At 67.0% G+C, this 55416-nt stretch carries 56 protein-coding genes and 1 riboswitch (1 of these 57 only partly in view); of the genes, 49 read left to right on the top strand and 7 right to left on the bottom strand.

What is annotated here, in order from left to right; genetic code table 11:
• Positions 1-263: 263 nt before the first annotated feature.
• On the top strand, positions 264-1259 hold the full coding sequence (gene msrP, locus DIE16_RS28955; RefSeq protein ID WP_124893904.1) for a protein-methionine-sulfoxide reductase catalytic subunit MsrP: 996 nt from the start codon (positions 264-266) through the stop codon (positions 1257-1259).
• 20 nt (positions 1260-1279) lie between these two features.
• The gene (gene msrQ / locus DIE16_RS28960; RefSeq protein WP_124893905.1) at positions 1280-1969 is read left to right on the top strand and encodes a protein-methionine-sulfoxide reductase heme-binding subunit MsrQ; all 690 of its coding nucleotides are present in this window, start codon (positions 1280-1282) and stop codon (positions 1967-1969) included.
• Positions 1970-2054: 85 nt separating this feature from the next.
• On the opposite strand, the gene lptM is transcribed toward msrQ, so the two are convergent.
• On the bottom strand, positions 2055-2336 hold the full coding sequence (gene lptM / locus DIE16_RS28965; RefSeq protein WP_124571926.1) for an LPS translocon maturation chaperone LptM: 282 nt from the start codon (positions 2334-2336) through the stop codon (positions 2055-2057).
• Between the two features lie 36 nt (positions 2337-2372).
• On the opposite strand from lptM, the gene cyaY reads away from it, so the two are divergent.
• A complete protein-coding gene (gene cyaY, locus DIE16_RS28970) occupies positions 2373-2699 on the top strand; it encodes an iron donor protein CyaY (RefSeq protein WP_124487840.1) in 327 nt (108 codons plus the stop codon).
• Between the two features lie 99 nt (positions 2700-2798).
• Here the strand turns inward: cyaY and DIE16_RS28975 are convergent, their stop codons facing one another.
• Positions 2799-5186 (bottom strand): penicillin-binding protein 1A, encoded by a 2388-nt coding sequence (locus DIE16_RS28975; protein ID WP_082088581.1) that lies wholly within the window; start codon positions 5184-5186, stop codon positions 2799-2801.
• A gap of 226 nt (positions 5187-5412) precedes the next feature.
• Here DIE16_RS28975 and DIE16_RS28980 point away from each other — a divergent pair, with 226 nt between their 5' ends.
• The 12 genes from DIE16_RS28980 (at position 5413) to ugpQ (ending at position 17561) form a co-directional block, all read left to right on the top strand.
• Positions 5413-6336 carry a competence protein ComA gene (locus DIE16_RS28980; RefSeq protein WP_124893906.1) on the top strand — a complete coding sequence of 308 codons (924 nt, stop codon included), beginning with the start codon at positions 5413-5415 and terminating at the stop codon, positions 6334-6336.
• Positions 6333-6968 carry a fimbrial protein gene (locus DIE16_RS28985; RefSeq protein ID WP_124487842.1) on the top strand — a complete coding sequence of 212 codons (636 nt, stop codon included), beginning with the start codon at positions 6333-6335 and terminating at the stop codon, positions 6966-6968. Before DIE16_RS28980 ends, DIE16_RS28985 begins: the two co-directional genes overlap by 4 nt.
• On the top strand, positions 6965-7831 hold the full coding sequence (locus tag DIE16_RS28990; RefSeq protein ID WP_124893907.1) for a pilus assembly protein: 867 nt from the start codon (positions 6965-6967) through the stop codon (positions 7829-7831). Before DIE16_RS28985 ends, DIE16_RS28990 begins: the two co-directional genes overlap by 4 nt.
• Positions 7828-9480 carry a type IV pilus secretin PilQ gene (locus DIE16_RS28995; protein WP_124893908.1) on the top strand — a complete coding sequence of 551 codons (1653 nt, stop codon included), beginning with the start codon at positions 7828-7830 and terminating at the stop codon, positions 9478-9480. The genes DIE16_RS28990 and DIE16_RS28995 overlap by 4 nt, the downstream gene beginning before the upstream one ends.
• Positions 9481-9520: 40 nt before the next feature.
• Positions 9521-10075 carry a shikimate kinase gene (locus DIE16_RS29000; RefSeq protein WP_082088580.1) on the top strand — a complete coding sequence of 185 codons (555 nt, stop codon included), beginning with the start codon at positions 9521-9523 and terminating at the stop codon, positions 10073-10075.
• Positions 10072-11151: a 3-dehydroquinate synthase gene (gene aroB, locus DIE16_RS29005; protein WP_044845981.1), complete on the top strand. Its 1080-nt coding sequence runs from the start codon at positions 10072-10074 to the stop codon at positions 11149-11151. The genes DIE16_RS29000 and aroB overlap by 4 nt, the downstream gene beginning before the upstream one ends.
• A gap of 41 nt (positions 11152-11192) precedes the next feature.
• Positions 11193-12401 (top strand): deoxyguanosinetriphosphate triphosphohydrolase, encoded by a 1209-nt coding sequence (locus DIE16_RS29010; protein WP_044845980.1) that lies wholly within the window; start codon positions 11193-11195, stop codon positions 12399-12401.
• Positions 12402-12491: 90 nt separating this feature from the next.
• The gene (gene ugpB / locus DIE16_RS29015) at positions 12492-13826 is read left to right on the top strand and encodes a sn-glycerol-3-phosphate ABC transporter substrate-binding protein UgpB (protein ID WP_044845979.1); all 1335 of its coding nucleotides are present in this window, start codon (positions 12492-12494) and stop codon (positions 13824-13826) included.
• A 98-nt stretch (positions 13827-13924) separates the two neighbouring features.
• A complete protein-coding gene (gene ugpA, locus DIE16_RS29020) occupies positions 13925-14809 on the top strand; it encodes a sn-glycerol-3-phosphate ABC transporter permease UgpA (RefSeq protein ID WP_044845978.1) in 885 nt (294 codons plus the stop codon).
• On the top strand, positions 14806-15651 hold the full coding sequence (gene ugpE / locus DIE16_RS29025; RefSeq protein ID WP_044845977.1) for a sn-glycerol-3-phosphate ABC transporter permease UgpE: 846 nt from the start codon (positions 14806-14808) through the stop codon (positions 15649-15651). Before ugpA ends, ugpE begins: the two co-directional genes overlap by 4 nt.
• Positions 15652-15682: 31 nt before the next feature.
• Complete coding sequence (locus DIE16_RS29030) at positions 15683-16768, top strand: sn-glycerol-3-phosphate import ATP-binding protein UgpC (RefSeq protein ID WP_124487847.1); 1086 nt, start codon at positions 15683-15685, stop codon at positions 16766-16768.
• 28 nt (positions 16769-16796) lie between these two features.
• Positions 16797-17561, top strand: coding sequence for a glycerophosphodiester phosphodiesterase (gene ugpQ / locus DIE16_RS29035; RefSeq protein WP_124522260.1), 765 nt, complete (start codon positions 16797-16799; stop codon positions 17559-17561).
• Positions 17562-17724: 163 nt separating this feature from the next.
• Here the strand turns inward: ugpQ and DIE16_RS29040 are convergent, their stop codons facing one another.
• Entirely contained in the window at positions 17725-18450 is a 726-nt protein-coding gene (locus tag DIE16_RS29040) for an OmpW family protein (RefSeq protein WP_044845975.1), read from the bottom strand.
• Between the two features lie 193 nt (positions 18451-18643).
• On the opposite strand from DIE16_RS29040, the gene DIE16_RS29045 reads away from it, so the two are divergent.
• The 3 genes from DIE16_RS29045 to DIE16_RS29060 all read left to right on the top strand — a co-directional run bounded on the left by DIE16_RS29045 (position 18644) and on the right by DIE16_RS29060 (position 25901).
• Positions 18644-19357 (top strand): transposase, encoded by a 714-nt coding sequence (locus tag DIE16_RS29045; RefSeq protein WP_006752972.1) that lies wholly within the window; start codon positions 18644-18646, stop codon positions 19355-19357.
• 288 nt (positions 19358-19645) lie between these two features.
• The gene (locus DIE16_RS29055; RefSeq protein WP_044845974.1) at positions 19646-24349 is read left to right on the top strand and encodes a glutamate synthase-related protein; all 4704 of its coding nucleotides are present in this window, start codon (positions 19646-19648) and stop codon (positions 24347-24349) included.
• Positions 24350-24434: 85 nt separating this feature from the next.
• The gene (locus DIE16_RS29060) at positions 24435-25901 is read left to right on the top strand and encodes a glutamate synthase subunit beta (RefSeq protein ID WP_044845973.1); all 1467 of its coding nucleotides are present in this window, start codon (positions 24435-24437) and stop codon (positions 25899-25901) included.
• A 281-nt stretch (positions 25902-26182) separates the two neighbouring features.
• Here DIE16_RS29060 and DIE16_RS29065 read toward each other — a convergent pair whose 3' ends face one another.
• Both DIE16_RS29065 and DIE16_RS29070 read right to left on the bottom strand, forming a co-directional pair.
• Positions 26183-26557, bottom strand: a complete 375-nt coding sequence (locus DIE16_RS29065) for a hypothetical protein (RefSeq protein WP_124487848.1) — start codon at positions 26555-26557, stop codon at positions 26183-26185.
• A 59-nt stretch (positions 26558-26616) separates the two neighbouring features.
• Complete coding sequence (locus DIE16_RS29070) at positions 26617-27756, bottom strand: lipid II-degrading bacteriocin (RefSeq protein WP_260434469.1); 1140 nt, start codon at positions 27754-27756, stop codon at positions 26617-26619.
• Between the two features lie 416 nt (positions 27757-28172).
• On the opposite strand from DIE16_RS29070, the gene DIE16_RS29075 reads away from it, so the two are divergent.
• Together DIE16_RS29075 and thpR are read left to right on the top strand one after the other, a co-directional pair.
• A complete protein-coding gene (locus tag DIE16_RS29075) occupies positions 28173-29663 on the top strand; it encodes a sodium:alanine symporter family protein (protein ID WP_124893909.1) in 1491 nt (496 codons plus the stop codon).
• The gene (gene thpR / locus DIE16_RS29080; RefSeq protein WP_124893910.1) at positions 29660-30208 is read left to right on the top strand and encodes an RNA 2',3'-cyclic phosphodiesterase; all 549 of its coding nucleotides are present in this window, start codon (positions 29660-29662) and stop codon (positions 30206-30208) included. The genes DIE16_RS29075 and thpR overlap by 4 nt, the downstream gene beginning before the upstream one ends.
• A gap of 70 nt (positions 30209-30278) precedes the next feature.
• Here the strand turns inward: thpR and DIE16_RS29085 are convergent, their stop codons facing one another.
• Positions 30279-32048 carry an ABC transporter ATP-binding protein/permease gene (locus DIE16_RS29085; protein ID WP_124522236.1) on the bottom strand — a complete coding sequence of 590 codons (1770 nt, stop codon included), beginning with the start codon at positions 32046-32048 and terminating at the stop codon, positions 30279-30281.
• Positions 32049-32316: 268 nt separating this feature from the next.
• Positions 32317-32440, top strand: a riboswitch (TPP riboswitch).
• 234 nt (positions 32441-32674) lie between these two features.
• On the opposite strand from DIE16_RS29085, the gene DIE16_RS29090 reads away from it, so the two are divergent.
• From DIE16_RS29090 to tatC, 29 genes are all read left to right on the top strand, one after another.
• Entirely contained in the window at positions 32675-33811 is a 1137-nt protein-coding gene (locus DIE16_RS29090; RefSeq protein ID WP_124487852.1) for an FAD-dependent oxidoreductase, read from the top strand.
• 32 nt (positions 33812-33843) lie between these two features.
• Positions 33844-34041 carry a sulfur carrier protein ThiS gene (gene thiS / locus DIE16_RS29095; protein ID WP_014898319.1) on the top strand — a complete coding sequence of 66 codons (198 nt, stop codon included), beginning with the start codon at positions 33844-33846 and terminating at the stop codon, positions 34039-34041.
• 38 nt (positions 34042-34079) lie between these two features.
• Entirely contained in the window at positions 34080-34895 is an 816-nt protein-coding gene (locus tag DIE16_RS29100) for a thiazole synthase (protein WP_039322226.1), read from the top strand.
• Entirely contained in the window at positions 34892-36016 is a 1125-nt protein-coding gene (gene thiE / locus DIE16_RS29105) for a thiamine phosphate synthase (protein WP_124893911.1), read from the top strand. Before DIE16_RS29100 ends, thiE begins: the two co-directional genes overlap by 4 nt.
• Before the next feature lie 84 nt (positions 36017-36100).
• Positions 36101-36922 (top strand): ABC transporter ATP-binding protein, encoded by an 822-nt coding sequence (locus DIE16_RS29110; RefSeq protein ID WP_044845966.1) that lies wholly within the window; start codon positions 36101-36103, stop codon positions 36920-36922.
• The gene (gene mlaE / locus DIE16_RS29115; RefSeq protein ID WP_006762098.1) at positions 36919-37686 is read left to right on the top strand and encodes a lipid asymmetry maintenance ABC transporter permease subunit MlaE; all 768 of its coding nucleotides are present in this window, start codon (positions 36919-36921) and stop codon (positions 37684-37686) included. The genes DIE16_RS29110 and mlaE overlap by 4 nt, the downstream gene beginning before the upstream one ends.
• Positions 37687-37710: 24 nt before the next feature.
• A complete protein-coding gene (gene mlaD / locus DIE16_RS29120) occupies positions 37711-38271 on the top strand; it encodes an outer membrane lipid asymmetry maintenance protein MlaD (protein ID WP_124487854.1) in 561 nt (186 codons plus the stop codon).
• A 32-nt stretch (positions 38272-38303) separates the two neighbouring features.
• Positions 38304-39269 (top strand): VacJ family lipoprotein, encoded by a 966-nt coding sequence (locus tag DIE16_RS29125; protein WP_044845963.1) that lies wholly within the window; start codon positions 38304-38306, stop codon positions 39267-39269.
• 110 nt (positions 39270-39379) lie between these two features.
• Positions 39380-40009: a phospholipid-binding protein MlaC gene (locus DIE16_RS29130; RefSeq protein ID WP_044846000.1), complete on the top strand. Its 630-nt coding sequence runs from the start codon at positions 39380-39382 to the stop codon at positions 40007-40009.
• Positions 40006-40281: a lipid asymmetry maintenance protein MlaB gene (locus DIE16_RS29135; protein WP_044845962.1), complete on the top strand. Its 276-nt coding sequence runs from the start codon at positions 40006-40008 to the stop codon at positions 40279-40281. Before DIE16_RS29130 ends, DIE16_RS29135 begins: the two co-directional genes overlap by 4 nt.
• 192 nt (positions 40282-40473) lie before the next feature.
• On the top strand, positions 40474-41400 hold the full coding sequence (locus DIE16_RS29140; RefSeq protein WP_044845961.1) for an ABC transporter ATP-binding protein: 927 nt from the start codon (positions 40474-40476) through the stop codon (positions 41398-41400).
• Complete coding sequence (locus tag DIE16_RS29145) at positions 41397-42152, top strand: ABC transporter permease (RefSeq protein WP_044845960.1); 756 nt, start codon at positions 41397-41399, stop codon at positions 42150-42152. The genes DIE16_RS29140 and DIE16_RS29145 overlap by 4 nt, the downstream gene beginning before the upstream one ends.
• Before the next feature lie 50 nt (positions 42153-42202).
• Positions 42203-42442 carry a BolA family protein gene (locus DIE16_RS29150; RefSeq protein ID WP_006477131.1) on the top strand — a complete coding sequence of 80 codons (240 nt, stop codon included), beginning with the start codon at positions 42203-42205 and terminating at the stop codon, positions 42440-42442.
• Between the two features lie 14 nt (positions 42443-42456).
• Positions 42457-43806 (top strand): UDP-N-acetylglucosamine 1-carboxyvinyltransferase, encoded by a 1350-nt coding sequence (murA, locus tag DIE16_RS29155; RefSeq protein ID WP_124487855.1) that lies wholly within the window; start codon positions 42457-42459, stop codon positions 43804-43806.
• Positions 43803-44456, top strand: coding sequence for an ATP phosphoribosyltransferase (gene hisG, locus DIE16_RS29160; protein WP_006751807.1), 654 nt, complete (start codon positions 43803-43805; stop codon positions 44454-44456). Before murA ends, hisG begins: the two co-directional genes overlap by 4 nt.
• A 24-nt stretch (positions 44457-44480) precedes the next feature.
• A complete protein-coding gene (hisD, locus tag DIE16_RS29165) occupies positions 44481-45797 on the top strand; it encodes a histidinol dehydrogenase (protein WP_044845958.1) in 1317 nt (438 codons plus the stop codon).
• Positions 45798-45919: 122 nt separating this feature from the next.
• On the top strand, positions 45920-46993 hold the full coding sequence (gene hisC, locus DIE16_RS29170) for a histidinol-phosphate transaminase (RefSeq protein ID WP_044845957.1): 1074 nt from the start codon (positions 45920-45922) through the stop codon (positions 46991-46993).
• Between the two features lie 65 nt (positions 46994-47058).
• Positions 47059-47646: an imidazoleglycerol-phosphate dehydratase HisB gene (gene hisB / locus DIE16_RS29175; RefSeq protein ID WP_006751804.1), complete on the top strand. Its 588-nt coding sequence runs from the start codon at positions 47059-47061 to the stop codon at positions 47644-47646.
• 62 nt (positions 47647-47708) lie between these two features.
• Entirely contained in the window at positions 47709-48329 is a 621-nt protein-coding gene (locus DIE16_RS29180; RefSeq protein WP_044845956.1) for a YchE family NAAT transporter, read from the top strand.
• Positions 48326-48967 carry an imidazole glycerol phosphate synthase subunit HisH gene (gene hisH, locus DIE16_RS29185; RefSeq protein WP_044845955.1) on the top strand — a complete coding sequence of 214 codons (642 nt, stop codon included), beginning with the start codon at positions 48326-48328 and terminating at the stop codon, positions 48965-48967. The genes DIE16_RS29180 and hisH overlap by 4 nt, the downstream gene beginning before the upstream one ends.
• A gap of 163 nt (positions 48968-49130) precedes the next feature.
• Positions 49131-49886: a 1-(5-phosphoribosyl)-5-[(5-phosphoribosylamino)methylideneamino]imidazole-4-carboxamide isomerase gene (gene hisA / locus DIE16_RS29190; protein ID WP_034183653.1), complete on the top strand. Its 756-nt coding sequence runs from the start codon at positions 49131-49133 to the stop codon at positions 49884-49886.
• Between the two features lie 104 nt (positions 49887-49990).
• Positions 49991-50764 carry an imidazole glycerol phosphate synthase subunit HisF gene (hisF, locus tag DIE16_RS29195; RefSeq protein ID WP_044845999.1) on the top strand — a complete coding sequence of 258 codons (774 nt, stop codon included), beginning with the start codon at positions 49991-49993 and terminating at the stop codon, positions 50762-50764.
• Complete coding sequence (gene hisI, locus DIE16_RS29200) at positions 50764-51180, top strand: phosphoribosyl-AMP cyclohydrolase (RefSeq protein WP_124487858.1); 417 nt, start codon at positions 50764-50766, stop codon at positions 51178-51180. Before hisF ends, hisI begins: the two co-directional genes overlap by 1 nt.
• Positions 51177-51542 carry a phosphoribosyl-ATP diphosphatase gene (locus tag DIE16_RS29205; protein WP_044845953.1) on the top strand — a complete coding sequence of 122 codons (366 nt, stop codon included), beginning with the start codon at positions 51177-51179 and terminating at the stop codon, positions 51540-51542. The genes hisI and DIE16_RS29205 overlap by 4 nt, the downstream gene beginning before the upstream one ends.
• A 71-nt stretch (positions 51543-51613) precedes the next feature.
• A complete protein-coding gene (locus tag DIE16_RS29210) occupies positions 51614-52006 on the top strand; it encodes a hypothetical protein (RefSeq protein WP_124893912.1) in 393 nt (130 codons plus the stop codon).
• 29 nt (positions 52007-52035) lie between these two features.
• Positions 52036-52401 (top strand): histidine triad nucleotide-binding protein, encoded by a 366-nt coding sequence (locus tag DIE16_RS29215; RefSeq protein WP_044845951.1) that lies wholly within the window; start codon positions 52036-52038, stop codon positions 52399-52401.
• 93 nt (positions 52402-52494) lie between these two features.
• A complete protein-coding gene (gene tatA / locus DIE16_RS29220; protein WP_044845950.1) occupies positions 52495-52725 on the top strand; it encodes a Sec-independent protein translocase subunit TatA in 231 nt (76 codons plus the stop codon).
• Between the two features lie 26 nt (positions 52726-52751).
• On the top strand, positions 52752-53282 hold the full coding sequence (gene tatB, locus DIE16_RS29225; RefSeq protein ID WP_124487860.1) for a Sec-independent protein translocase protein TatB: 531 nt from the start codon (positions 52752-52754) through the stop codon (positions 53280-53282).
• A 41-nt stretch (positions 53283-53323) separates the two neighbouring features.
• Positions 53324-54106, top strand: a complete 783-nt coding sequence (gene tatC, locus DIE16_RS29230) for a twin-arginine translocase subunit TatC (RefSeq protein WP_044845948.1) — start codon at positions 53324-53326, stop codon at positions 54104-54106.
• A gap of 242 nt (positions 54107-54348) precedes the next feature.
• Here the strand turns inward: tatC and DIE16_RS29235 are convergent, their stop codons facing one another.
• Positions 54349-55416, bottom strand: partial view of a Do family serine endopeptidase gene (locus DIE16_RS29235; RefSeq protein WP_044845947.1) — the 3' portion only. It continues 138 nt past the right edge of the window; the window shows 1068 of its 1206 coding nt (coding positions 139-1206); its start codon lies beyond the right edge, outside the window; the stop codon is at positions 54349-54351.

A 55416-nucleotide genomic window follows, 5' to 3' on the forward strand; every position in this document is an offset into this window, starting at 1 on the left:
GCCGTTGCCGCCTGGTGGGCGCTCACCGGCCTGCTCGTGACGACGTTCGCGTTCCTCGGCGTCAACATGTTCCTGTCCGGGCTGCACAGCTACGGCAAGCTGTAAGATTTCCGACGCGGGTCCGACAAAAGACCGCCGGCGCACTGCGTGCCCGGCGGTTTTCTTTTGTAACGGGCGGGCGGTCCGGGCGTCGAACGGCGCAGGATGGGTCGGGTCGAACGCTCATGAAGCGTGCGCGCCGCGCATGCAGGAGGAGCAGCACGATGTGGATCAAACACCCTTTGCGCACCGTACTGACCGGCGGTGACATCGCGCAGAGCCAGATTACGCCGCGCGCGGTGTTCGAGAACCGGCGGCGCGTCTTGCAGGCCGCCGGCCTGGCGGCGGCGGGCGGATTGCTCGGCGGCAGCGGCGCGGCGTTCGCCGCCTATGCGTCGCCCGACGCGCGGGCCGCGAAGCTCGTGGCGAAAACCAACCCGAAGTTCGTTGCGGCCGACCGGGTCACGCCGTTCAAGGACATCACGTCCTACAACAACTTCTACGAATTCGGCACCGACAAGGGCGACCCGGCGCAGAACGCCGGCACGCTGCGGCCGCGCCCGTGGCGCGTGAGCGTCGAAGGCGAGGTGCTGCACCCGAAGGTGTTCGATCTCGACGAACTGCTGAAGCTCGCGCCGCTCGAAGAGCGCGTGTACCGGCTGCGTTGCGTCGAAGGTTGGTCGATGGTGGTCCCGTGGATCGGCGTGCCGCTGTCCGAGCTGATCAAGCGCGTGCAGCCGACCGGCAACGCGAAGTACGTGCAGTTCGTCACGCTGGCCGATTCGTCGCAGATGCCGGGGCTGTCGACGCCGGTGCTCGACTGGCCGTACTCGGAAGGGCTGCGGATGGACGAGGCGATGAATCCGCTGACGCTGCTGACGATGGGCGTGTACGGCCAGGTGTTGCCGAACCAGAACGGCGCGCCGGTGCGGATCGTCGTGCCGTGGAAGTACGGCTTCAAGAGTGCGAAGTCGCTCGTGAAGATCCGCTTCGTCGACAAGCAGCCGAAAACGAGCTGGAACACGTACGCGTCGAACGAATACGGCTTCTATTCGAACGTGAACCCGAACGTCGATCACCCGCGCTGGAGCCAGGCGACCGAGCGCCGGATCGGCGAGGACGGCTTCTTCACGCCGAAGCGCAAGACGCTGATGTTCAACGGCTACGGCGATCTCGTCGCGTCGATGTATCAGGGCATGGACCTGAAGAAGAACTTCTGAGCGCGCCGGTGAGAAACGACATGCCTCCTTCGACGCTGACGCCCGCGCGCGCGTCCGGCACGCGCACGGCTGCCGCCGGCAGTTCCCGGGGCGGCGCAGTGCGTGCTGCCGCGCCGCGCTGGCTTGCCCCCGCCAAGGTACTGGTTTTCGCGGCCGGACTCTATCCGCTCGCCCGTCTCGTGCTGTTCGGGCTGACCGACCGGCTCGGCGCGAACCCGATCGAATTCATCACGCGTTCGACGGGCCTCTGGACGCTGGTGATGCTCTGCCTCACGCTCGCCGTCACACCGCTTCGGCGCGTGACGGGCGTTCCCGCGTTGCTGCGCTTTCGCCGGATGATCGGCCTGTTCGCGTTCTTTTACGCGACGCTGCATTTCACGACGTATCTGTGGTTCGACAAGTGGTTCGACGTGCTTGCGATCCTGAAGGACGTCGGCAAGCGTCCGTTCATCACGGTCGGCTTCGCCGCGTTCGTGCTGCTGATTCCGCTGGCCGCGACCTCGCCGCGCGCGATGGTGCGCCGGCTCGGCCGTCACTGGGCGACGCTGCATCGCGCGATCTATGTGATCGCGCTGTTCGGCGTGCTGCATTTCTGGTGGATGAGGGCCGGCAAGCACAATCTCGCGCAGCCGAAGCTCTACGCGGTGATCGTTGCGGTGCTGCTCGGCTGGCGCCTGCTCGAATGGGGCTGGCGGCGCATCCGCGCGTGACGAGGCGGGCCCGGAAAAACAAAAGGCGATGACGGGCAGTCATCGCCTTGGTCGCGAAGGAAGCCGCGCGAGCGGCGGCGCGCGCTTATTGCGTTGCGGCCGGGCCGGATGCCGGCGTCGCGGCCTTCGATGCATCGCTCGACAGCTCCGGTGACAGCGTGAGCGGCGTGCCGGAAGAATCGGGAATGCTGTCGGACGACGCGTTTTCATCGGTCGGCGTGACGTCGGACGGCGCCGTGTCCTGCTGCTGGATGGGCTTCGCCGGCAACGGGGGCACGGTGGGCAGATAGAGCGGACCGCGTTGACCGCAGCCGGCAAGAATCGCCAAAGCCGCTACAATCGCGCTCATCCGGAAAACGACTCGCATGATCGTCCCTGAACAATTTAACCGATAGAGTTTAGCATGTCCGATACTGAATACCTGGCCCGTGCCGAGGCCGTGCTGGCGGCCGTCGAGCGTACCGTGGATGCCGCGAACGACGGCGATCACGACATCGATCTGGAGCGCAACGGCAGCGTGCTGACGCTGACGTTCGAGAACGGCTCGAAGATCATCGTCAACCTCCAGCCGCCGATGAAGGAGCTGTGGATCGCCGCGAAGGCGGGCGGGTTCCATTACCGTTTCGTGGACGGCGAATGGCGCGATACGCGCACCGGCACCGAGTTCTTCGCGGCGCTTACCGAATACGCAACGCAGCAGGCCGGCCTGCCGATCACGTTCGGCGCGTAACGCGTCCGGCGCTCGCCCGGCCGGGCGCCGATACGCCGGATCGAAGCACAACGAAAAAGCGCCCCGCGGGGCGCTTTTTTCATGCTCGGGCCGTTCGTGTCAGTGGCCGCGGAACAGGTTCATGATGTCCTGCTTCTCCTGTTCGTCGACATGCGGCACCGCTTCGTCGGTGCTCTGCACCGCCGGCGCCTGCGGCACGCCGACCGTCGACACGAAGCCGTGCCCCGGCGTGAAGTCGGTGAAGTACAACTCGCTGCCGAGCGCCTGGACGTCGTCCGGCATCGTCGGCTTGAACTCCGGCACGCCCTTCAGCGCCGCGCCCATATAGTCGATCCAGACCGGCAACGACAGGCCGCCGCCGGTTTCGCGATCGCCGAGGCTGCGCGGGTTGTCGTAACCGATCCACGCGATCGCCGCGAGCGTGTGCTGGTAGCCGGCGAACCACGCGTCGTGCGAGTCGTTCGTCGTGCCGGTCTTGCCTGCGAGGTCGGTGCGCTTCAGCACGTTGGTGCGCGCGCCCGTGCCGCGCTGCGCGACGCTCTGCAGCAGGCTGTTCATCACGTATGCGTTGCGCGCGTCGATCGCGCGCGGCGCGTTTTGCTCGGCGATGAGCGGCTGCGCGCGGGCGACGACAGCGCCGTTCGGATCGGTCACTTCGGCGATCAGGTACGGATTCACGCGGAAGCCGCCGTTCGCGAACACCGAGTACGCGCCGGCCATCTGCAGCGGCGTGACCTGGCCCGCGCCGAGCGCCATCGGCAGGTAGGCCGGATGACGGTCGGCGTCGAAGCCGAAGCGCGTGATGTACTGCTGCGCGTACTTCGTGCCGATGTGGTTCAGGATCCGGATCGACACGAGGTTGCGCGAGCGCTGCAGCGCGGTGCGCATCGACATCGGGCCTTCGAAACCGCCGCCGTAGTTTTTCGGTTCCCACGGCTGGCCGCCGGTTTCCGCGGCGCTGAAATACAGCGGGCCGTCGTTGATCACCGTGGCCGGCCCGAGGCCCTTGTCGAGCGACGCCGAGTAGATGAACGGCTTGAACGACGAACCCGGTTGCCGCCACGCCTGCGTGACGTGGTTGAACTTGTTCTTGTTGTAGTCGAAGCCGCCGACCAGCGAGCGGATCGCGCCGTCCTGCGGAACGATCGAGATGAACGCGCCTTCGACCTGCGGCAACTGCGTGATCGACCACTTCCCGGCGTCGTTCTTCACGACCCGGACGATCGCGCCCGGGCGGATGCGGCGGTTCGGCTGCGCGCCGGCCGACAGCGCGCCCGACGCGAAGCGCAGGTTGTCGCCTTCGATCGTCGCGCTGCTGCCGTCGATGAAGGCGATGGTGATCTGGCGCGGGGTGGCCGCGGTGACGACCGCCGCGATCAGCTCGCCGTTGTCGGGGTGTTCGAGCAGCGCATCGTCGATCGCCTGCTCGCGATCGTCGGCGCCGGCCGGCAATTCGATGAAGCCTTCCGGCCCGCGATAGCCGTGGCGGCGCTCGTAATCCATGATGCCCTTGCGCAGCGAGGTGTAGGCAACCTGCTGGTCGGCGGAATCGATCGTCGTGACGACGTTGAAGCCGCGCGTGTAGGTTTCCTCGCGGTACTGCGCGTACATCATTTGTCGGACCATTTCCGCGACGTACTCGGCGTGCACGCTGAACTCGCGGCCCGCACCCTTGACGGCGAGCGGCTGCGCGACGGCTTGGTCGTACTGCTCGCGCGTGATGAAGTTCAGCTCGAGCATCCGCTGCAGGATGTATTCCTGGCGCACCTTCGCGCGCTTCGGATTGACGACCGGGTTGTACGCGGATGGCGCTTTCGGCAGCCCCGCGAGCATCGCCGCTTCGGCGAGCGTGATGTCCTTCAGGTCCTTGCCGAAATAGACCCGCGCGGCGCTCGCGAAGCCGTACGCACGCTGGCCGAGATAGATCTGATTCATGTAGACCTCGAGAATCTGATCCTTCGTCAGCGCGCGCTCGATCCGGTAGGCCAGCAGCATCTCGTAGATCTTGCGCGTGTAGGTCTTTTCGCTCGACAGGAAGAAGTTGCGCGCGACCTGCATCGTGATCGTGCTCGCGCCCTGCGACGCATGGCCATTCGTCAGTGCGACGAAGCCGGCGCGGGCGATGCCGGTGAGGTCGACGCCGCCGTGATCGTAGAAGCGTGCGTCCTCGATCGCGAGGATCGCCTTCTTGAGCGAGTCGGGCACGTCCTTGAAATGGACGATGTCGCGGCGTTCCTCGCCGAATTCGCCGATCAGCACGTGATCGGACGTATAGATGCGCAGCGGTACCTTCGGACGATAGTCGGTCAGCGCGTCGAGCGACGGCATGTTCGGCCACGCGACGACAAGCGCGTAGCCGAGCACGAGGCCGCCGGCCACGACGAGGGCCACGCACATCGCGGCGAGGCCGATCAGGACTTTCAGCCACCAGGACCGCTTCTTCGGCTCGGGCGCGGGAGGCGGGGACGTAGGAGACGTGGATTGCATAGGCATACCGGAAAACAGTCCCGCGATTATAGCTGCCCGGTAAGACCGGTCCTGACGCGGGGGGCGGCGGCCGGAAACCGGCTGATCGCGGTGCCGCCGGCATAGTGTCCACGAGGTCGCCCGGTGCCACAACTGGCCGTCCGGCCGACTGTCGGGCACACGCGCCGCTTTGCAGAATCAGGCCTCGGAAACGCGGCGTGGGCCGCAACGATCGCGGGAGGCTGGGATGGCAGGACGATGGGCGGCGCGGTTCGCGCCGGGCAGGCACCGTTCGACGGGCATCGACGTCGGGGCGGACGAGGTGAGGGTGGCCGTGCTGAGCCGGCGCGGACGGGCCGTGGAGGTGCGGGTCGAAGGACTCGAGCGGGAGCCGGTCGGATTGCAGGACGGGCCGGAGGAGGCGCGCTGGGCCGCGGTCGCACGCGCGTTGGCGGCGGCCGTGTCGCGATTGTCGGCGGCGGGCGTGCGCTGCGATACGCGCGGCGTGATGGCGCTGCGCGACGACGAAATGCGGACCGCGACGCTCGACCTGGCCGGGCGCGACGACGTCGCGGACGCCGCCCGGCAGGCCGCTGAACGGATCTCGGGGCTGCCGCCCCACAGCCTCGCGTTCGACTGGCGGCAGGACGACGGCGCGTGCCCGGGCGAGATCGAGGTCGCCGTGGCGCCGCAGGCATTGCTCGACCGGCGGATCGACGTGGCCGCGCAGGCCGGCGTCGACCTGACGGCCGTCGACGGCGAGTCGGCCGCCGCGCTGCGCGCGTTGCGCTATGCCGCGCAGTTCGAACCCGACGCCCACGGCCCGTACGCCGCATTCTGGTTCTGCGACACGGGCGTACGCGGTTGGCGGGTCGACGGTTCGATCGCCGTACCGGTGCTCGCGGTGTCCGGCGACGTGCAGGCGGCGTTCCCCGACGCATTGCGCCAATGCGTGTTCGAGCCGGTGCGCTGCGTGCTCGTGGCCGGCGACGCGCGCAGCATCGCCCGCTGCGGTACGTCGGCCGCCGATATCGGCGATGCGCTCGGCGTGGCCGCGGTGCCGTTCGACTGCACCGGATGGGACGGGCTGCCGGGCGTGCCCGCCGGAACGCAGGGCGGTCCGGCGTTTGCCCTCGCGATCGGGCTGGCGCTGCGCGGGGTGTGGGAATGATGGCCGATGTGGGGTTCGGGCGAACTGCCGCCGGCCACGCCGTGCTCGGCGGCTTCAATCTGCTGCCGTACCGTGAGCGGCTGGCGCAGGCGTTGCGGCGGCGCCGTGCCGCGCAGTGCGGGGCGGCGGTCGTGCTCGGCGTGCTCGGGGCCTGCGTTTGGACGGGTGCGGCGACGGCGTGGCGATGGCGCATGGATGCGGAGCGTACGCGTGTGGAGGCGCGGCTGCGGCAATTGCAGCCACGGATCGATGCCGCACGGCGCGCCGCCGGCGTGGCTGCCGACCTCGCGCGACGCGATGCACGGGCGGTCGTGCTTGCCGCGCCTTACCGGCGTGTCGCCGGGCTGCTCGCGACGCTGGCCCAGGTGCGCGACGACACCGTCCGGCTCGACGCATTGCGCACGACTGCGTCCGGCGCCGTGCTCGACGCGCGCACGACGAGTTACCGGGCGGCCGCGCGGTGGCTCGCACGGATTGCGGTCGAGCAGCGTGACTGGCGATTCGATGTCGGTGCGCTGACACCTGCTTCGGCCACGCCGGTCACGGGTTCGGCCGTGCCGTTCCGGTTTTCCGTGCAGGTGCGTTGGCACGACGCGCCGCCGCGGCAGAACGCAGCGGGAGGCGACGCATGACGGCGATCACGCATCGGTCCATGCCAGCCGGTGCCGGGCGGCGCGGCCGCATGGCGCGGATGTCGCCGGCCGCGGCGCATGCCATCGGCTGCGTGGCGGCGTTCGCGTGCGTGACGATGGGCACCATTCATCTGATGGATGCCGTAGACGCGAGCGGCCTCGCACGCAGTCGCGCGTTGCTGGCAACGGCACAAGTGCGTGCCGCCGACGCACAGCGGCTGCTCGCGACCGCGCCACGGCGCGACCCGGACCCGGCTGCCGGGCACGCCTCCAGCGTGCCGAGTGCGTCGGGGTGGCCCGCACTGATGCTCGAACTGGCGGACCTGGCCGGCGCGAGCGGACTGCGGATCGCGTCGATCGAGCCGCGGCGCACTGACGAAGCGGCGCCGGATGGCCGACGCACGGTGCGGATCGTCGCGGACGGCGGCTTTCCGGCGTTACTGCGGCTGATCGGCGGGCTGGCGAGTTTTCCCGCGCTGGTGGTGCCGTCGAGGCTGCATATTGAGCGCAAACCGCCCGCGTTGCGGGTGGACATGACGATCGACGTGTTTCCGGCGCTGTCGGGGGCTCGTGTTCCCGATGGCACGGTGCGGCTGCTTGCCGGCGTGCCGAGCGACGATCCATTCGGCGGCGATGGCTTGCCCGCGCAGGCCGACGATGCGACGCCGCGCCTGGCCGGCACGATTCGCGACGTACGCGCCGGGCTCGCGCTATTCGACGCGGGCGATGGCGCATTCGCGACCGTTGCGCCGGGCGAAGCGTTCGGGATGTCACGCGTGGTGAGCGTCGATGCCGGTGCGGTGACGCTTGCGACAGCCGACGGCGCGCGCCGGTTCGTCATGGATGACGGAGGTCGCCCATGACGAAGTACGGATGGCGGGCGATCGCATTCTGGGTCGGATCGGGCGTGGCCGCGGCACACGCGGCGTTGCCGCCGTTGCCCCTGTTGCCGCCTTTGCCGCCGGCCGGCTGGCCGATCGCATCGATGCAGGCGCATGCCCAGGACATACCGCTGCCGCAGGGCGCGCCCGACGGTGCGGACGGCGCAGCGCCCGCGCATGACGGCCCGCCGCCGTTCGATCGGGCCGTGCGCGCGGCGCTTCAAGCGGACACAACCGCACCGGTGCCCCGGCTGGAAGGGCCGCCGATTCCATTGCCGCCGCCGACGCGCATGAGCGACGCCGCGGCGCGGCACCCCGGCGATGCGGATGACGCGCGGCGGATCTCGCTGAATCTGCAAGGCGCCGGGCTCGCTGCCGCGTTCGACGCGCTCGCGCGATTCACCGGGCTGAACATCATCGTCGGCGAGCAGGTGCGCGGCACCGTGACGTTACGTCTGAACAATATCCGCTGGCGCGATGCGTTCGACACGTTGCTCGACACGCACGGGCTGGCGATGTCCCGGCGCGGCAACGTGATCTGGGTCACGCCGGCGGCCGAACTCGCCGCGCGCGAGCGCGAGCGCTTCGAAACGCATGCACGCGCGGCCGAGCTGGAGCCGCTCGCGAGCCGGACCTTCGCGCTGCATTATCCGCGCGCGCAGGACGTGCAGCGGCTGCTGGCCGGAGCGACCGGCCAGCGCCTGCTGTCGAAACGCGGCGCCGCCGCGGCCGATCCGCGCACGAACCTGTTGTTCGTCACCGATCTGGCGCCGCGCATCGCGCAGATCGCGGGCTTGATCGATGCGATCGACCGGCCATCGCGGCAGGTCCGGATCGAGGCGCGCATCGTCGAAGGCGAGCAAGGCTTCTCGCGCAACCTCGGCGCACGTGTCGCGCTGCGCGCGCAGGGACGGGCGCCCGCGGCCGACGGCGCGGCATTCGCGACGGACACGCGCAACGCGCTCGACCTGGCCGCACGACCGCTCGGCGGCTTCGAGGCGGCGACGGCCGGCTTCACGTTGTTCGCCGCGCCGCTCAGCCGCGTGCTCGACGTTGAATTGAGCGCGCTCGAGGCGCAGGGGCGGGGCCAGATCGTCTCCAGCCCCCGCGTGGTGACGGCCGACCGCGTGAAGGCGATCGTCGAACAGGGCTCGGAGCTGCCGTACCAGGCGAAGGTCGGCAACGGCGTGAGCGGCGTGCAGTTCCGCCGCGCGACGCTGAAGCTCGAGGTCGAGCCGCAGATCACGCCCGACGGGCGCGTCGTGCTGGACCTGGACGTGACGAAGGACAGCATCGGCGAGCCGACGGCGGCCGGCCCGGCGATTCATACGAAGCACGTCCAGACACGCGTCGAGGTCGAGGACGGCGGAACGGTCGCGATCGGCGGGATTTACGAGCAGTTGAACCGGGACGATGTGACGCGGGTGCCGCTCTTGGGCAAAATACCGGTACTGGGCGCGCTTTTCCGGCACCGCGCACGGCGCGACCAGCGCAGCGAACTGGTCGTCTTCATCACGCCGACGGTCGTCGGCCCGCATTGCGAGACGGCCGGCGCGGGCGACGCGGATGCACGGAAAACGGGGCCGGAAGCCGGCGGCGCAGGCTCGACAAGGCAGCCGCTTTGCCAGTAAGCTGCGCCACACACCAGCAAGATTCAAGCAGAGGAAGCCGTTGCAAGCGCGGGACCCACATGCAAACGTATTTTTCGTCGGCCTTATGGGAGCGGGTAAGACCACCGTGGGCCGGGCGGTCGCGCGCCGGCTCGACAGGACGTTCTTCGACTCCGACCACGAAATCGAGGCCCGCACGGGTGCGCGCATTCCGGTGATCTTCGAGATGGAGGGCGAGGCCGGGTTTCGCGACCGCGAATCGCAGGTGATCGCCGATCTCACGCAGCGCGAGAACATCGTGCTCGCGACGGGCGGCGGCGCGGTGCTGCGGCCCGAGAATCGCGACTGCCTGAAAAGCAGCGGCATCGTCATCTATCTGCGCGCCAATCCGCACGATCTGTGGCTGCGCACCCGCAAGGACAAGAACCGCCCGCTGTTGCAGACCGACGATCCGAAGGCGCGTCTCGAAGCGCTCTACGAAGTGCGCGACCCGCTGTACCGCGAGTGCGCGGACTTCATCATCGAGACCGGCCGCCCGTCGGTCAACGGCCTCGTCAACATGGTGCTGATGCAACTCGAACTGGCAGGCGTCATCGCCAAGCCGCTACAAGCATGATTACCGTCAACGTCGATCTGGGCGAGCGCGCCTACCCGATTCACATTGGTGCCGGCCTGATCGGCCGCACCGAGCTGTTCGCCCCTCACATCACCGGTTCGTCGGTCACGATCGTCACGAACACGACGGTCGATCCGCTCTACGGCGACGTGCTGCGCGCGGCGCTCGCGCCGCTCGGCAAGCGCGTGTCGACGGTCGTGCTGCCGGACGGCGAGGCCTACAAGAACTGGGAAACGCTGAACCTGATCTTCGACGGCCTGCTGACCGAGCGCGCCGACCGCAAGACGACGCTCGTCGCACTCGGCGGCGGCGTGATCGGCGACATGACCGGCTTCGCCGCCGCGTGCTACATGCGCGGCGTGCCGTTCATCCAGGTGCCGACGACGCTGCTGTCGCAAGTCGATTCGTCGGTCGGCGGCAAGACGGGCATCAACCACCCGCTCGGCAAGAACATGATCGGTGCGTTCTACCAGCCGCAGGCCGTGATCGCCGATATCGGCGCGCTGACCACGTTGCCCGATCGCGAGCTGGCGGCCGGCGTGGCCGAGGTCATCAAGACGGGCGCGATCGCCGATGCGGCATTCTTCGACTGGATCGAGGCGAACGTCGAGGCGCTGAACCGCCGCGAGCCGGCCGCGCTCGCGCATGCGGTGAAGCGCTCGTGCGAGATCAAGGCGAGCGTGGTCGCAGCCGACGAACGCGAAGGCGGGCTGCGTGCGATCCTGAATTTCGGCCATACGTTCGGCCATGCGATCGAGGCCGGGCTCGGTTATGGCGAGTGGCTGCACGGCGAAGCGGTCGGCTGCGGGATGGTGATGGCGGGCGACCTGTCGGTGCGGCTCGGCCTGCTCGACGAAGCGTCGCGGCAGCGGCTCGACGCGGTGATCGCCGCCGCACATCTGCCGGTGCGCGGGCCGGCACTCGGCGATGCGCGCTACATGGACCTGATGCGCGTCGACAAGAAGGCTGAAGCCGGAGCGATCAAGTTCATCCTGCTGAAGCGATTCGGCGATACGCTGATCACCCAGGCGCCCGACGAAGCCGTGTTCGCTACGCTGGCGCAGACGACCCGGTAACGGCGCCCCGGATGCCCCGGCGCCCCTGACATGGAGGAGACGTGAGCGAGACATCCAGCAGCAAACCGACCCGAGCCGGCCGCGCATCTGCCGCGGCGCTGGCCGAGCCGCCGACGCTGGCGGCGCTGGAAGCCCATCTCGCTCCGTATGCCGCCCACGCGTCGCAGTCGCGCGGCCGCCGCCATCAGGAAACCCCGCCGGCGGCGCGCACCGAATTCCAGCGTGACCGCGACCGCATCGTTCATTCGACCGCGTTCCGCCGGCTCGAATACAAGACGCAGGTCTTCGTCAATCACGAAGGCGACCTGTTTCGCACCCGCCTCACGCACAGCCTCGAAGTCGCGCAGATCGCACGTTCGGTCGCGCGCAACCTGCGCCTGAACGAGGATCTCGTCGAAGCGATCTCGCTCGCGCACGATCTCGGTCATACGCCGTTCGGCCATGCCGGGCAGGACGCGCTGAATGCGTGCATGCGCGAGCACGGCGGCTTCGAGCACAACCTGCAGAGCCTGGCGGTGGTCGACGAACTCGAGGAGCACTACGGCGCGTTCAATGGCCTGAACCTGTGCTTCGAGACGCGCGAAGGCATCCTCAAGCACTGTTCGCGCGAGAACGCCCGCAAGCTCGGCGCACTCGGCGAGCGTTTCCTGCAAGGCCGCCAGCCGTCGCTGGAAGCGCAGCTCGCGAACATTGCGGACGAAATCGCGTACAACAACCACGACGTCGACGACGGCCTGCGCTCCGGCCTGATCACGATCGAGCAGCTCGCCGAAGTCGAGCTGTGGCAGCGCCACTACGACGCGGCGCTCGCCGAATTCCCGCATCTCGAAGGCCGCCGCCTCGTGCACGAGACGGTGCGCCGCATCATCAACACGCTGATCGTCGACCTGATCGACGAGACCACGCGCAATCTCGCACGTGTCGCGCCCGCGTCGCTCGACGACGTGCGCGCCGCGCCGCCGCTCGTCGCGCACAGCGAGCCGATCGCCGCGCAGGCGGCGGCCCTCAAGCGTTTCCTGTTCAAGAACCTGTATCGCCACTACAAGGTGATGCGCATGGCGAACAAGGCGCAGCGCGTCGTCACCGGGTTGTTCGACGCGTTCATCGACGATCCGCGCCTGCTGCCGCCGCCGTACCAGTCGGACGACGAAGCGCAGCAGCCGCGCCTCGTCGCGCACTACATCGCCGGCATGACCGACCGCTTCGCGCTGAAGGAATACCAGCGCCTGTTCGTCATCAACGACAACTGACTGTCACAAACGATCACTAGACTTCGCCGGTTCAATGGCGACGGGAATGTTGCACACGCTGTTGGTAACGTTTTCACAGGAGAGAGATCGATGAAGAAGAAGCCCGCGGGGACAATGGTTCGCTCGATCGCGCTGGGCGGCGCGCTCATGTTCGGTGTGCAGCATGCGGCGTTCGCCGCGACGGAGATCCAGTTCTGGCATGCGATGGAGTCGGCGCTCGGTGAGCGCGTCAACGAGCTCGCCACGCAGTTCAACGCATCGCAGAGCGACTACAAGATCGTGCCGGTCTTCAAGGGCACGTACGACCAGGCACTCGCGGCGGGCATCGCCGCCTATCGCAGCGGCAACGCGCCGGCGATCCTCCAGGTCTATGAAGTCGGCACCGCGACGATGATGCAGGCGAAGAAGGCTGTCGTGCCGGTCTACGACGTGTTCAAGCAGGCCGGCGTGCCGCTCGACGAAAAGGCGTTCGTACCGACCATCGCGAGCTACTACAGCGACGCGAAGACGGGCCATCTCGTGTCGATGCCGTTCAACAGCTCGACGCCGGTGCTGTACTACAACAAGGACGCGTTCAAGAAGGCCGGGCTCGACCCGAACCAGCCGCCGAAGACGTGGGCCGACGTGCAGGCCGCCGCGGAGAAGCTGCGCAAATCCGGGATGACGTGCGGCTTCACGACCGGCTGGCAGGGCTGGATCCAGCTCGAGAACTACAGCGCGTGGCATGCGCTGCCGTTCGCGAGCCGCAATAACGGCTTCGACGGCGCCGACGCGGCGCTCGAATTCAACAAGCCGCAGCAGGTCGCGCACATCGCGTTCCTGCAACAGATGCAGAAGGACGGCACGTTCACGTACGCGGGCCGCAAGGACGAGGCATCGGCGAAGTTCTACAGCGGCGACTGCGGGATCCTGACGACGTCGTCGGGCGCGCTCGCGAACGTGCAGAAGTTCGCGAAGTTCAGCTACGGCACGGGCATGATGCCGTACGACGCGAACGTGAAGGGCGCGCCGCAGAACGCGATCATCGGCGGCGCGAGCCTGTGGGTGCTGGCCGGCAAGGATCCGGCGACCTACAAGGGCGTCGCGAAGTTCCTCGCATTCCTGGCCTCGCCGCCGATCGCCGCGAAGTGGCACCAGGAAACCGGCTACCTGCCGGTCACGACGGCTGCGTACGAACTCACGCGCCAGCAGGGCTTCTATGCGAAGAACCCGAGCGCGGAAACCGCGATCAAGCAGATGATGAACAAGCCGCCGCTGCCGTATACGAAGGGGCTGCGCCTCGGCAACATGCCGCAGATCCGCACGGTCGTCGACGAAGAGCTGGAGCAGGTCTGGGCGGAGAAGAAGTCGCCGAAGGAGGCGCTCGACTCGGCGGCGTCGCGCGGCGACGAGCTGCTGCGCCGCTTCGAGAAGTCGGGCGGCTGAGCCTGCATCGCGTTCGTGCCGCCGGCCGCTGCATCGCGTATGCGCGCGTGCGGGCCGGCGGCACGGTTCCCTTCCCGTTTCGCCTCCGGACACCCGCGATGCAATCCCGTTCCCGTTTCGGCGCGAGCCTGCTGCCGTACCTGCTGATCGCGCCGCAGCTCGCGATCACCGCCGTGTTCTTCCTGTGGCCGGCCGGCGTCGCGCTGTGGCAGTCGACGCAGATGCAGGACGCGTTCGGCACGTCGAGTGAATTCGTCGGCTTCGCGAACTTCACGCACCTGTTCGCCGACCCGCTGTACCTCGACTCGTTCCGCACGACGCTGGTGTTCAGCTCGCTCGTCACGGTCAGCGGGCTCGTCGTGTCGCTGCTGCTCGCCGCCTGCGCCGACCGCGTGATCCGCGGCGCGCGCGTATACCGCACGCTGCTGATCTGGCCGTATGCGGTCGCGCCGACGATCGCGGCCGTGCTGTGGGCGTTCCTGTTCAACCCGAGCATCGGCCTCGTCACCTATGCGCTCGCGAAGGGCGGCATCGTGTGGAATCACGCGCTGAACGGCGGCCAGGCGATGTTCCTCGTCGTGCTCGCGTCGGTATGGAAGCAGGTGAGCTACAACTTCCTGTTCTTCTACGCAGGACTGCAGGCGATTCCGCGCTCGCTGATCGAGGCGGCGGCGATCGACGGTGCCGGGCCGGTGCGGCGCTTCTTCCACATCGTGCTGCCGCTGCTGTCGCCGACGAGCTTCTTCCTGCTGGTCGTGAACCTCGTCTACGCGTTCTTCGACACCTTCCCGGTGATCGACGCGGCCACCGCCGGCGGCCCCGCGCAGAGCACGAAGACGCTGATCTACAAGATCTTCACGGAAGGCTTCCAGGGGCTCGACATCGGCAGCTCGGGTGCGCAGTCGGTCGTGCTGATGATCATCGTCGTCGGCCTGACGGTGATCCAGTTCCGCTTCGTCGAACGCAGGGTGCAATACGCATGATCGAAAATCGCAAGGGCTTCGACCTGTTCTGCCACGCGGTGCTGATCGCGGGCGTCGTGCTGATCGTGTTCCCCGTGTACGTCGCGTTCTGCGCGGCGACCATGAACGCGCAGGAAGTGTTCACGATCCCGCTGTCGCTGGTGCCTAGCACGCACCTGCTGGAGAACGTCGCCTATATCTGGGGGCACGGCAGCGGCGGCACGACGGCGCCGTTCGGCCGGCTGCTCGTCAACAGCTTCGTGATGGCGCTCGCGATCGCGGTCGGCAAGATCGCGGTGTCGATCCTGTCCGCGTACGCGATCGTCTACTTCCGCTTCCCGTTCCGCAACACGGCGTTCTGGCTGATCTTCATCACGCTGATGCTGCCGGTCGAGGTGCGGATCTTCCCGACCGTGCAGGTCGTGTCGACGCTCCACATGACGAACACCTACGCGGGGCTCTCGCTGCCGCTGATCGCATCGGCGACCGCGACGTTCCTGTTCCGCCAGTTCTTCATGACGCTGCCCGACGAGCTGATGGACGCCGCGCGCATCGACGGCGCGGGGCCGCTGCGCTTCTTCCGGGACGTCGTGCTGCCGCTGTCGAAGACGAGCATCGCGGCGCTGTTCGTGATCACGTTCATCTACGGCTGGAACCAGTATCTGTGGCCGATCCTGATCACGACGGAGGCGTCGCTGTCGACGGCGGTGGTGGGCATCAAGACGATGATCGCGAGCGGCGACGCCGCGACCGAATGGCAATACGTAATGGCGGCGACGCTGCTGGCGATGATTCCGCCGCTCGTCGTCGTGCTGGCGATGCAGCGCTGGTTCGTGCGCGGCCTCGTCGATTCCGAGAAATAACCACGGACGGCAACCGGGAGAAGGACCAAGTATGGCTGCGCTGAGCTTGAAGGGCGTCAGGAAATCCTACGACGGCAAGCAGCACGTGCTGCATGGCATCGACGTGGAGATCGCCGACGGCGAATTCATCGTGCTGGTCGGCCCGTCGGGCTGCGGCAAGTCGACGCTGCTGCGGATGATCGCGGGGCTCGAGACGGTGACGGACGGCGAGATCGCGATCGGCGAGCGCGTGGTCAACGCGCTGGAGCCGAAGGATCGCGACATCGCGATGGTGTTCCAGAACTACGCGCTGTATCCGCACATGACGGTCGCGCAGAACATGGGCTACGGGCTGAAGATCCGCGGCATCGAGCGCGCGACGATCGACGCGCGGGTGGCTGCCGCCGCGAAGATCCTCGAGCTCGAGCCGCTGCTCGCGCGGCGGCCGCGCGAACTGTCGGGCGGCCAGCGGCAGCGCGTCGCGATGGGGCGCGCGATCGTGCGCGAGCCGTCGGTATTCCTGTTCGACGAGCCGCTGTCGAACCTCGACGCGAAGCTGCGCGTGCAGATGCGGCTCGAGATCCAGCGGCTGCATGCGCGGCTCGCGACCACGAGCGTGTACGTGACGCACGACCAGATCGAGGCGATGACGCTCGCGCAGCGCGTGATCGTGATGAACCGCGGCTATGCGGAGCAGATCGGCGCGCCGGTCGACGTGTACGAGAAGCCGGCGACGGTGTTCGTCGCGGGCTTCATCGGCTCGCCGGCGATGAACCTGATGCACGGCCGACTGTCGGAGGATGGCGCGACGTTTACGGTCGCGGGCGGCGGCCCGGCGCTGCCGGTCGCCGGCGCGCCCGGCATCGGCACCGCGATCGCCACCGGGCGCGACTGGGTGCTCGGCGTGCGGCCGGAGCACATGACGCCGCAGCCGGGCGTCGCGCAGGCGACGCTGCCGGTCGACTCGTGCGAGCTGCTCGGCGCGGACAACCTCGCGCACGGCCGCTGGGGCAACCACGACGTCGCGGTGCGGCTGCCGCACGCGGATCGTCCCGCGCGCGGCACGGCGCTGGGTGCCGCGCTGCCCGCGCACCGGCTGCATTTCTTCGATCCCGAGACCGGCAAGCGGGCCGGCTGATCCTGACGAACCAGTTGCGAGGCGCATGATGACTTCCCGAACCGACTGGCCCTATCCGCGCGTCGTCGCCCATCGCGGCGGCGGCACGCTCGCACCGGAGAACACGCTCGCCGCGTTCGACGAGGGCGCGCGGCGCGGTCACCGGATGGTCGAGTTCGACGCGAAGCTGTCCGCCGACGACGTGACGTTCCTCCTGCACGACGACACGGTCGACCGCACGTCGAACGGCCGCGGCCCGGCGGCGGGCATGCGTTATGCGGCGCTGGCCGCGCTCGACGCCGGTGCCTGGTTCGACGCGCGTTTCGCGGGCGAGCGGATGCCGACGCTCGAGGCGGCGGCGGCGCGCTGCGTCGCGCACGGGCTGGCGGCGAACGTCGAGATCAAGCCGTGCCCGGGCCGCGAGCGCGACACGGGGCAGCGGGTCGCGGCCGATGCGGCCGCGTACTGGCATGGCGCGGCGGTGCCGCCGCTCTTGTCGTCGTTCTCGTTCGAGGCGCTGCAACAGGCGCGCGCGAGCGCACCGGCGCTGCCGCGCGGGATGCTGTACGAGGCGGTACCGGACGACTGGCACGCGCAGGTCGTCGGTGCGCTCGGCTGCGTATCGTTGCACGCAAGCCACAAGGAGCTCGACGAACCGCTCGTGCGCGCGATCAAGGCGGCCGGGCTGCGGATCCTGGTGTACACGGTCAACGACCTCGCCCGGGCGCGCGAACTCGCGCGCTGGGGCGTCGATGCGGTCTGCACGGACCGGATCGACCTGATCGCCGCCGATGCGCTGGACGACATCGCGTAGCGACCGGTCCCGCGCGATGCTGGTGGCGGGAAAACCCTGAGGCAAAAAAACGACGCCCCGGCGGGTTTCCGCCGGGGCGTTTTCCATCGTGGAGACGTTACGTCACGAAAAATCGGCTACAAATTGCAGCAGGATTAACCATTCCCCAAATATTCGACTACGCTTAGAAGCGGTAGCCGATGTTCAGGTACGTGACGATCGGATTGAGCGAGATCTTCGCTTTCGACGTTTCGGTCAGGGTGCCGACCGGCGTCCGGCGGGCCGTCGTGAAGGTCGCGGTGACGCTGATCGGGATGTACGAGATCGACAGGCCGCCGAACCAGTGTTTCGTGAAGTTGTACGTGAAGCCGGCGTTGAACACGGGCGCCCACTGGTTGCTGGTCGTCGCGCTGGTCGGGCCGCCGAGCACGCCGTTCTCGAAGCTGCTGTTCGTGATCTTTGCGCCGGTGAACCACGTATATGTCGCGCCGACGCCGACATACGGACGGAACTTCGCGTTGGCGTCGTTGAAGTGGTAGCGCAGCAATACGGCGGGGCTCCACTGGTACGCACGGCCGAGTACGCCGAAGTTTTCGAACCGACCCTTGCCGGTAATGTCGAACTTCGGCGGTATCCCCATCACGAGCTCGGTGGAGATATGGTCGGTGACGAAGTAGCCCGCTGCGAGACCGAGCGTATCGGCGTCGTTGATGCCGGCGCCGGTGTTGGGAATCGATTGGTTGATGGGCGTGCCGCCGACGCCGTACACGAACAGCGGGTCGCTGCTGTCCTGCGGCGAAAAGTGCAGCCAGCCGGTGCTGACGTAGAAATCACCTGCGGATTGTGCGTGTGCCGTACCGCCCGCGAATGCGAGCGCCACGGCCCCCGTAATGGCCAGTTTTCGTTTCATTGTGTCTCCTCCGATCAAAGGCGTGCTCATTATGACGACTGCGTTTAAAACCAAACAAGCTCGCAAGTTAGAGCTTTCTCCCTAGGATTCGCACGACCGTACGCTTCCGCGCCCCGCCAGGACAGGCATTCTACGCAGGTGCGCATTTTCGGACCTTCGGGTATTTCCTAACGCGTTCAAACGGACATTCAGCATGGCACGGTTAGCACGACTCTACGTTCCCGACCAGCCGCAGCACGTGATACTGCGCGGCCTGGATCAGCAACCCGCGTTTGTCGACGACCAGGACTACGAACTCTTCATCGATTGTCTGAAGGCCGCGGCACGCGATCACCATCTTTCGGTGCATGCCTACGTGCTGCTGCCGCGTCAGGTGCAGCTCCTCGTGACGCCGAGCGACGAGGCGAGCCTGCCGAAGGCGATGCAGGCGGTGGGCCGCCGCTACGTCGCGCATTTCAACCGGCGCTATTCGCGGCGCGGCACCCTGTGGGAAGGCCGCTATCGCGCGACCGTGATCGAAGGCGAGCGCTATTTCCTGCTCGCGAGCCGCGTGGTCGAGATGAGCCCGGTGCGCGCGCAGCTGGTCGCGACGCCCGACGCCTATCGCTGGTCGAGCTACCGGCACCACGTCGGGCTCACCGTCGACAGCCTGATCACCGACCATCCGCTCTACTGGGCGCTCGGCAACACGCCGTTCGACCGTCAGCGCGCGTACAAGGAGCTGTGCGAGCAGCCGCTCGACGAGCGGCAGGCCGATCAGCTCCAGCAGGCGACACTCAAGGGCTGGGTGCTCGGCGGCGAGAACTACCGCGAGTGGGCGGCGCGCACGGCGAACCGCCGCGTGTCGCCGCTGCCGCGCGGACGCCCCAGAAAGGTGCGTGAAAACACGCCGCCGATCCAGCAGTAACGCGGGAAAGGCGGATCACGAGGCGGCACCGCGGGTGTCGCTTCTTTTTGCACCAAAATGATACGGCCCCAATAAAACAGCACCAGATCCGAGCATCTGTTTAAATGGGGTTCGATCAAACGGTTTTTGTTGCTATTCCTTTGATTCGTCGCGTATATTCCGAATTCCGGTGGCCCGGGTGAAGCTCGCCCAACCACTGTCGGCCGTGCCGTCTCCCGTCGGGAGCGGGATCGACGGCAACAAAAAATGGTTCAACGGCCCTCGAGGCCCCTTTACGACGGTGTCCCCATGAACGACCACCAGCAGCCGCTCGCCGCGGTGCCCGCCGCACAAGGTCTGTACGACCCGCAAAACGAACACGACGCCTGCGGCGTCGGCTTCGTCGCTCACATCAAGGGCAAGAAGAGCCACGAGATCATTCAGCAGGGTCTGAAGATCCTCGAGAACCTCGATCACCGCGGTGCGGTCGGTGCCGATCCGCTGATGGGCGACGGCGCCGGCATCCTGATCCAGATTCCGGACGCGTTCTATCGCGAGGAAATGTCGAAGCAGGGCGTGACGCTGCCGCCGGCCGGCGAATATGGGGTCGGCATGATCTTCCTGCCGAAGGAAAATGCATCGCGTCTCGCGTGCGAGCAGGAGCTCGAGCGGACGGTGCGGGCAGAAGGGCAGGTCGTGCTCGGCTGGCGCGACGTGCCGGTCGACCATACGATGCCGATCTCGCCGACGGTCAAGGCGAGCGAGCCGCTGATCCGCCAGATCTTCATCGGCCGCGGCAAGGACATCATGGTGACGGACGCGCTCGAGCGGAAGCTGTACGTGATCCGCAAGACCGCGAGCCACCGCATCCAGGCGCTGAAGCTCAAGCACGGCAAGGAATACTTCGTGCCGTCGATGTCGGCGCGCACGATCGTCTACAAGGGGCTGCTGCTGGCGGGCCAGGTCGGCGTGTACTACCGCGACCTGCAGGACGCGCGCGTCGTGTCGGCGCTCGCGCTCGTGCACCAGCGCTTCTCGACCAACACGTTCCCGGCCTGGGAGCTGGCGCACCCGTACCGGATGATCGCGCACAACGGCGAGATCAACACCGTGAAGGGCAACGTGAACTGGCTGAACGCGCGTACCGGCGCGATCGCGTCGCACGTGCTCGGCGACGACCTGCCGAAGCTGTGGCCGCTGATCTATCCGGGCCAGTCGGACACCGCATCGTTCGACAACTGTCTCGAACTGCTGGTGATGGCCGGCTACCCGCTCGTGCACGCGGTGATGATGATGATCCCGGAAGCCTGGGAACAGCACACGCTGATGGACGAGAACCGCCGCGCGTTCTACGAATACCACGCCGCGATGATGGAGCCGTGGGACGGCCCCGCCGCGATCGCGTTTACCGACGGCCGCCAGATCGGCGCGACGCTCGACCGTAACGGCCTGCGCCCGGCGCGCTACATCGTGACCGACGACGACCTCGTCATCATGGCGTCGGAAGCCGGCACGCTGCAGATCCCCGAATCGAAGATCGTCAAGAAGTGGCGCCTGCAGCCGGGCAAGATGTTCCTGATCGACATGGAACACGGCCGCATCATCGACGACAAGGAGCTCAAGGACAACCTCGCGAACGCGAAGCCGTACAAGAGCTGGATCGACGCCGTGCGCATCAAGCTCGACGAGATCGAGCCGAAGGCCGAGGACGTCGCGGCCGGCCGCACGCAGGGCGCCGCGCTGCTCGACCGCCAGCAGGCGTTCGGCTATACGCAGGAAGACCTGAAGTTCCTGATGGCGCCGATGGCGCAGCAGGGCGAAGAGGCCGTCGGTTCGATGGGCAACGACTCGCCGCTCGCGGTGATGTCGAACAAGAACAAGACGCTCTATCACTACTTCAAGCAGCTGTTCGCGCAAGTCACGAACCCGCCGATCGACCCGATCCGCGAGAACATGGTGATGTCGCTCGTGTCGTTCATCGGCCCGAAGCCGAACCTGCTCGACACGAACAACATCAACCCGCCGATGCGTCTCGAAGTGTCGCAGCCGGTGCTCGACTTCAAGGACATCGCGAAGATCCGCGCAATCGATCAGTACACGGGCGGCAAGTTCAGCGCGTACGAACTGAACATCTGCTACCCGGTCGCGTGGGGCAAGGAAGGCATCGAGGCGCGCCTCGCGTCGCTGTGCGCGGAAGCCGTCGACGCGGTCAAGTCGGGCTACAACATGCTGATCGTGTCGGACCGCAAGACGGACGCCGAGCACGTCGCGATTCCGGCGCTGCTCGCCACGTCGGCGATCCACTCGCACCTCGTCCAGCAAGGGCTGCGCACGAGCACGGGCCTCGTCGTCGAGACGGGCTCCGCACGCGAGACGCACCACTTCGCGCTGCTCGCGGGCTACGGCGCGGAAGCCGTGCACCCGTACCTCGCGATGGAAACGCTCGCGAAGATGGCCGAAGGCCTGTCTGGCGACCTGTCGCCGGAGAAGGCCGTCTACAACTTCACGAAGGCGGTCGGCAAGGGCCTGCAGAAGGTGATGTCGAAGATGGGCATCTCGACGTACATGTCGTACACGGGCGCGCAGATCTTCGAAGCGCTCGGCCTGTCGAGCGACCTCGTCGAGAAGTACTTCAAGGGCACGGCCTCGAAGGTCGGCGGTATCGGCCTGTTCGAAGTCGCGGAAGAAGCGATCCGCCTGCACCGCGATGCGTTCGGCGACAACCCGGTCCTGCGCGACATGCTCGACGCGGGCGGCGAGTACGCGTATCGCGTGCGCGGCGAAGACCACATGTGGACGCCGGACTCGATCGCGAAGCTCCAGCACGCGACGCGCAGCAACTCGTACCAGACGTACAAGGAATACGCGCACCTGATCAACGACCAGACCAAGCGTCACATGACGTTCCGCGGCCTGTTCGAGTTCAAGGTCGAGCCGACCAAGGCGATCCCGATCGAAAACGTCGAACCGGCGAAGGACATCGTGAAGCGCTTCGCGACGGGCGCGATGTCGCTCGGTTCGATCAGCACGGAAGCGCACGCGACGCTCGCGATCGCGATGAACCGGATCGGCGGCAAGTCGAACACCGGCGAAGGCGGCGAGGACGAGAAGCGCTACCGCAACGAACTGCGCGGTATTCCGATCAAGTCGGGCGAGACGCTGAAGTCGGTGATCGGCGACGAGATCGTCAGCGACATTCCGCTGAAGGACGGCGATTCGCTGCGCTCGAAGATCAAGCAGGTCGCGTCGGGCCGCTTCGGCGTCACCGCCGAGTACCTGGCATCGGCCGACCAGATCCAGATCAAGATGGCGCAGGGCGCGAAGCCGGGCGAAGGCGGCCAGCTGCCGGGCCACAAGGTGTCCGAATACATCGGCAAGCTGCGTTACTCGGTGCCGGGCGTCGGCCTGATCTCGCCGCCGCCGCACCACGACATCTACTCGATCGAGGATCTGGCGCAGCTGATCCACGACCTGAAGAACGTGAACCCGAGCTCGAGCATCTCGGTGAAGCTGGTGTCGGAAGTCGGCGTCGGCACGGTCGCGGCCGGTGTCGCGAAGGCGAAGGCCGACCACGTCGTGATCGCCGGCCATGACGGCGGCACGGGCGCGTCGCCGCTGTCGTCGGTCAAGCATGCGGGCACGCCGTGGGAACTCGGCCTCGCCGAAACGCAGCAGACGCTGGTGCTGAACCGCCTGCGCGGCCGCATCCGCGTGCAGGCCGACGGCCAGATGAAGACGGGCCGCGACGTCGTGATCGGCGCACTGCTCGGCGCGGACGAATTCGGCTTCGCGACGGCACCGCTCGTCGTCGAAGGCTGCATCATGATGCGCAAGTGCCACCTGAACACGTGCCCGGTCGGCGTCGCGACGCAGGATCCGGTGCTGCGTGCGAAGTTCAAGGGCCAGCCCGAGCACGTCGTGAACTACTTCTTCTTCGTCGCCGAGGAAGTGCGCGAGATCATGGCGCAGCTCGGCGTCGCGAAGTTCGACGACCTGATCGGCCGTGCCGACCTGCTCGATACGCGCAAGGGCATCGAGCACTGGAAGGCGAAGGGCCTCGACTTCTCGCGCGTGTTCTACCAGCCGGAAGAGTGCGAGGACGTCGCGCCGCGTCACGTCGACGTGCAGGATCACGGCCTCGAGCGCGCGCTCGACCACGTGCTGATCGAGAAGGCGAAGGCCGCGATCGAGAACGGCGAGCATGTGTCGTTCATCCAGCCGGTGCGCAACGTGAACCGGACGGTCGGCGCGATGCTGTCGGGCGTGATCGCGAAGAAGCACGGCCACGAAGGCCTGGCCGACGACGCGGTGCACATCCAGCTGAAGGGCACGGCCGGCCAGAGCTTCGGCGCGTTCCTCGCGAAGGGCGTGACGCTCGACCTCGTCGGCGACGGCAACGACTACGTCGGCAAGGGCCTGTCGGGCGGCCGGATCATCATCCGTCCGACCAACGACTTCCGCGGCAAGTCCGAGGAAAACATCATCTGCGGCAACACGGTGATGTACGGCGCGATCGAAGGCGAATCGTTCTTCCGCGGCGTCGCGGGCGAACGCTTCTGCGTGCGTAACTCGGGCGCGACGGCGGTCGTCGAAGGCACGGGCGACCACGGTTGCGAATACATGACGGGCGGCACGGTCGTCGTGCTCGGCGAAACCGGGCGCAACTTCGCGGCCGGCATGTCGGGCGGTCTCGCGTACATCTACGATCCGGAAGGCACGTTCGCGGCGAAGTGCAACAAGTCGATGGTCGCGCTCGAGCCGGTGCTGCAGCAGGCCGAGCAGGAGCGCACGGTCGACCGCGCGCTCTGGCATGCGGGCACGACGGACGAAGCGCTGCTCAAGGGGCTCGTCGAGCGTCATTTCCAGTTCACGGGTTCGCCGCGCGCGAAGTCGCTGCTGGAAAACTGGGACGCGGCGCGCCGCCAGTTCGTGAAGGTGTTCCCGCACGAATACAAGCGCGCGCTGGGCGAGATCGGTGCGAAGAAGGCGGCGAAGGAAGTGCTGGCCGCCTGAGCGACGAACGACATAGCGAATGCCGCGCGCGCCTGACGGCCGCGCGCGGCTCCCCCACCCGATACACCGAACAGAAGAGCACCTTATGGGCAAGGCAACCGGTTTTCTGGAGTTCGAACGCCGCCACGAGGCGTACGAAGCACCGCTCACGCGCGTGAAGCACTACAAGGAATTCGTCGCGGCGCTGACCGACGCGGACGCGAAGGTCCAGGGCGCACGCTGCATGGACTGTGGCATCCCGTTCTGCAACAACGGCTGCCCGGTCAACAACATCATTCCGGACTTCAACGATCTCGTTTACCGCCAGGACTGGCAGCAGGCGATCGAAGTCCTGCATTCGACCAACAACTTCCCCGAGTTCACGGGCCGCATCTGCCCGGCGCCGTGCGAGGCAGCCTGCACGCTCGGGATCAACAACGATCCGGTCGGCATCAAGTCGATCGAGCACGCGATCATCGACAAGGCCTGGGCGGAAGGCTGGGTGAAGCCGCTGCCGGCCGAACACAAGACCGGCAAGAAAGTCGCGGTCGTCGGTTCTGGCCCCGCGGGCCTCGCCGCTGCGCAGCAACTCGCGCGTGCCGGCCACGACGTGACGGTGTTCGAGAAGAACGATCGCGTCGGCGGCCTGCTGCGTTACGGGATCCCCGACTTCAAGCTCGAGAAGTGGCTGATCGATCGCCGCATGCGCCAGATGGAAGCGGAAGGCGTGACGTTCCGCACCAGCGTGTTCATCGGCAAGGATCCGCTGCCCGAGTCGATCGGCAGCCTCGCGAAGGAAACCATTTCGCCGGACACGCTGAAGGAGGAATTCGACGCGGTCGTGATCGCGGGCGGTTCGGAAACGCCGCGCGACCTGCCGGTGCCGGGCCGCGAACTCGCGGGCGTGCATTTCGCGATGGACTTCCTGCCGCAGCAGAACCGCGTGAACGCGGGCGACAAGCTCGCCGACCAGCTGCTCGCGAAGGGCAAGCACGTGATCGTGATCGGCGGCGGCGATACGGGTTCGGACTGCGTCGGCACGTCGAACCGTCACGGCGCGAAGCAGGTCACGCAGTTCGAGCTGCTGCCGCAGCCGCCGGAAGAGGAAAACAAGCCGCTCGTGTGGCCGTACTGGCCGATCAAGCTGCGCACGTCGTCGTCGCACGAGGAAGGCTGCGAGCGTGACTGGGCGGTCGCGACGAAGCGTCTCGAAGGCAAGAACGGCAAGGTCGAGAAGCTGATCGCGGTACGCGTCGAGTGGAAGGACGGCAAGATGCAGGAAGTGCCGGGCTCCGAGTTCGAGATGAAGGCCGACCTGGTGCTGCTCGCGATGGGCTTCACGCAGCCGGCAGCCACCGTGCTCGAGGCGTTCGGCGTCGCGAAGGACGCACGCGGCAACGCGCGTGCGGCGACCGAAGGCGATCGTTCGTACTACACGTCGGTCGACAAGGTGTTCGCGGCAGGCGACATGCGTCGCGGCCAGTCGCTCGTCGTGTGGGCGATCCGCGAAGGCCGCCAGTGCGCGCGCTCGGTCGACGCGTACCTGATGGGGCATTCGGAACTGCCGCGCTGAGTATCATCGCGAGCGGGTTTCGATGAAGGCTGGGCGTCCGAGAGGGCGCCCGGTTTTTTTGTTGTGTAGCAGCCGTTGACGATCGTGTGCCCATCATGCTCCATCATCGCGTCGCGACGGGGCCTGCCGCATGGCGACAAACATTGTCAGGACGGTTTGGAGTATGTCAACGAGCGTCGTTCGATGCCCCCATGTCGATTTGTCCGTCCAATCGGTCGCGCGATAGAGCCAAAGCGCCGTTTTTTTCGAACGTGCCGAGTGCTTTATGTTCCGATGTGCGATCAATTGCCAGGAGATGGGGGGGCGTGCGGTGATTCCTTGACCCGCCAATAGCTTGCAAGTTGTTCGTTGCAATCGATCATCGCGATGTACTTTGTTCCGTCGACGAGCAGAGGGAATTCCCAGACCCCGAGTTTCCATGCGTGATATCGCGGGGCACCATCGAATTGGATGCGATTGGACTGCACCCCTTGGTCTTCGATGTATGCGAGGATCTTTCCGCGGAGTACCTCGATGGATGCATCGGGGCAACTGCCTTCCGTCCTCTCGTACCGAGAAAACGCCACGACGACGAACAGCAATACGAACGTGCCAATGGCGGCGGCGATAATCCAGAGGATCCAACGCATCACGAAGCACAAGACTGTCGAAAGCATGATCGGATTCGGCGTGTGTTTGGTTGTCGAGATTGCGCGCGCGACAGGAATTCTCGATCCTAGAAGCGGCCGGGGCGCATCAAGCCGCCAAATGATGGCCTATGAACGGCCTCCGGGGGGCGCATTTCGGCATTTCGCACGGGTCTTTGGCCAGAAAATGAGATATTCTTTTCGCCGGTGAAGATTATCTGATAGTCCGTATGCCCTAGCACCGAACCGAGTTTCGCCAGAAACGTGGTGGCTGCCTCTTGAAGAAATGGTCGATTTGATGGATCGGCATCAAACCTGTCTGGATTGAGTGTGTAATACCCGTTGAATCGATATGTGTTGTCGGCGAGTAGTTCCAATGTTCCGTGAACTCGGCCGGATATTCGTCCCAAGACGGTTGCGCTCCACAGATCCTGAGTTCCATGGTTGAAGATGTTGGTGCTGAATCCGCTGTCGATTGGATAAATGCCAGGGCCATATCCTTGGTTTTCGATGGCTCGCGATATTTCTCCGAAATCGCGAACGTTCATTTTTAAGTTTAGAGATTCGATGTTGATGGATCGTTGGACTCCGTTTCCGTGTATCCAGTGATTGACTGCCTCTATGAACATCAGTGGGTTGCCATAAAAATCGAATTTCGATGTGGGCAGGGTTTTGTCCAGTTGGCCGACGTAGATGCCAAATAATGCGGAAATGTTTGCATAATGCCCGGGTGCGAAATTAAACCCATATTGGTTGGCGCCGGGCAAATACTTGTAGCCGCCTATGGCCAGCCATGGCGTGAATCCGCCGACCAGCACAAGCTGATTGCGCCAGAAGTTTGTGTCGTTGCGTCCGATTGCCGGCAAATACCTGAAGAACATTTCGGTCGCGCGAACCATGTTGCCCGTGTTCGCAAAAAGGAGCATGTAGTTGGACGCGCAATATTGATTGAAGCAGACCGATGGGGGTGGTATTCCTGCCCCGATATTGGCGCCGGGTATTTCGTTCGAGTTGATTTTGAAATCACCAAAGTTGAAATCAGGCGGTCGTGGTGCGGTAACCGAAATCGGTGGCAGGACATTTGATTGCGCCGCGCTCGTTGTATGTTTCAGCAAGGTTCCGAGCGGTAGCGCGGTCGAAGCAATCAGAAAACGGCGCCTGTTCTGGTGTTGCCGTTTGTTGTCGCCATTCATGACATTTTCAGATGCCAGCGTGTCGTGCTTGAGCATTTCACACCCCGTTTGGTTGTCTTTCGGTAATTGATTCGTATTGCGAAAGACACAGCGTTTGCCTTTTTGGATTGTTCTGCAAGAATTTTGTATGGTTCTTATCCGCGCGCCAGCCTCGAGCGGAACCCCCTTGTGAGCCGAGCGTGAGGCGCGGCAACGTCCAATCGAAGCAGTTCCGCGAGACATGTCCTCCTCGTTCGGCGGTTCGAACAACGTTTCCAAACGTCAAAGTTCATTGCGCAGAACATGGTTCTGCGTGTGGCGAGTCGCATAATCTTGAAGCGTTGGCAGTCCGGCCAGCGTCGCGCCACAGTCCTTTCGTTTTGTAAGATTTCTTGCGAATTGTCATATCATGTCGTCCTTCCGGCGCGCCACGCGCAGCCGACCATGATCGACCCCATTTGAAAGGACTCTGGATGGAAGCACTCGTGCATGGGCTGATCGACGCCGTCAACGGCGTGCTGTGGAACTACGTGCTGATCGTGCTGCTGCTCGGCGCCGGCGCGTGGTTCACGTTGCGGTTCCGGATGATCCAGCTGAAGGCGCTGTTCCTCAGCATGAAACTGGTCGGCAGCAAGGGCGAGCCGGGCAGCATCTCGTCGTTCCAGGCGTTCGCGACCGGGCTCGCGAGCCGCGTGGGCACCGGCAACATCGCCGGTGTCGCGGTCGCGCTGACGGTCGGCGGGCCGGGCGCGATCTTCTGGATGTGGATGACGGCGCTTGTCGGGATGTCGTCGGCGTTCGTCGAGGCGACGCTCGCACAGATATTCAAGGTGTCGCATCCGGACGGCAGCTATCGCGGCGGCCCCGCGTACTACATCCAGACGGGCCTGCGCTCGCGCGGCTTCGGCGTGCTGTTCTCGCTGTCGCTGATCCTCGCGTTCGGTTTCGTGTTCAACGCGGTGCAGGCCAATGCGATCGCCGACGCGTTCCATACGTCGTTCGGCTGGAGCCGCGAGACGGTCGGCCTCGGCCTCGTGCTGCTCACCGCGCCGCTCATCTTCGGCGGGATTCGCCGCATCGCGTCGGTCGCGCAGGTGATCGTGCCGGTGATGGCGATCGGCTACCTCGCGCTGGCGGTCTACGCGGTCGCGACCCACATCGCGATGGTGCCGGCCGTGATCGCGCTGATCGTGAAGAGCGCGTTCGGGCTCGAGCAGGCGGCGGGCGGCCTGACCGGCTATGCGGTCAGCCGGGCGGTCGCGATGGGCGTGAAGCGCGGGCTGTTCTCGAACGAGGCCGGCATGGGCAGCGCGCCGAACGCGGCCGCGACCGCGAGCGTGCGGCATCCGGTCGTGCAGGGGCTGATCCAGATGCTCGGCGTGTTCGTCGACACGATCGTGATCTGCAGCGCGACCGCGTTCGTGATCCTGCTGTCGGGCCAGTACGAACTCGGCACCGGCATGGAAGGCGCGGCGCTCACGCAGCGCGCGATCGCGAGCCACGTCGGCGGCTGGGGCGGCATCTACATGGCCGTCGCGATCTTCTTCTTCGCGTACTCGTCGGTGATCGGCAATTACGCATACGCGGAAGGCAACGTCGATTTCATCACGAAGCGGCGCGGCGTGCTGCCGCTGTTCCGCATCGCGGTGCTCGGGATGGTGATGTTCGGCAGCGTCGGGCAACTGCCGCTCGTGTGGGCGATGGCCGATACGAGCATGGGGCTGATGGCGATCATCAACCTGGTTGCGATCCTCGCGCTCGGCAAGTATGCGCATGCCGCGTGGCGCGACTATCGCCGCCAGCGCGCGCAGGGCATTGCCGATCCGGTGTTCACGCGCAACACGATTCCCGAGCTCGCGCGCGTGCTGCCGGCCGACGTGTGGGGCGAGCACGGCCCGCTGCCGCAGCGTCCGGTGTCGGCCGATGCGGTGGCCGAAGCGCGCGTGGCGGTGCGCGAGTCGTGAACGGCGACCGGCTTCGTGCGTTCGTCGCGCTGATGCCCGACACGGCATCGCGCGACGCGCTGCATGCGCTGCCGGTCACCCGCGGCGCGCGGCGCACGTTGCCCGCGCAACTGCACGTGACGCTCGCGTTCATCGGCGCGATCGAACGCGCGCGTTGCGACGCGCTGGCCGCGCGCCTGCCGGCGCTCGCGGCCGCGCATGCGCTGCCGTTGCAGCCGGTCGAGCGGATCGCGTGGTGGCCGAGCCTGCCGCGAGCGAGGCTGATCGTCGCGGAACTCGCGCCCGATCCTGCCTGTACGGCGCTGAATGCCGACTTATCCGCGCTGCTGCGCGAACTGGGCGTGCCGGCCGACCGCCGGCCGTTCCGGCCGCACGTCACGCTCGCGCGGTTGCCGCGCGACGCGGACGGGCAGCCCGCGCACGGCGGCGCGACCGGGCGGCCGTGCGCGCTGCGTTTCGCCGCGCTGACGCTATTCGAAAGCCGGCTGTCGCACGACGGCGTGTCGCATGTGCCGATCGTGTCGGTGCCGGTCGGGCAGGTGTAGCGGGAAGGCCGGCGGGACGAGGAAGAGAAGAAGGCCGGCGCGGTATGCGCCGGCCTTCTTCCTGTTTCGGTTACGCGGCGACCTTGTCGCTGTCGTTCACGCGTTCGACGTTGATCGTGCCGACGTGGAACGCGGCCAGCGACTCGCGGTGCGCGATGCTGACGATCGCGGCCTTCGGCAGCCGTTCGGCGAACAGGTGATAGAGCCGCGCTTCGTTGTCGGCGTCGAGCGCGCTCGTCGCTTCGTCGAGGAACAGGAAGTCCGGCTTGTGCAGCAGCACGCGCGCGCCGGCGAGACGTTGCTGTTCGCCCGGCGACAGCACGCGCGTCCAGTGGCCGGTCTCGCCGAGGCGCTCGACGTAGTCTTCGAGGCGGCACGCGCGCAGCGCGTCGCGGCACGCGTCGTCGGCGAACGTGTCGGGCGCGGCCGGATACGTGAGCGCTGCTTTCAGCGTGCCGATCGGCAGGTAACTTGTCTGCGGCACGAACATCATCCGCGCGCCGACCGGCGCGTCGATCGCGCCGTCGCCGAACGGCCAGAGGCCCGCGAGCGCGCGCATGAACGTGCTCTTGCCGGAACCCGACTTGCCGATCACGAGCCAGCGCGAGCCGGGTTCGATCGTCACGTTGCCGATGTTCGCGAGCGCGTTGCCGTTCGGCAGCGCGAGCTTCAGCGACGACGTCGACAGCTTCGCGGCATCGACGTAGTGCAGGTTGATGCCGCCGTGCTCGGTCGCGGGCGACAGGCTTTCCTTCAGGTGCGACGTGCCCATCACGCGCTTGAATTCACGCAGACGGTTGACGGTGGCGCGCCATTCGACGAGGGTCGAGTAACTGTTGATGAACCACGAGAACGAATCGCTGACGGTGCCGAACGCGGACGAGATCTGCATCAGCACGCCGAACGAGAACGCGCCGGCGAAATAGCGCGGCGCCGCGACGACGAGCGGGAAGATGATCGCGATCTGCCCGTAGAAGCTCAGCACGAACGTGAGGCGCTTCGTGTACTTCATCACGCGCCACCAGTTGTCGCGAATGCGCGTGAACAGGCTCTGCGCGTTGGCGGTTTCGGTTTTCTCGCCGTCGTAGAACGCGATCTGCTCGGCGTTCTCGCGCACGCGGATCAGCCCGAAGCGGAAGTCGGCCTCGACGCGCTGCTGCTGGTAGTTGATCGACACGAGCGGGTGACCGACCTTCTGGATGATCAGCGAGCCGACCACCGCGTACAGCGCGGCCGCCCACACCATGTAGCCGGGGATCGTGATCGGCGTCGCGCCGAGCGAGAGCGTCAGCGCGCCGGCGAGCGACCACAGGATCGTGATGAACGACACGAGCGTGACGACCGTCGACAGCAGGTCGAGCGACAGCGCGAGCGTCGTCGTCGCGAACGACTGGAGGTCGTCGGTGATCCGCTGGTCGGGGTTGTCGGCGAGACGGTCGCGTTCGATCCGGTAGAACGCGCGATCGCCGAGCCACTGGCCGAGAAACCGGTCGGTGAGCCACTGGCGCCAGCGGAACCCGAGCATCTGGCGCAGGTAGCGCCCGTACACCGCGAGGATGATGAAGCCGAACGCGAGCGCGGAGAACTGCATCAGCAGGTTCGGGAAGTCGTGGACGTCCTTCGACTGCAGCGCGTTGTAGAACTGCGCGTTCCACTTGTTCAGCTTGACGTTGATCCAGACCACGCAGAGGTTGATCGCGATGATCGTGACCAGCAGCCCCCACGCGACTTTCCATTCGGACGACACCCAGTAGGGCTTGATGAGGCTCCATGCGGATACCGGGCGCTCGTCCTGCGGCGCGTCGGAGGCGGAGCGGACGGGATCGATCGATTGGGTCATGTGCTTCCTGATGAGTAGCCGGCGCGCGGGCCGGGCGGAGCCGGACGCGCGCCGCGATACGGCATGCCGGGACGAGGTGCCGACTGACGGCGGGCGTCCGGATGGTGGCCCGCGCGTCTTAAACGGCACTTAAGGCCGGCGGTGACGCGGCAACCGGCCGCTCGCGCGGCCGGCCTGCGGGCATTGTGCCAGAGCGGCGCGGCGCGACGGCGAATTTGCCGCAAGGGGACAGTTTGCGGCGCTTTCCGCTTTTATGGTCTAATGGCCGACGACGAAACAGGGGTGCTTCGAGCGCGGCCGACGGACAGTTCCGGGCAACGCGGCGAGGCTGAGAAAGACCCTTCGCACCCGATCCGGGTAATACCGGCGAGGGAAGTTTCTGATCCCGCCGGGCCGCGCTGGCCGCCATCCCACATGGTCAGCGCCCGAGTCCCGCCCGGCCGGCCTTTGCTGCCGGTTTCGTCCTTTTGGGTACGCGCGTCGCGCGTTACGGAAGGAATGATGACCGCTCAATCTTCAGTCTTTTGCGCTGTTCCCGATCCGCTGTCGCGTGCGTCTGCACGGGACCGTGTGCGCGCGTCGACGTCCGTCGCATGCGCCCGCCTGGTTCGCGGGGAGGGGGCGCGATGAACCTCCATGCTTCCCGGCCGGATTTCGCGGTACTCGGCGGCGGCCTCGTCGGCCGCCTGATCGCGTGGCGGCTCGCGGGCGACGGGCATCGCGTCGCACTGTACGAACGCGGCGGCCCGGACGGCGAGCAGTCGGCCGCGTGGGTCGCGGCCGCGATGCTCGCGCCGCTCGCCGAGGCGGCGAGTGCCGAGCTGCTGATCACCGAGCTCGGCGCCGCATCGCTCGCGCGCTGGCCGCAATGGCTCGCGGAACTGCCCGAACCGGTGTTCTTCCAGCAGCACGGCACGCTCGTCGTCTGGCATCACGCGGATCGTGCCGAGGCGCCGTTGTTCGAGCGGCGCGTGCGCGCGAACGCGCCGGCCGAGCTGTTCGACGGCGGCTTCGTCGCGCTGGCCGGTGGCCAGGTCGACGCGGCCGAGCCCGCGCTCGCGGGGCGCTTCGCGCGCGGCCTGATGCTGCCGCGCGAAGGGCAGCTCGACAACCGGCAGGCGCTGCGCGCGCTCGCGGCGGGCCTCGCGCAACGCGGCGTCGAGCTGCACTGGCACGCGACGATCGACGACGCGAACCGGCCCGACGCGCATTTCACGATCGATTGCCGCGGGCTCGGCGCGAAATCCGCGCTGCCCGCGCTGCGCGGCATCCGCGGCGAGGTCGCGCGCGTGCATGCGCCCGGCATCGGGCTCACGCGGCCCGTGCGGCTGCTGCATCCGCGCTATCCGCTGTACATCGCGCCGAAACAGGACGACCTGTACGTGATCGGCGCAACCGAGGTGGAGGGCGAGGACATGTCGCCCGTCAGCGTGCGCTCGGCGCTCGAACTGCTGAGCGCGGCGTTCTCCGTGCATCCGGCATTCGGCGAGGCGCGCATCCTCGAACTCAACGCGCAGTGCCGCCCGACGCTGCCCGACCATCGCCCGGCGGTGATCTGGGACGGCGCGACGACGCTCGCCGTCAACGGCCTGTACCGGCACGGCTTCATGATCGCGCCGGAAGTCGCGCATGCGGCGGTCGCGTTCGCGCACGCCGCGCTCGGCGGCACGTTCGCCGATGCCGACGCGTTCGCCGCGTGGCGCGATGCCGCGCGCTGGCCGACGCTCCTTCATCACCGCGACGACGCGCGCCAGCCGGCCTGATGCGCGCCGCCGACCGAATTCGATCAAGCCTCATGGATATCCAGATCAACCAACAGACGCTGACGCTGCCCGACGGCGCGACAGTGGCCGACGCGCTCGCCGCGTACGGCGCGCGTCCGCCGTACGCGGTCGCGCTGAACGGCAATTTCGTCGCGCGCACGCAGCATGCGGCGCGCGCGCTCGCGACGGGCGACAAGCTCGACGTGGTGCACCCCGTCGCGGGCGGCTGAGCGCCGCCGGTTCGCCCCCGCTCTTCCAGGAAAACGACATGACGTCCCTCACTTCCGCCGACGCGCTGACGCTGTATGGCGAAACCTTCGCAAGCCGCGTGCTGCTCGGCACGTCGCGCTATCCGTCGCTGCAGTCGCTGTCCGACTCGATCGCCGCGTCGCGCCCCGGGATGGTGACGGTCGCGCTGCGCCGCCAGATGACCGGCGGCACGGCCGAGGCCGGCTTTTTCGACCTGCTCAAGCGTCACGCGGTGCCGCTGCTGCCGAACACGGCCGGCTGCCAGACCGTCGCCGAGGCGGTGACGACCGCGCACATGGCGCGCGAGGTGTTCGACACCGACTGGATCAAGCTCGAGCTGATCGGCGACGACTACACGCTGCAGCCCGACCCGGTCGGGCTGATCGAGGCGGCCGCGCAACTGGTCAAGGACGGCTTCAAGGTGCTGCCTTACTGCACCGAGGATCTCGTGATCGGCCGGCGCCTGCTCGACGTCGGTTGCGAGGCGCTGATGCCGTGGGGCGCGCCGATCGGCACCGGCAAGGGCGTCGTGAACCCGTACGGGCTGCGCGTGTTGCGCGAGCGGCTGCCGGACGTGCCGCTGATCGTCGACGCGGGGCTCGGGGTGCCGTCGCACGCGTGCCAGGTGATGGAGTGGGGTTTCGACGGGGTGCTGCTGAACACGGCCGTGTCGCAGGCCACGCACCCGGAGATCATGGCGCGCGCGTTCGCGCAGGGCGTCGAGGCCGGCCGTGCGGCCTACCTCGCCGGGCCGATGGATGCGCGCGAGACCGCGCATGCGAGCACGCCGGTCGTCGGGATGCCGTTCTGGCACCAGGACGGGGGCGGCGCATGAGCGCGCGCTTCGCCGATGCCTTCTGGCCGCCGGCCGACGAGCTGGCCGAAGCGGCCGAGCGGATTCGCGCCCGCCTCGGCGACTGGCCGCCCGGCGCGACGCCGTGGCGGCTCTGCGTCGCGGCGCCCGACGTGCCGGCCGACGGCGACGTGCTGATCGTGTCGGCCGGCGACCGTGCCGCGCAGGCGCGCGCGTCGGCTGCATCGCGCCCCGCATCGCCGGACGCGGTCGCGATCGAGTTCGACGAGCGCGGCGCCGTGCTGCATGCCGCGGGCGTGCGCCACGCGCTGGAAGCCGCGCATCCGCTCGCCGACGACTGGATCGCGGCGCTCGCCGCGTTCCTCGACTGCGGTTTCGCGCCGATCGACGCGCTGGTGCTCGCGCTGGCGTGGCGCGACGGCGACGAAACGCGCGATGCCGATGCGTGGCCGGTCGACGCGGCACGGTTTCCGCGTGTCGCCGGCCTGGCCGCCGCACCGGAGCCGGCATTCCCGCCGTGCCCCGCGCAACTGGGCCTGTATCCGGTCGTCCCGGATGCCGAATGGGTCGAGCGCGTGCTGGATTGCGGCGCGCGGACCGTGCAGCTGCGCGTGAAAGGCGCGGAGCCGGACGCATTGCGCCGTGAAATCGCGCGCGCGGTCGCGGCAGGGCGCCGCTATCCCGATGCGCGTGTGTTCATCAACGATCACTGGCAGATCGCAGTAGAAGAGGGTGCGTACGGCGTACATCTGGGCCAGGAGGATCTGGAAACGGCCGATCTGGCCGCGATTGCGCGCGCCGGCCTGCGGCTCGGGTTGTCGAGCCACGGTTATTACGAGATGTTGCGGGCCTTGCACGAGCGCCCGAGCTATCTGGCGCTCGGTCCCGTCTACGCGACCGCGACCAAGGCAGTCGCGGCGCCGCCGCAGGGCCTGGCGAGGATCGCCCGCTATGCGCGCTTCGCGGGGGCGCGGGCGCCGCTCGTCGCGATCGGCGGCGTGGGGCTCGACGCGTTGCCGGACGTGCTGGCGACGGGCGTCGGCAGCGTCGCGGTGGTCAGCGCGATCACGGGCGCCAACGATTATCGGGCGGCTATTGTTGCATTGCAGCAATGCTTTGCCCGACAATTTGACAATCATTGACCGCAGGGCCCGGAACGGCGTCACGACATCATTCCAATGCAGGCCCTATAATTCGGCGTTCTGCGTAAAAGGACTGTCAGCTCCGTGAGCCCCACTCCTACCGAGACCCTGCTGGAACTTCGCGACGTCGACTTTGGCTACGGCGACCGCCTCGTCCTGTCGAACCTGAACATGCGCTTCGGGCGCGGCCAGGTCGTCGCCGTCATGGGCGGGTCGGGTTGCGGCAAGACGACCGTGCTGCGCCTGATCGGCGGGCTGGTGCGCGCACGCCGCGGCCAGGTGCTGTTCGACGGCGCCGACGTCGGCGCGCAGACGCGCGACGGCCTGTACGCGCTGCGCCGCAAGATGGGCATGCTGTTCCAGTTCGGCGCGCTGTTTACCGACATGTCCGTGTTCGAGAACGTCGCGTTCGCGCTGCGCGAACACACCGACCTGCCCGACGACCTGATCCGCGATCTGGTGCTGATGAAGCTCAACGCGGTCGGCCTGCGCGGCGCGCGCGACCTGATGCCGTCCGAGGTATCGGGCGGGATGGCGCGCCGCATCGCGCTCGCGCGCGCGATCGCGCTCGACCCGCAGCTCATCATGTACGACGAACCGTTCGCCGGCCTCGATCCGATCTCGCTCGGCATCACCGCGAACCTGATCCGCACGCTGAACGAGGCGCTCGGCGCGACGTCGATCCTCGTCACGCACGACGTGCCGGAATCGTTCGCTATCGCCGACTACGTGTATTTTCTGGCCAACGGCGGCGTGCTCGCGCAGGGTACGCCCGACGAGCTGCGCGCATCGACCGACCCGAGCGTGCGCCAGTTCATCGACGGCGCGCCGGACGGCCCGTTCAAATTTCATTACACGAGCCCGCCGCTGGCAGCGGATTTCGGGCTCGGCGGAGGGCGCGCATGATCAGCGCGATCGGACGTTACGTCATCGGCGGCCTCGAGCGCGCGGGCTACGGCACGCGGCTGTTCGTGCGCCTCGTGCTGGAATTCTTCCCGCTGTTGCGCCGGCCGCGGCTGGTCACGAAGCAGATCCACTTCCTCGGCAACTATTCGTTCGTGATCATCGCCGTGTCGGGCCTGTTCGTCGGCTTCGTGCTCGGCCTGCAGGGCTACTACACGCTGAATCGCTACGGGTCCGAGCAGGCGCTCGGCCTGCTGGTCGCGCTGTCGCTCGTGCGCGAGCTCGGCCCGGTCGTGACCGCGCTGCTGTTCGCGGGCCGCGCGGGCACGTCGCTGACGGCCGAGATCGGCCTGATGAAGGCCGGCGAGCAGCTCACCGCGCTCGAGATGATGGCCGTCGACCCGGTCAAGACGGTGATCGCGCCGCGCCTGTGGGCCGGCATCATCGCGATGCCGCTGCTCGCCGCGATCTTCAACGCGGTCGGCGTGCTCGGCGGCTATTTCGTCGGGGTCGTGCTGATCGGCGTCGATCCGGGCGCGTTCTGGTCGCAGATGCAGGGCGGGGTCCAGGTATGGGCCGACGTCGGCAACGGCGTGATCAAGAGCATCGTGTTCGGGTTCGCCGTGACCTTCATTGCGCTGTTTCAAGGGTATGAAGCGAAGCCCACGCCCGAGGGCGTGTCGCGCGCGACGACCAAGACGGTCGTGTTCGCGTCGCTCGCCGTACTCGGCCTCGATTTCCTGCTGACCGCGCTGATGTTCAGCTAAGCCTCAGCCAAGCCAAATTTTGGGATGACGATGAAAAAGACTGCTCTCGACTTCTGGGTCGGCCTGTTCGTGGTGGTGGGCTTCCTTGCGGTGCTGTTCCTGGCGCTCAAGGTTGGCAACATGAGCTCGCTTTCGTTTCAGCCGACCTACTCGGTGCGGATGAAATTCGACAACATCGGCGGGCTGAAGGCGCGCGCGGCCGTGAAGAGCGCGGGTGTCGTGGTCGGTCGCGTGAAGGCGATCGGCTTCGATCCCAACACCTACCAGGCGCTGGTGACGATCGATATCGACGGCCAGTATCCGTTCCCGAAGGATTCGTCCGCGAAGATCCTCACGTCGGGCCTGCTCGGCGAGCAGTACATCGGCCTCGATCCGGGCGGCGACACCGAAATGCTGAAGGCGGGCGATACGATCACGATGACGCAGTCGGCGATCGTGCTCGAGAACCTGATCGGCCAGTTCCTGTACAGCAAGGCAGCCGACGCGGGTGGCGCGAAGCCGGCATCCGGCGCCTCGGCTGCACCGGCGGCCCCCGCACCGGTCGCGGTGCCGGCCTCCGCGGTGTCCGGTTCGGCCGCCCAATAACCACACGAGAGAAAGACAAGAGGGTAATGACCATGCAGACGATCCGCATCAGGCACGCCGCGCTCGCGGTGGCGGCAGTCGCCGCGTTGAGCGGTTGCGCGACCGTGCAGACGCCGACCAAGGGCGATCCGCTCGAAGGCTTCAACCGGTCGATGTACAAGTTCAACGACACGGTCGACACGTACGCGCTGAAACCGGTCGCGAAGGGCTACCAGTACGTGGTGCCGCAGCCGGTGCGCGACAGCGTGACGAACTTCTTCTCGAACATCGGCGACGTCTACATCGCGGCGAACAACATCGTGCAGCTGCGGATCGCGGACGGCGTCGGCGACATCATGCGCGTCGTGATCAACACGGTGTTCGGCGTCGGCGGCCTGTTCGACGTCGCGACGATCGCGAAACTGCCGAAGCACACGGCCGACTTCGGGATCACGATGGGCCGCTACGGCATGCCGTCGGGTCCGTATCTCGTGCTGCCGCTGCTGGGCCCGAGCACGCTGCGCGACACGGCCGGCCTCGGCGTCGACTACGTCGGCAACCCGCTCACCTACGTGAAGCCGGACGGCCTGAGCTGGGGCCTGTTCGGCGTGAACCTCGTCAATACGCGTGCGAACCTGCTCGGCGCGGGCGACGTGCTGGATGCCGCGGCGCTCGACAAGTATTCGTTCGTGCGCAACGCGTACCTGCAACGCCGCCAGATGCTGATCGACAACGCGCGCGGCGAGGCCTCGACGACCTCGAGCAACGATGCGCTGCCGAAGTACGACCTGCCGGACGACGGCGCGGCACCGGCGGCAGCCGGTGCGGCCGGGACGGCGGGCGCCGCGGCAGTCGGTGGCGCGACGGCGCCGGCCGGCGCATCGGGCGCGGCCGTTGCCGCACCGGCGTCGGGCGCCGCCCAGGCGCCGAACCCGGCCAGCGCGACGACCGTGCCGCCGATGCAGGTGGCGCCGCCGTCGCCGGGCGGATTCCGCTTCCCGAGCATCCGGCTGCACTGACGCGCTTACATTCGTTACAGCCGGAAACGATTCAGTCGGTAGCGCACGCGAACCTTCGCGTAATCTACCGGCTCCAACCTTCGCATCGACTCTTCATGCAGGTCTCCATGATGAAAAAACTGTTCCTGATTCCCGTTTTCGCGGCGCTGTTCTCGTTCGGCAGCGCAGCTCACGCGCAAGTCGACCAGTCGAACCCGCAGGCGCTGATCAAGACGGCGACGCAGCAGGTGCTCGACGAGGTCAAGCAGCAGACGATCAAGCAGGGCGACACCAACCGCATCATTACGATCGTCAACAAGGACATCCTGCCGTACACCGATTTCCGCCGCACCACGCAGCTCGCGATGGGCCGCAACTGGCGCACGGCGTCGGCCGAGCAGCAGCAACAGGTTCAGGAGCAGTTCAAGCTGCTGCTGATCCGCACGTATTCGGGCGCGCTTGCGCAGCTGAAGCCGGACCAGCAGATCCAGTACCCGCCGTTCCGTGCCGATCCGGCCGACACCGACGTCGTCGTGAAGACGGTCGCGATGAACAACGGCCAGCCGGTCCAGATCGACTACCGCCTGTACAAGACGGCCAACGGCTGGAAGGTGTATGACCTGAACGTGCTGGGCGCATGGCTGATCCAGACGTACCAGCAGCAGTTCAACGAGAAGATCCAGCAAAGCGGCGTGGACGGCCTGATCAAGTTCCTGACGCAGCGCAACCAGGAACTTGCCGCCGGCAAGCAGGCGTCGTGAGCGGCTTCGCGGCCGGCTCCTCGCTGACCGTCGCGAGTGCGAAGTCCGCGCTCGCGGACGGTCTCGCGCGCATCGACGCGGGCGAAACCGCGGTCGATTGCGCGGCGCTGACGCAGTTCGACTCGTCCGCGCTCGCCGTGCTGCTCGCATGGCAACGTGCCGCCAAAGCGCGCGGTGCGACCCTCGACATCCTCAATCTCCCCTCGAAGCTCGCCAGCCTCGCGCGCGCCTACGGCGTCGACGCGCTCATCGACGGCACCGGGCGACATTGACCCTGTCCGACCGAAGCCTGCCGCGCCAGCCGGCGCGCGCACACTTCAGGCCGCGCGCCTCAGGCGCCGGCTCCACCAGCCGGTTTGCCCTATAATCAAGCGTTTTGCGGGGCAGCCAATCGGCGTCCGGCCCCCATTTTCTTTCGCAGCACGCACAGAATAGGCGTCGCGGCCCCTGCGCCGCGCACAGTCATGTCAGCCATAGAAATCCGTCACGTCAAGAAGCGCTACAAATCGCTTCAGGCGCTCAAGGGCGTCAGCCTGTCGGTCGAGGAGGGCGAGTTTTTCGGTCTGCTCGGCCCGAACGGCGCAGGCAAGACCACGCTCATCAGTATCCTCGCCGGGCTCGCCCGGGCCGATGAAGGCAGTATCTCGGTGCGCGGCCACGACGTCGTCAAGGACTTCCGCGGTGCGCGCCGCGCGCTCGGCGTCGTGCCGCAGGAACTCGTGTTCGACCCGTTCTTCACCGTCCGCGAGACGCTGCGGATCCAGTCCGGCTATTTCGGGCTGCGCCGCAACGACGACTGGATCGACGAAGTGATGGCCAATCTCGACCTCACCGAGAAGGCCGACGCGAACATGCGCGCGCTGTCGGGCGGCATGAAGCGCCGCGTGCTGGTCGCACAGGCGCTCGTGCACCGGCCGCCCGTGATCGTGCTCGACGAGCCGACGGCCGGCGTCGACGTCGAGCTGCGCCAGACGCTGTGGAAATTCATCTCGCGGCTGAACCGCGAAGGCCACACGATCGTCCTGACCACGCATTACCTCGAGGAAGCCGAGTCGCTGTGCGACCGCATCGCGATGCTGCGCCGCGGGGAGGTCGTCGCGCTCGACCGCACCGACGCGCTGCTGCGGCGCTTCGCGGGGTTACAGCTGTACCTGCGACTGGCAACGGGCGCGCTGCCCGCCGAGCTGCGCGGGCTGGAGACCGATCCGGCCGCACGCGCGCCGGGCGAGCATCTGCTGCGTCTCGCGAGCTACGACGATGTCGAACGGATTCTCGCGCAGTGTCGCGCGGCGGGCTGCACGTTCGACGAGATCGAGGTCCGCAAGGCCGACCTCGAGGATGTGTTCGTCCAGGTGATGAACGGAGCAGAAGTCGTCGAGGGATTGGCATGAGCGGTTTTCAAACGCTGTTCTACAAGGAACTCCTGCGTTTCTGGAAGGTGTCGTTCCAGACGGTGTGCGCACCGATCGTGACGGCGCTGCTGTACCTGACGATCTTCGGCCACGCGCTGTCGGGCCGCGTCGAGGTGTATCCGGGCGTCGAGTACGTGAGCTTCCTGGTCCCCGGCCTCGTGATGATGAGCGTGCTGCAGAACGCATTCGCGAACAGCTCGTCGTCGCTGATCCAGTCGAAGATCACCGGCAACCTCGTGTTCGTGCTGCTGCCGCCGCTGTCCTACAAGGACATCTTCGGCGCGTACGTGCTCGCGTCCGTCGTGCGCGGGCTCTCGGTCGGCGCGGGCGTGTTCGTCGTGACGATCTGGTTTATCCCGATGCATTTCGCGGCGCCGCTGTTCATCATCGCGTTCGCGCTGCTCGGCTCGGCGATCCTCGGCACGCTCGGGCTGATCGCCGGGATCTGGGCCGAGAAGTTCGACCAGCTCGCCGCGTTCCAGAACTTCCTGATCATGCCGCTGACGTTCCTGTCCGGCGTGTTCTATTCGACGCACTCGCTGCCGCCCGTGTGGCGCGAGATCTCGCGTCTCAACCCGTTTTTCTACATGATCGACGGCTTCCGTTTCGGGTTCTTCGGCGCGTCCGACATCAACCCGCTCGCGAGCCTCGCGATCGTCACCGGTTTCTTCGTGCTGCTCGCGATGTTCGCGATGCGGCTGCTCGCGACCGGCTACAAACTGCGTCATTGATATCGACGGCAGCGGCCGCCACGGGCGGCGCGTGCCGACAGGAGCCCCTCATGTTGCCGACTCCCGAACAGGTCAAGCAATACATCGCCGGCGGTCTCGCCTGCACTCATCTGGAAGTCGAAGGCGACGGCCAGCATTTCTTCGCGACGATCGTGTCGGCGGCCTTCGAAGGCAAGCGGCCGATCCAGCGGCACCAGCTCGTCTATGCGGCGCTCGGCGATCGCATGAAGCAGGAAATTCACGCGCTCAGCATGAAGACGCTGACGCCCGCCGAATGGCAGAACGCATAAACCGGAACCACTGAGTGCAAGTCACCGTCAACGAGCGCGACGCCGTCCAGAGCGTCGCCACGGCACACCCGGCCGCCAACGGGGAATCGCAGGGACATGGGATGGACAAGCTGGTGATCGAAGGCGGTCGCCGGTTGTCGGGCGAGATCGTCGTGTCGGGCGCGAAGAACGCCGCACTGCCGATCCTGTGCGCGGGGCTGCTCAGCGCCGAGCCGGTCGAACTCGACAACGTGCCGAACCTGAAGGACGTGCGCACCACGCTGAAGGTGCTGAACCAGATGGGCGTGAAGAGCGAAACGGACGGCTGCCGCGTGCAGCTCGACGCATCGCGCGTCGACAACCTCGTCGCGCCGTACGAGCTCGTCAAGACGATGCGCGCGTCGATCCTCGTGCTCGGGCCGCTGCTCGCGCGCTTCGGCGAGGCCAAGGTGTCGCTGCCGGGCGGCTGCGCGATCGGCGCGCGGCCGGTCGACCAGCACATCAAGGGCCTGCAGGCGATGGGCGCCGAGATCAGCATCGAGCACGGCTTCATCGAGGCACGCGCGAAGCGCCTGAAGGGAGCGCGCATCGTGACCGACATGATCACGGTGACGGGGACGGAAAACCTGCTGATGGCCGCGACGCTGGCCGACGGCGAGACGGTGATCGAGAACGCGGCACGCGAGCCGGAAGTGAGCGATCTCGCACACTTGCTGGTCGCGATGGGCGCGAAAATCGACGGCATCGGCACCGACCGCCTCGTGATCCAGGGCGTCGAGCGGCTGCACGGCGCACGCCATTCGGTGATTCCCGACCGCATCGAGGCCGGCACGTTCCTGTGCGCGGTCGCGGCGGCGGGCGGCGACGTGATGCTGACGGGCGTGCGCCCGCACATCCTCGACGCGGTGATCGACAAGCTGCGCGAGGCCGGCGTGTCGATCGAGGAAGGCGACAGCTGGTTGCGCGTGAAGATGGACCGCCGCCCGCAGGCGGTGACGATCCGCACGTCGGAATACCCGGCGTTCCCGACCGACATGCAGGCGCAGTTCATGGCCCTCAATTCGGTCGCGACGGGCACCGCGCAGGTCGTCGAGACCATCTTCGAGAACCGCTTCATGCACGTGCAGGAGCTGAACCGGCTCGGCGCGAACATCACGATCGACGGCAACACGGCGCTCGTGACGGGCGTCGACAAGCTGTCCGGCGCGAACGTGATGGCGACCGACCTGCGCGCGTCGGCGAGCCTCGTGATCGCCGGGCTGCGCGCCGAAGGCGAAACGCTCGTCGACCGCATCTATCACCTGGACCGCGGCTACGACCGCATGGAAACCAAACTGACCGCCGTCGGCGCGAACGTGCGCCGCCTCTCCGGGAGCCAAGCATGACCGCGCCGCTGACCCTCGCCCTGTCGAAGGGCCGGATTTTCGAGGAAACCCTGCCGCTGCTGGCGGCCGCCGGCGTGCAGGTGGCCGAGGATCCGGAAACGTCGCGCAAGCTGATCCTGCCGACGACCGATCCGAACCTGCGCGTGATCATCGTGCGCGCGAGCGACGTGCCGACCTATGTCGAATACGGCGCGGCCGACTTCGGCGTGGCCGGCAAGGACGTGCTGGTCGAGCACGGCGGCTCGGGCCTCTACCAGCCGATCGATCTGAACATTGCACGCTGCCGGATGTCGGTGGCCGTGCCGGCCGGTTTCGACTACGCGAACGCGGTGCGCCAGGGCGCGCGCCTGCGGGTCGCGACCAAGTACGTCGAAACGGCACGCGAACACTTCGCCGCGAAGGGCGTGCACGTCGACCTGATCAAGCTGTACGGCTCGATGGAGCTGGCGCCGCTCGTCGGGCTGGCCGACGCGATCGTCGACCTCGTCAGCTCGGGCGGCACGCTGAAGGCGAACAATCTGGTCGAGGTCGAGGAGATCATGGCGATCTCGTCGCGCCTCGTCGTGAACCAGGCTGCGCTGAAGTTGAAGCGCGCGGCGCTCAAGCCGATTCTCGACGCGTTCGAACGCGCGTCGCAGAATGGCAATTGAGCGCATCACCGTAACGGAACTTCCATGGCCATCACCATCCGCAAACTCGATTCGACCAGCGACGGCTTCGACGCCGCGCTGCGTGCGGTGCTCGCGTTCGAGGCGAGCGAGGACGAAGCGATCGAGCAGTCGGTCGCGCAGATTCTCGCCGACGTGAAGTCGCGCGGCGACGCCGCGGTGCTCGAGTACACGAACCGCTTCGACCGGCTGGACGCCAGCAGCGTCGCCGCGCTCGAATTGCCGCAGGACGCGCTGCAGACGGCGCTCGACGGCCTCGCGCCGAAGGCGCGCGCGGCGCTGGAAGCCGCCGCCGCACGCGTGCGGGCGTATCACGAGAAACAGAAGATCGAGTGCGGCACCCATAGCTGGCAGTACACGGAAAGCGACGGCACGGTGCTCGGCCAGAAGGTCACGCCGCTCGACCGCGTCGGCCTGTACGTGCCGGGCGGCAAGGCCGCCTATCCGTCGTCGGTGCTGATGAACGCGATTCCCGCGCGGGTCGCGGGCGTCGGCGAGATCGTGATGGTCGTGCCGACCCCGGACGGCGTGAAGAACGACCTCGTGCTCGCCGCGGCGCTGCTCGGCGGCGTCGATCGCGTGTTCACGATCGGTGGCGCGCAGGCGGTCGGCGCGCTCGCGTACGGCACGGCCACGGTGCCGGCGGTCGACAAGATCTGCGGGCCGGGCAATGCGTACGTCGCGTCGGCCAAGCGCCGCGTGTTCGGCACGGTCGGCATCGACATGATCGCAGGACCATCGGAAATCCTCGTGCTGTGCGACGGCACGACCGATCCGAGCTGGGTCGCGATGGACCTGTTCTCGCAGGCCGAACACGACGAACTCGCGCAGTCGATCCTGCTGTGCCCGGACGCCGCGTTCCTCGAGCGCGTCGAGAAGGCGATCGACGAGCTGCTGCCGACGATGCCGCGCCAGGACGTGATCCGCGCGTCGCTCGAAGGCCGCGGCGCGCTGATCAAGGTGCGCGACATGGCCGAAGCGTGCCGGATCGCGAACGACATCGCGCCCGAGCACCTCGAGATTTCCGCGCTGGAGCCGCAGCAATGGGGCCAGCAGATCCGCCACGCCGGCGCGATCTTCCTCGGCCGCTACACGAGCGAAAGCCTCGGCGACTACTGCGCCGGCCCAAACCACGTGCTGCCGACCTCGCGCACCGCGCGCTTCTCGTCGCCGCTCGGCGTGTACGACTTCATCAAGCGCTCGAGCCTGATCGAAGTCAGCGCCGAAGGTGCGCAGACGCTGGGCGAGATTGCTTCCGAACTCGCATACGGCGAAGGGCTGCAGGCGCACGCGCGCAGCGCCGAACTCCGGATGAAGGGGTGACCCGCGCGCCGGAGCCGATGCCGACGCATCGACTCCGGACGACGAGGAGACCAAGCGCAGGGCGGCAGCCGCCGCCTTGCCGACCAATTTGACGCCGGCGCGACGCACGCCGGCTTGAGACCATGACGACGCCACAAGACATCATCCGCCGCGACGTGCTCGCAATGACGAGCTACCCGGTGCCCGACGCGAGCGGGTTCGTGAAGCTGGATGCGATGGAGAACCCGTATTCGCTGCCGGCGCCGCTCGCGGCGGCGCTCGGCGAGCGCCTCGCGCAGGTCGCGCTGAACCGCTACCCGGCGCCGCGCCCGGGCGCGCTGCTCGACAAGCTGCGCCGTGCGATGGGCGTGCCGGCCGCGTGCGACGTGCTGCTCGGCAACGGTTCGGACGAAATCATCAGCATGATGTCGGTGGCCTGCGCGAAGCCGGGCGCGAAGGTGCTCGCGCCGGTGCCGGGCTTCGTGATGTACGAACTGTCCGCGAAGTTCGCGCAGCTCGAATTCGTCGGCGTGCCGCTCAAGGCCGATCTGACGCTCGACGCCGACGCGATGATCGCGGCGATCGCCGAGCACCGGCCCGCGATCGTCTATCTCGCGTACCCGAACAACCCGACCGGCACGCTGTACGACGAAGCCGACGTCGAGCGGATCATCGCGGCCGCGCGGCACAGCCTGATCGTGATCGACGAGGCGTACCAGCCGTTCGCGGAGCGCTCGTGGCTGCCGCGTGCCGCCGAGTTCGACAACGTCGTCGTGATGCGCACGGTCTCGAAGCTCGGCCTCGCGGGAATCCGCCTCGGCTATCTCGCCGGGCTGCCGACGTGGCTGACCGAGTTCGACAAGGTGCGCCCGCCGTACAACATCAACGTGCTGACCCAGGCGACCGCCGATTTCCTGCTCGACCACCTCGACGTGCTCGACGCGCAGGCGGCCGAACTGCGTGCGGAACGCACGCGCCTCGCGCAGGCCGTGGCCGCGCTGCCGGGCGCGACGGTGTTTCCGAGCGCCGGCAATTTCCTGCTGGTGCGCGTGCCGGACGCGGCGGCCGTGTTCGATGCGTTGCTCACCGAGCGGGTGCTGGTCAAAAACGTGAGTAAAATGCATCCGTTGCTGGCCGAATGCGTGCGGCTGACCGTCGGTTCTCCCGACGAAAACGCGCGCCTGCTGGCTGCCTTGAAACTCGCGCTGCCCGGTTGACCCCAGGGCGCGGCGGCGCGCGACGATCAATCCCCATTTACATCAGACTCAATCAAGGAATTGCCATGCGTGTGGCGGAAGTCGTTCGCAATACCAGCGAAACGCAGATCCGTGTGAAGCTCGATCTCGACGGTACGGGCCGGCAGAAGCTGGCCACCGGCGTGCCGTTTCTCGACCATATGCTCGATCAGATCGCGCGACATGGTCTGATCGATCTCGAGGTCGAAGCGCATGGCGATACGCATATCGACGACCACCATACGGTCGAGGACGTCGGCATCACGCTCGGTCAGGCCGTCGCGAAGGCGATCGGCGACAAGAAGGGCATCCGCCGCTACGGCCATTCGTACGTGCCGCTCGACGAGGCGCTGTCGCGCGTCGTGATCGACTTCTCGGGCCGGCCGGGTCTCGAATTCCACGTGCCGTTCACGCGCGCGCGGATCGGCACGTTCGACGTCGACCTGTCGATCGAATTCTTCCGCGGGTTCGTGAACCACGCGGGCGTCACGCTGCACATCGACAACCTGCGCGGGATCAACGCGCACCACCAGCTCGAAACGGTGTTCAAGGCCTTCGGCCGGGCGCTGCGTGCGGCGGTGGAGCTCGACGAGCGCGCGGCGGGGCAGATTCCGTCGACGAAGGGCAGCCTCTAACTTTCGAACGGACAGGACGCCACGGACAACCTCACGGCTTCGGCGCGGCGCGCCGGCTTGCGATGGATCTGCTCAAATCGTTCATTTCCCTGCTCGCGCTGATCAATCCGGTCGGCGCGGTGCCGTTCTTCCTGAGCCTGACGGCGCAGCAGACGGACGACGAGCGGCGCCGCACGATCCGGATCGCGTCGGTGTCGGTGTTCTGCGTGATGACGGTGACGACGCTGCTCGGGCAGCAGATCATCGACTTCTTCGGCATATCGGTCGGCTCGCTCGAAGTGGGCGGCGGGATCATCATGCTGCTGATGGCGATCAGCATGCTGAACGCTCAGGCCGGCAACACCCGCTCGACGCCGGAGGAGCGCCATGAAGCCGAGCAGAAGGACAACATCGCGGTCGTGCCGCTGGCGATTCCGCTGCTCACGGGCCCCGGCTCGATCAGCACGGTGATCATCTATGCGGCGAACTCGCATCACTGGTATGAGCGAGCCGGGCTCGTCGCGATCGGCGCGGCGCTGGCTCTGCTGTGTTTCTTCGCGATGCGGCTTGCCGAGCCGATCGCGAACTGGATCGGCCGCACCGGCATCAACATCGCCACGCGGCTGATGGGTTTGATGCTGTCGGCGCTGGCGGTGGAATTCATCGTCAATGGACTGAGGGCGCTACTGCCTGCACTGAGATGAAAACTTCGATTGCGATTGTGGATTATGGGATGGGCAACCTGCGCTCGGTCGCGCAGGCGCTCAAGAAGGCCGAACCGGCCGCCGACGTGGCGATCGTCGACACGCCGGCCGCGATTCGCGCGGCCGACCGCGTCGTGCTGCCCGGCCAGGGCGCGATGCCCGACTGCATGCGCTGCCTCGGCGAATCGGGGCTGCAGGAAGCGGTGATCGAGGCGTCGCGCACGAAGCCGCTGCTCGGCGTGTGCGTCGGCGAGCAGATGCTGTTCGACTGGAGCGCGGAAGGCGACACGAAGGGCCTGGGGCTGCTGCCCGGCAAGGTCGTGCGCTTCGAGCTCGACGGCCGGCTGCAGGACGACGGCTCGCGCTTCAAGGTGCCGCAGATGGGCTGGAACCGCGTGCGCCAGTCGCAGCCGCACCCGCTGTGGGACGGCGTGCCCGACGACGCGTATTTCTACTTCGTTCACAGCTATTACGTGAGCCCGGACAACCCGGCGCACACGGTCGGCGAAACGGCCTACGGCGCGCCGTTTACGTCAGCGGTCGCGCGGGACAATCTCTTCGCGACCCAATTCCACCCCGAGAAAAGCGCGGAAGTCGGGTTGCGTCTGTATCGCAACTTCGTACACTGGAAGCCGTGAACGTGGTGCGCGAGCCACAGTTGACAGGGCTCAAACGCCTGTCGTGCGGGGCTCGCACGCTTAAGCACCGAAAGAGTTGTACTAAACTAGCGAGACGGCGCGGCACCGGTTTGGCCGGTGCGCGCCGGATTCTTTTCATTTTCCACGACGACACCCGATTGCTATGTTGCTGATTCCGGCCATCGATCTCAAAGACGGTCAGTGTGTGCGCCTCAAACAGGGCGATATGGACCAGGCCACGATTTTCTCCGAGGACCCGGCGGCGATGGCCCGCAAGTGGGTCGATCTCGGCGCCCGGCGGCTGCATCTGGTCGACCTGAACGGCGCATTCGCCGGCAAGCCGAAGAATCTCGAGGCGATCGAAGCGATCCTCGACGAAGTCGGCGACGAAATCCCCGTTCAGCTCGGCGGCGGCATCCGCAGCCTCGAGACGATCGAGAAGTATCTCGACGCGGGCCTGTCCTACGTGATCATCGGCACCGCGGCCGTGAAGGATCCGGGCTTCCTGCAGGACGCGTGCACCGCGTTCGCGGGCAACATCATCGTCGGCCTGGACGCGAAGGACGGCAAGGTCGCGACCGACGGCTGGAGCAAGCTGACGGGCCACGAGGTGATCGATCTCGCGCAGAAGTTCGAGGACTACGGCGTCGAGTCGATCGTCTACACGGACATCGGCCGCGACGGGATGCTGCAGGGCATCAACATCGAGGCGACCGTGAAGCTCGCGCAGGCGGTCGGCATTCCGGTGATCGCCAGCGGCGGCCTGTCGAATCTCACGGACATCGAGAACCTGTGCGAAGTGGAAGAGCACGGCGTCGAAGGCGTGATCTGCGGCCGTGCGATCTACTCCGGCGATCTCGATTTCGCGGCCGCGCAAAAGCGCGCGGACGAACTGAACGGCGAACTCGACAACGCGTAACCGCGGTGTCCCGTTCGCCGGGGCTGCCCGCAGGCGGCCCCGACCGGAAGCCTCGCGCGAGGCTTCCGCAACCGGCCGTTCCACCGCGGCCTATGGCGTACATCATGGCTCTAGCTAAACGCATCATCCCCTGCCTGGACGTGACTGCCGGGCGTGTCGTCAAGGGCGTCAACTTCGTCGAGCTGCGCGATGCCGGCGACCCCGTCGAAATCGCCCGCCGCTACGACGACCAGGGCGCCGACGAACTGACGTTCCTCGACATCACCGCGACCTCCGACCAGCGCGACCTGATCCTGCCGATCATCGAAGCCGTTGCGTCGCAGGTGTTCATTCCGCTGACCGTCGGCGGCGGCGTGCGCGCCGTCGAGGACGTGCGGCGCCTGTTGAACGCCGGCGCGGACAAGGTCAGCATGAATTCGTCGGCGGTCGCGAACCCGCAGCTCGTGCGCGACGCGGCCGACAAGTACGGCTCGCAGTGCATCGTCGTCGCGATCGACGCGAAGCGCGTGTCGGCCGACGGCGAGGCGCCGCGCTGGGAAGTCTTCACGCACGGCGGCCGCAAGGGCACTGGCCTGGATGCGATCGAATGGGCGCGCAAGATGGCCGAACTCGGCGCGGGCGAGATCCTGCTCACGAGCATGGACCGCGACGGCACGAAGTCGGGCTTCGACCTCGCGCTCACGCGCGGCGTGTCGGACGCGGTGCCGGTGCCGGTGATCGCATCGGGCGGTGTCGGCTGCCTGCAGGATCTCGCGGATGGCATCAAGGACGGCCGCGCGGACGCGGTGCTGGCCGCCAGCATCTTCCACTACGGCGAGCACACGGTCGGCGAGGCGAAGCGCTTCATGGCCGAGCAGGGCATCGCGGTGAGGCTGTGATGAATACGCAAACGAAATCCTTGCCCGCGTGGCTCGACAAGGTCCGCTGGGACGACAACGGCCTCGTGCCGGTGATCGCGCAGGAAGCGTCGACGAACGACGTGCTGATGTTCGCGTGGATGAACCGCGAGGCACTGGCGAAGACGATCGAGACGCAGCGCGCGGTCTACTATTCGCGCTCGCGCAAGCGCCTGTGGTTCAAGGGCGAGGAGTCGGGCCACGTGCAGCACGTGCACGAGGTGCGGCTCGATTGCGACGAGGACGTCGTGCTGCTGAAGGTCGAGCAGGTGTCGGGCATCGCCTGCCACACCGGCCGGCATTCGTGCTTCTTCCAGAAATTCGAAGGTACGGTGGACAGCGGCGACTGGGTCGCGGTCGATCCGGTGCTGAAAGACCCCGAACACATCTACAAATGACGCAATCGACCGAAGACACGCTGCTGCGCCTCGCGGCCGTGATCGATAGCCGCAAGGGCGGCGACCCCGAACAATCGTACGTATCGCGCCTGTTCCACAAGGGCGACGACGCGGTGCTGAAGAAGATCGGCGAAGAGGCGACCGAAGTCGTGCTGGCCGCGAAGGACGTGCGCCAGGGCGGCGCGCCGACGGCGCTGGTCGGCGAGGTGGCCGATTTGTGGTTCCACTGCCTCGTGATGCTGTCGCATTTCGACCTGAGCCCGGCCGACGTGATCGCCGAACTCGAGCGCCGCGAAGGGTTGTCGGGCATCGAGGAAAAGGCGCTGCGCAAGCGCCGCGAGCGCGAGGAAAACGGCGGTTGACGGCTCGCGGCCTGCCGCGCCGGCGACAGTGCGGTAAGCTGTAAGAATTGTCATCCAACGGGGGTAGCATCATGACCGATACGCCGAGCCAGCTTCCGACGCCGTCGGTGCCGGATGCAGCGGACGCCGAGCGGCTGAACGGTTTGCGCACGTTGACGCACGTGCTGTACGGCCTCTACGCGATTCATTGGCTGACGGGCGGCGTCACCGGCCTCATCGCGATCATCATCAACTACGTGAAGCGCGGCGACGTGGCCGGCACGCCGTACGCCGACCATTTCGAGTGGCAGATCCGCACGTTCTGGCGCGCGCTGATCGCTTACGTGATCGGCTTCGCGCTGATGTTCGTGGGCGTGGGATTCGTCATCATGTTTGTCACGTGGATTTGGACGCTGTACCGTATCATCAAAGGTTGGCTGTACCTGAACGACAACAAGACGCTCGATTCGCAGGCCTGGTTCTGACCGGCGCGCGGGCGTTTCGCAGGAGCAACATGAGTCACGATCCGAATTGCCTGTTCTGCAAGATCGCGGCGGGCGAGATCCCGAGCACGAAGGTGCACGAGGACGACGAATTCGTCGCGTTCCGCGACATCCGCCCCGCGGCCGAGACGCATGTGCTCGTGATTCCGCGCCGGCACGTGCCGACGCTGTCGGCGGCGAGCGAGGCCGACGCGCCGATGCTCGGCCGGCTGATGCTGCTGGTCGCGCGTCTGGCCGACCAGCTCGGCGTCGCGTACACGGGTGGCGAAACCGGTTTTCGCACGGTGATCAACACGGGCCCCGGCGGCGGGCAGGAGGTTTACCACCTGCACGCGCACATTCTGGCCGGCCCGCGCCCGTGGCTGCGGATGGGTTGACGTCGCGGGGCGTTTCCCCGCATCGATAGTCGAAGCCGGCGTGCCGCCGGCGATTTGCGCCGCGACGCGGCGTGGTTGAGGAGAGGTTTCATCATGGGTGGATTGAGCATTTGGCACTGGCTGATCGTGCTGCTGATCGTCGCGCTGGTTTTCGGTACGAAGAAGTTGCGCAACATCGGCAACGACCTCGGCAGCGCCGTGAAGGGTTTCAAGGACGGCATGAAGGACGGCGAGACGCCGGCGGACGCGCAGCAGCTGCCGCGCAACGGCTCGGTCGACGTCAACGCGAAGGAAACGACGCGTTCTGACTCGAACAAGGCGTAACGCCGGCACGCTGACAGGCATTCGCGATGCTGGATCTCGGTCTTTCGAAGATGGCGCTGATCGGCGTCGTCGCGCTCGTGGTGCTCGGCCCCGAGCGTCTGCCGCGCGTCGCGCGTACGGCCGGCGCACTGTTCGGCCGCGCGCAGCGGTACATCAACGACGTGAAGGCCGAGGTCTCGCGCGAAATCGAACTCGACGCGTTGCGGACGATGAAGACCGATTTCGAGACGGCCGCGCGCAATGTCGAGACGACGATTCACGACAACCTGCGCGAGCACGAGAAGGAACTGAACGACACGTGGAACTCCGCGGTCGGCGGCCTTAACGAAGGCTCGGTCGATGCCGGTACGTACGGCTCCGACACGCCCGCGGCGCCGTCGTGGCACGGCAGCACGGCCGCGCTCGCGCCGAAGCGTCGCAACTGGCGTGTGAAACAGGCGGCGACGCCTGTCTGGTACAAGCGCGCGACGACCCGCCGCACGCACGTGCAGTCGGGCGCCGCGCGTGTCGCGCGCCACCAGCCGGCCAGCCTGCGCCGGCCGACGCGCTTCTTCTGAGCCGAGCGCATGCTCGCTCGTCAATCCTACCGAGGGCCGGTGTGAGCGACCCCCAGCAGAACCCGGGCGACGCCCCGGAAGAAACCTTCATTTCCCATCTCGTCGAGCTTCGCGACCGCATCATTCGCGCGGGGCTGGCCGTGATCGTCGTGTTCCTCGGGCTCGTGTACTGGGCGCCCGACATCTTCCGGCTGCTCGCGCGGCCGCTGATGGAAAACCTGCCGAAGGGCGGCAGGATGATCGTGACCGACGTCACCGGCTCGTTCTTCGTGCCGATGAAGGTCACGATGCTCGTCGCGCTCGTGATCGCGCTGCCGATCGTGCTGTACCAGATCTGGGCGTTCGTCGCGCCGGGGCTGTACCAGCACGAGAAGAAGCTCGTCGCGCCGCTCGTCGGCAGCAGCTATGTCCTGTTCCTGTGCGGGATGGCGTTCGCGTACTTCCTCGTGTTCCCGACGATCTTCCGCGTGATGGCGCACTACAACGCGCCGCTCGGCGCGGAGATGTCGACCGATATCGATAACTACCTGAGCTTCGTGCTCGGGATGTTCATCGCGTTCGGCGTCACGTTCGAGGTGCCGATCGTCGTCGTGCTGCTCGTCCGGATGGGCGTGCTGACGTTGAAGAAGCTGAAGGAGATGCGGCCGTACGTGATCGTCGGCGCGTTCGTCGTCGCGGCGGTCGTCACGCCGCCGGACGTGTTCTCGCAGCTGATGCTCGCGTTGCCGCTCGTCGTGCTGTTCGAGATCGGGCTGCTGGCCGCGCGATTCTTCGTGCCGAAGCCGACGGAAGAACCCGAGGCGGAGAACGGCGCCGCAAGTTGATGCGGGACCGGTGCGCGGCGGCCGGCATGATCGCGGTCGTCGATACGGCCCCTCGACAGCGTTGAAGCCGGGCGCGCCGACCAGATGGCGCAGATCGCGAGGGCGCCCGCAGCTTCTTCACCGTGAAGAAGGCATGCCGGAGCAACGCCGCCGGACCAAAGCAACAGGGCAGCCGATCAGGCTGCCCTTTTTTGTTTCCGTCCTTGGCCGGCAAGCGGCGCCGGTACGCCGCCCGCCGGAGGTCATTCGCTGTCGCTGTCCTGTTCGTCGAGCGCCTGCTTCGGCGGCGGCGGGCGCTTGCCGATCACGACCTTCACGTCGAACTCCTTGCCCTTGCGCACGACATGCACCTTGGTCGGCGTGCCCGGCTTGATCTGCGCGACGGTGTTCAGCAGCTTCGTCGTGTCGGTGATGTCGTCGCCGTTCACGCTCACGAGGATGTCGCCCGGCTTGATGCCGGCCTTGTCGGCCGGCCCGCCCTGCAGCACGCCCGCGACGATCGCGCCCGACTTCTGCTGGAGCCCGAACGATTCGGCGATTTCCGGCGTGACGTCCTGCGGCTCGACGCCGATCCAGCCGCGCGTGACCGAGCCCGTCGTGATGATGCTTTCGAGCACGGTGCGCGCGGTCGACACGGGAATCGCGAAGCCGATGCCGAGCGAGCCGCCCGAGCGCGAGTAGATCGCCGTGTTGATGCCGAGCAGGTTGCCGTTGACGTCGACCAGCGCGCCGCCCGAGTTGCCCGGGTTGATCGGCGCGTCGGTCTGGATGAAGTTCTCGAACGTGTTGATGCCGAGGTGATTGCGGCCGAGCGCGCTGATGATCCCCATCGTGACCGTCTGGCCTACGCCGAACGGGTTGCCGATCGCGAGCACGACGTCGCCGACCCGCGACTGGTCGGAACGGCCGAGCGTGATCGTCGGCAGGTTCGTCATGTTGATCTTCAGCACGGCGAGGTCGGTTTCCGGGTCGCTGCCGATCACCTTCGCGGTGCCCGTGCGGCCGTCGGCGAGCGCGACTTCGATCTGGTCGGCGCCGTCCACGACGTGCTGGTTCGTTAGAATGTAACCTTCAGGGCTCACGATAACGCCCGAGCCCAGGTTGGCGGCCGGTTCGTCGTGCTGCTTGCGCGCATTGCGGTCGCCGAAGAAGTAGCGGAACAGCGGATCCTTCGCGCGCGGATCGGGCGGCAGCGAGCCGTCCTTGCTGGAGAAGACGTTGACGACGGCGGGCATCGCCTTTTGCGCGGCCTCGGCGTACGACGTGGTCGCGGGGGCGCCGCCGATGCCCGGTGCGACTTCGCGCAGCGC

Source organism: Burkholderia sp. Bp9090 (assembly GCF_003857985.1).
In the GTDB taxonomy this organism is placed as follows: Bacteria; Pseudomonadota; Gammaproteobacteria; order Burkholderiales; family Burkholderiaceae; genus Burkholderia.

Bases quoted from the DNA above. Each gene is read 5' to 3' on its own strand.
- msrP (WP_124893904.1), top strand. From the start codon at position 264: ATGTGGATCAAACACCCTTTGCGCACCGTACTGACCGGCGGTGACATC.
- msrQ (WP_124893905.1), top strand. From the start codon at position 1,280: ATGCCTCCTTCGACGCTGACGCCCGCGCGCGCGTCCGGCACGCGCACG.
- lptM (WP_124571926.1), bottom strand. From the start codon at position 2,336: ATGCGAGTCGTTTTCCGGATGAGCGCGATTGTAGCGGCTTTGGCGATT.
- cyaY (WP_124487840.1), top strand. From the start codon at position 2,373: ATGTCCGATACTGAATACCTGGCCCGTGCCGAGGCCGTGCTGGCGGCC.
- DIE16_RS28975 (WP_082088581.1), bottom strand. From the start codon at position 5,186: ATGCAATCCACGTCTCCTACGTCCCCGCCTCCCGCGCCCGAGCCGAAG.
- DIE16_RS28980 (WP_124893906.1), top strand. From the start codon at position 5,413: ATGGCAGGACGATGGGCGGCGCGGTTCGCGCCGGGCAGGCACCGTTCG.
- DIE16_RS28985 (WP_124487842.1), top strand. From the start codon at position 6,333: ATGATGGCCGATGTGGGGTTCGGGCGAACTGCCGCCGGCCACGCCGTG.
- DIE16_RS28990 (WP_124893907.1), top strand. From the start codon at position 6,965: ATGACGGCGATCACGCATCGGTCCATGCCAGCCGGTGCCGGGCGGCGC.
- DIE16_RS28995 (WP_124893908.1), top strand. From the start codon at position 7,828: ATGACGAAGTACGGATGGCGGGCGATCGCATTCTGGGTCGGATCGGGC.
- aroB (WP_044845981.1), top strand. From the start codon at position 10,072: ATGATTACCGTCAACGTCGATCTGGGCGAGCGCGCCTACCCGATTCAC.
- ugpB (WP_044845979.1), top strand. From the start codon at position 12,492: ATGAAGAAGAAGCCCGCGGGGACAATGGTTCGCTCGATCGCGCTGGGC.
- ugpA (WP_044845978.1), top strand. From the start codon at position 13,925: ATGCAATCCCGTTCCCGTTTCGGCGCGAGCCTGCTGCCGTACCTGCTG.
- ugpE (WP_044845977.1), top strand. From the start codon at position 14,806: ATGATCGAAAATCGCAAGGGCTTCGACCTGTTCTGCCACGCGGTGCTG.
- DIE16_RS29030 (WP_124487847.1), top strand. From the start codon at position 15,683: ATGGCTGCGCTGAGCTTGAAGGGCGTCAGGAAATCCTACGACGGCAAG.
- ugpQ (WP_124522260.1), top strand. From the start codon at position 16,797: ATGACTTCCCGAACCGACTGGCCCTATCCGCGCGTCGTCGCCCATCGC.
- DIE16_RS29040 (WP_044845975.1), bottom strand. From the start codon at position 18,450: ATGAAACGAAAACTGGCCATTACGGGGGCCGTGGCGCTCGCATTCGCG.
- DIE16_RS29045 (WP_006752972.1), top strand. From the start codon at position 18,644: ATGGCACGGTTAGCACGACTCTACGTTCCCGACCAGCCGCAGCACGTG.
- DIE16_RS29055 (WP_044845974.1), top strand. From the start codon at position 19,646: ATGAACGACCACCAGCAGCCGCTCGCCGCGGTGCCCGCCGCACAAGGT.
- DIE16_RS29060 (WP_044845973.1), top strand. From the start codon at position 24,435: ATGGGCAAGGCAACCGGTTTTCTGGAGTTCGAACGCCGCCACGAGGCG.
- DIE16_RS29065 (WP_124487848.1), bottom strand. From the start codon at position 26,557: ATGCTTTCGACAGTCTTGTGCTTCGTGATGCGTTGGATCCTCTGGATT.
- DIE16_RS29070 (WP_260434469.1), bottom strand. From the start codon at position 27,756: ATGCTCAAGCACGACACGCTGGCATCTGAAAATGTCATGAATGGCGAC.
- DIE16_RS29075 (WP_124893909.1), top strand. From the start codon at position 28,173: ATGGAAGCACTCGTGCATGGGCTGATCGACGCCGTCAACGGCGTGCTG.
- DIE16_RS29085 (WP_124522236.1), bottom strand. From the start codon at position 32,048: ATGACCCAATCGATCGATCCCGTCCGCTCCGCCTCCGACGCGCCGCAG.
- DIE16_RS29090 (WP_124487852.1), top strand. From the start codon at position 32,675: ATGAACCTCCATGCTTCCCGGCCGGATTTCGCGGTACTCGGCGGCGGC.
- thiS (WP_014898319.1), top strand. From the start codon at position 33,844: ATGGATATCCAGATCAACCAACAGACGCTGACGCTGCCCGACGGCGCG.
- DIE16_RS29100 (WP_039322226.1), top strand. From the start codon at position 34,080: ATGACGTCCCTCACTTCCGCCGACGCGCTGACGCTGTATGGCGAAACC.
- thiE (WP_124893911.1), top strand. From the start codon at position 34,892: ATGAGCGCGCGCTTCGCCGATGCCTTCTGGCCGCCGGCCGACGAGCTG.
- mlaE (WP_006762098.1), top strand. From the start codon at position 36,919: ATGATCAGCGCGATCGGACGTTACGTCATCGGCGGCCTCGAGCGCGCG.
- mlaD (WP_124487854.1), top strand. From the start codon at position 37,711: ATGACGATGAAAAAGACTGCTCTCGACTTCTGGGTCGGCCTGTTCGTG.
- DIE16_RS29125 (WP_044845963.1), top strand. From the start codon at position 38,304: ATGCAGACGATCCGCATCAGGCACGCCGCGCTCGCGGTGGCGGCAGTC.
- DIE16_RS29130 (WP_044846000.1), top strand. From the start codon at position 39,380: ATGAAAAAACTGTTCCTGATTCCCGTTTTCGCGGCGCTGTTCTCGTTC.
- DIE16_RS29140 (WP_044845961.1), top strand. From the start codon at position 40,474: ATGTCAGCCATAGAAATCCGTCACGTCAAGAAGCGCTACAAATCGCTT.
- DIE16_RS29145 (WP_044845960.1), top strand. From the start codon at position 41,397: ATGAGCGGTTTTCAAACGCTGTTCTACAAGGAACTCCTGCGTTTCTGG.
- DIE16_RS29150 (WP_006477131.1), top strand. From the start codon at position 42,203: ATGTTGCCGACTCCCGAACAGGTCAAGCAATACATCGCCGGCGGTCTC.
- hisG (WP_006751807.1), top strand. From the start codon at position 43,803: ATGACCGCGCCGCTGACCCTCGCCCTGTCGAAGGGCCGGATTTTCGAG.
- hisD (WP_044845958.1), top strand. From the start codon at position 44,481: ATGGCCATCACCATCCGCAAACTCGATTCGACCAGCGACGGCTTCGAC.
- hisC (WP_044845957.1), top strand. From the start codon at position 45,920: ATGACGACGCCACAAGACATCATCCGCCGCGACGTGCTCGCAATGACG.
- hisB (WP_006751804.1), top strand. From the start codon at position 47,059: ATGCGTGTGGCGGAAGTCGTTCGCAATACCAGCGAAACGCAGATCCGT.
- DIE16_RS29180 (WP_044845956.1), top strand. From the start codon at position 47,709: ATGGATCTGCTCAAATCGTTCATTTCCCTGCTCGCGCTGATCAATCCG.
- hisH (WP_044845955.1), top strand. From the start codon at position 48,326: ATGAAAACTTCGATTGCGATTGTGGATTATGGGATGGGCAACCTGCGC.
- hisA (WP_034183653.1), top strand. From the start codon at position 49,131: ATGTTGCTGATTCCGGCCATCGATCTCAAAGACGGTCAGTGTGTGCGC.
- hisF (WP_044845999.1), top strand. From the start codon at position 49,991: ATGGCTCTAGCTAAACGCATCATCCCCTGCCTGGACGTGACTGCCGGG.
- hisI (WP_124487858.1), top strand. From the start codon at position 50,764: ATGAATACGCAAACGAAATCCTTGCCCGCGTGGCTCGACAAGGTCCGC.
- DIE16_RS29205 (WP_044845953.1), top strand. From the start codon at position 51,177: ATGACGCAATCGACCGAAGACACGCTGCTGCGCCTCGCGGCCGTGATC.
- DIE16_RS29210 (WP_124893912.1), top strand. From the start codon at position 51,614: ATGACCGATACGCCGAGCCAGCTTCCGACGCCGTCGGTGCCGGATGCA.
- DIE16_RS29215 (WP_044845951.1), top strand. From the start codon at position 52,036: ATGAGTCACGATCCGAATTGCCTGTTCTGCAAGATCGCGGCGGGCGAG.
- tatA (WP_044845950.1), top strand. From the start codon at position 52,495: ATGGGTGGATTGAGCATTTGGCACTGGCTGATCGTGCTGCTGATCGTC.
- tatB (WP_124487860.1), top strand. From the start codon at position 52,752: ATGCTGGATCTCGGTCTTTCGAAGATGGCGCTGATCGGCGTCGTCGCG.